The sequence below is a fragment of the Enterobacter sp. 198 genome (assembly GCF_009025585.1).
Classification (GTDB): Bacteria; Pseudomonadota; Gammaproteobacteria; order Enterobacterales; family Enterobacteriaceae; genus Enterobacter; species Enterobacter ludwigii.
Genome location: NZ_WCIM01000030.1, coordinates 576,714 through 628,793, shown reverse-complemented (window position 1 = coordinate 628,793; position 52,080 = coordinate 576,714). Strand labels below are relative to the sequence as shown.

The 52,080-nt window shown below is 52.6% G+C and carries 79 protein-coding genes and 1 tRNA gene (2 of these 80 running past the window's edge); 30 read left to right on the top strand and 50 right to left on the bottom strand.

From position 1 onward, the window contains the following. Both F8561_RS21260 and F8561_RS21255 read right to left on the bottom strand, forming a co-directional pair. A protein-coding gene (locus F8561_RS21260; protein WP_149376753.1) for an FkbM family methyltransferase crosses the window boundary here: on the bottom strand, positions 1-227 show its start. Its footprint begins 568 nt before the window's first position; 227 of the gene's 795 nt are visible here — the first part of the coding sequence; the start codon lies at positions 225-227; its stop codon lies beyond the left edge, outside the window. Between the two features lie 224 nt (positions 228-451). After that, positions 452-841, bottom strand: coding sequence for a S24 family peptidase (locus F8561_RS21255; protein WP_151887916.1), 390 nt, complete (start codon positions 839-841; stop codon positions 452-454). 113 nt (positions 842-954) lie between these two features. Between F8561_RS21255 and F8561_RS21250 the strand changes: the two genes are divergently transcribed. Genes F8561_RS21250 through F8561_RS21240 form a run of 3 tightly spaced genes read left to right on the top strand, consistent with a single transcriptional unit; the run spans position 955 to position 3,673 of the window. Next, positions 955-1,317, top strand: coding sequence for a GtrA family protein (locus F8561_RS21250; protein WP_151887915.1), 363 nt, complete (start codon positions 955-957; stop codon positions 1,315-1,317). Next, complete coding sequence (locus F8561_RS21245) at positions 1,314-2,231, top strand: glycosyltransferase family 2 protein (RefSeq protein ID WP_151887914.1); 918 nt, start codon at positions 1,314-1,316, stop codon at positions 2,229-2,231. Before F8561_RS21250 ends, F8561_RS21245 begins: the two co-directional genes overlap by 4 nt. Next, on the top strand, positions 2,231-3,673 hold the full coding sequence (locus F8561_RS21240) for a glucosyltransferase domain-containing protein (RefSeq protein WP_151887913.1): 1,443 nt from the start codon (positions 2,231-2,233) through the stop codon (positions 3,671-3,673). The genes F8561_RS21245 and F8561_RS21240 overlap by 1 nt, the downstream gene beginning before the upstream one ends. 25 nt (positions 3,674-3,698) lie before the next feature. Here F8561_RS21240 and F8561_RS24485 read toward each other — a convergent pair whose 3' ends face one another. From F8561_RS24485 to F8561_RS21015, 45 genes are all read right to left on the bottom strand, one after another. Next, on the bottom strand, positions 3,699-5,615 hold the full coding sequence (locus F8561_RS24485; RefSeq protein ID WP_226778096.1) for a hypothetical protein: 1,917 nt from the start codon (positions 5,613-5,615) through the stop codon (positions 3,699-3,701). A 57-nt stretch (positions 5,616-5,672) separates the two neighbouring features. Continuing rightward, on the bottom strand, positions 5,673-8,156 hold the full coding sequence (locus F8561_RS21230; protein ID WP_151887912.1) for a MoaD/ThiS family protein: 2,484 nt from the start codon (positions 8,154-8,156) through the stop codon (positions 5,673-5,675). After that, entirely contained in the window at positions 8,098-8,535 is a 438-nt protein-coding gene (locus F8561_RS21225) for an NlpC/P60 family protein (RefSeq protein ID WP_151887911.1), read from the bottom strand. Before F8561_RS21225 ends, F8561_RS21230 begins: the two co-directional genes overlap by 59 nt. Continuing rightward, positions 8,528-8,998, bottom strand: coding sequence for a hypothetical protein (locus tag F8561_RS21220; protein WP_151887910.1), 471 nt, complete (start codon positions 8,996-8,998; stop codon positions 8,528-8,530). Before F8561_RS21220 ends, F8561_RS21225 begins: the two co-directional genes overlap by 8 nt. Beyond that, positions 8,998-9,492, bottom strand: coding sequence for a hypothetical protein (locus tag F8561_RS21215; protein WP_151887909.1), 495 nt, complete (start codon positions 9,490-9,492; stop codon positions 8,998-9,000). The genes F8561_RS21220 and F8561_RS21215 overlap by 1 nt, the downstream gene beginning before the upstream one ends. Before the next feature lie 2 nt (positions 9,493-9,494). After that, positions 9,495-12,983 carry a tape measure protein gene (locus tag F8561_RS21210; protein WP_151887908.1) on the bottom strand — a complete coding sequence of 1,163 codons (3,489 nt, stop codon included), beginning with the start codon at positions 12,981-12,983 and terminating at the stop codon, positions 9,495-9,497. A 58-nt stretch (positions 12,984-13,041) separates the two neighbouring features. Further along, a complete protein-coding gene (locus F8561_RS21205; protein ID WP_063963676.1) occupies positions 13,042-13,725 on the bottom strand; it encodes a DUF6246 family protein in 684 nt (227 codons plus the stop codon). A 58-nt stretch (positions 13,726-13,783) separates the two neighbouring features. Continuing rightward, complete coding sequence (locus F8561_RS21200) at positions 13,784-14,527, bottom strand: phage tail tube protein (protein WP_063963675.1); 744 nt, start codon at positions 14,525-14,527, stop codon at positions 13,784-13,786. Positions 14,528-14,590: 63 nt separating this feature from the next. Continuing rightward, positions 14,591-14,974 (bottom strand): hypothetical protein, encoded by a 384-nt coding sequence (locus tag F8561_RS21195; RefSeq protein WP_063963674.1) that lies wholly within the window; start codon positions 14,972-14,974, stop codon positions 14,591-14,593. Then, on the bottom strand, positions 14,971-15,339 hold the full coding sequence (locus F8561_RS21190; RefSeq protein ID WP_151887907.1) for an HK97 gp10 family phage protein: 369 nt from the start codon (positions 15,337-15,339) through the stop codon (positions 14,971-14,973). Before F8561_RS21190 ends, F8561_RS21195 begins: the two co-directional genes overlap by 4 nt. A 2-nt stretch (positions 15,340-15,341) precedes the next feature. Next, positions 15,342-15,692 carry a hypothetical protein gene (locus F8561_RS21185; protein ID WP_151887906.1) on the bottom strand — a complete coding sequence of 117 codons (351 nt, stop codon included), beginning with the start codon at positions 15,690-15,692 and terminating at the stop codon, positions 15,342-15,344. After that, positions 15,692-15,865 carry a 50S ribosomal protein L13 gene (locus F8561_RS21180; RefSeq protein WP_151887905.1) on the bottom strand — a complete coding sequence of 58 codons (174 nt, stop codon included), beginning with the start codon at positions 15,863-15,865 and terminating at the stop codon, positions 15,692-15,694. Before F8561_RS21180 ends, F8561_RS21185 begins: the two co-directional genes overlap by 1 nt. Further along, positions 15,862-16,140, bottom strand: coding sequence for a hypothetical protein (locus F8561_RS21175; RefSeq protein WP_063159656.1), 279 nt, complete (start codon positions 16,138-16,140; stop codon positions 15,862-15,864). The genes F8561_RS21180 and F8561_RS21175 overlap by 4 nt, the downstream gene beginning before the upstream one ends. A 1-nt stretch (position 16,141) precedes the next feature. After that, positions 16,142-16,546 carry a hypothetical protein gene (locus F8561_RS21170; RefSeq protein ID WP_063159655.1) on the bottom strand — a complete coding sequence of 135 codons (405 nt, stop codon included), beginning with the start codon at positions 16,544-16,546 and terminating at the stop codon, positions 16,142-16,144. A 62-nt stretch (positions 16,547-16,608) separates the two neighbouring features. Next, positions 16,609-16,902, bottom strand: a complete 294-nt coding sequence (locus F8561_RS21165; RefSeq protein WP_151887904.1) for a hypothetical protein — start codon at positions 16,900-16,902, stop codon at positions 16,609-16,611. Between the two features lie 9 nt (positions 16,903-16,911). Further along, positions 16,912-17,988 carry a major capsid protein gene (locus F8561_RS21160; protein WP_151887903.1) on the bottom strand — a complete coding sequence of 359 codons (1,077 nt, stop codon included), beginning with the start codon at positions 17,986-17,988 and terminating at the stop codon, positions 16,912-16,914. Between the two features lie 17 nt (positions 17,989-18,005). After that, on the bottom strand, positions 18,006-18,455 hold the full coding sequence (locus tag F8561_RS21155) for a hypothetical protein (RefSeq protein ID WP_151887902.1): 450 nt from the start codon (positions 18,453-18,455) through the stop codon (positions 18,006-18,008). A 12-nt stretch (positions 18,456-18,467) separates the two neighbouring features. Next, positions 18,468-19,733 (bottom strand): hypothetical protein, encoded by a 1,266-nt coding sequence (locus F8561_RS21150; protein WP_151887901.1) that lies wholly within the window; start codon positions 19,731-19,733, stop codon positions 18,468-18,470. Between the two features lie 2 nt (positions 19,734-19,735). Next, positions 19,736-20,659: a phage minor head protein gene (locus F8561_RS21145; RefSeq protein ID WP_151887900.1), complete on the bottom strand. Its 924-nt coding sequence runs from the start codon at positions 20,657-20,659 to the stop codon at positions 19,736-19,738. Next, positions 20,622-21,968 carry an anti-CBASS protein Acb1 family protein gene (locus tag F8561_RS21140; protein ID WP_151887899.1) on the bottom strand — a complete coding sequence of 449 codons (1,347 nt, stop codon included), beginning with the start codon at positions 21,966-21,968 and terminating at the stop codon, positions 20,622-20,624. Before F8561_RS21140 ends, F8561_RS21145 begins: the two co-directional genes overlap by 38 nt. Positions 21,969-22,024: 56 nt before the next feature. Next, on the bottom strand, positions 22,025-22,198 hold the full coding sequence (locus F8561_RS24255) for a hypothetical protein (protein WP_192938270.1): 174 nt from the start codon (positions 22,196-22,198) through the stop codon (positions 22,025-22,027). Positions 22,199-22,260: 62 nt separating this feature from the next. Further along, entirely contained in the window at positions 22,261-23,508 is a 1,248-nt protein-coding gene (locus F8561_RS21135) for a PBSX family phage terminase large subunit (RefSeq protein WP_151887898.1), read from the bottom strand. Continuing rightward, on the bottom strand, positions 23,505-23,960 hold the full coding sequence (locus tag F8561_RS21130; protein ID WP_151887897.1) for a DUF2280 domain-containing protein: 456 nt from the start codon (positions 23,958-23,960) through the stop codon (positions 23,505-23,507). Before F8561_RS21130 ends, F8561_RS21135 begins: the two co-directional genes overlap by 4 nt. Before the next feature lie 32 nt (positions 23,961-23,992). Then, complete coding sequence (locus tag F8561_RS21125; protein ID WP_151887896.1) at positions 23,993-24,631, bottom strand: putative metallopeptidase; 639 nt, start codon at positions 24,629-24,631, stop codon at positions 23,993-23,995. A gap of 3 nt (positions 24,632-24,634) precedes the next feature. After that, entirely contained in the window at positions 24,635-24,844 is a 210-nt protein-coding gene (locus F8561_RS21120) for a hypothetical protein (RefSeq protein ID WP_151887895.1), read from the bottom strand. Positions 24,845-24,955: 111 nt separating this feature from the next. After that, positions 24,956-25,426: a lysis protein gene (locus F8561_RS24525; RefSeq protein ID WP_151887894.1), complete on the bottom strand. Its 471-nt coding sequence runs from the start codon at positions 25,424-25,426 to the stop codon at positions 24,956-24,958. Next, on the bottom strand, positions 25,423-25,863 hold the full coding sequence (locus F8561_RS21110) for a lysozyme (RefSeq protein ID WP_151887893.1): 441 nt from the start codon (positions 25,861-25,863) through the stop codon (positions 25,423-25,425). The genes F8561_RS24525 and F8561_RS21110 overlap by 4 nt, the downstream gene beginning before the upstream one ends. Then, on the bottom strand, positions 25,850-26,155 hold the full coding sequence (locus F8561_RS21105) for a phage holin family protein (protein ID WP_122008274.1): 306 nt from the start codon (positions 26,153-26,155) through the stop codon (positions 25,850-25,852). Before F8561_RS21105 ends, F8561_RS21110 begins: the two co-directional genes overlap by 14 nt. A gap of 189 nt (positions 26,156-26,344) precedes the next feature. Then, positions 26,345-26,419, bottom strand: a tRNA-Ile gene (locus tag F8561_RS21100). A 474-nt stretch (positions 26,420-26,893) separates the two neighbouring features. Beyond that, entirely contained in the window at positions 26,894-27,583 is a 690-nt protein-coding gene (locus F8561_RS21090) for a bacteriophage antitermination protein Q (RefSeq protein WP_151887892.1), read from the bottom strand. Next, positions 27,580-27,696, bottom strand: coding sequence for a hypothetical protein (locus F8561_RS24470; RefSeq protein WP_015705894.1), 117 nt, complete (start codon positions 27,694-27,696; stop codon positions 27,580-27,582). Before F8561_RS24470 ends, F8561_RS21090 begins: the two co-directional genes overlap by 4 nt. Further along, positions 27,693-28,325 (bottom strand): recombination protein NinG, encoded by a 633-nt coding sequence (locus tag F8561_RS21080; protein ID WP_115168492.1) that lies wholly within the window; start codon positions 28,323-28,325, stop codon positions 27,693-27,695. The genes F8561_RS24470 and F8561_RS21080 overlap by 4 nt, the downstream gene beginning before the upstream one ends. Next, positions 28,318-28,986 carry a serine/threonine protein phosphatase gene (locus tag F8561_RS21075; RefSeq protein WP_115168491.1) on the bottom strand — a complete coding sequence of 223 codons (669 nt, stop codon included), beginning with the start codon at positions 28,984-28,986 and terminating at the stop codon, positions 28,318-28,320. Before F8561_RS21075 ends, F8561_RS21080 begins: the two co-directional genes overlap by 8 nt. Continuing rightward, positions 28,983-29,153 (bottom strand): NinE family protein, encoded by a 171-nt coding sequence (locus F8561_RS21070; RefSeq protein ID WP_151887891.1) that lies wholly within the window; start codon positions 29,151-29,153, stop codon positions 28,983-28,985. The genes F8561_RS21075 and F8561_RS21070 overlap by 4 nt, the downstream gene beginning before the upstream one ends. Further along, on the bottom strand, positions 29,153-29,608 hold the full coding sequence (locus F8561_RS21065) for a YbcN family protein (RefSeq protein WP_151887890.1): 456 nt from the start codon (positions 29,606-29,608) through the stop codon (positions 29,153-29,155). The genes F8561_RS21070 and F8561_RS21065 overlap by 1 nt, the downstream gene beginning before the upstream one ends. Positions 29,609-29,801: 193 nt before the next feature. Further along, entirely contained in the window at positions 29,802-30,467 is a 666-nt protein-coding gene (locus F8561_RS21060; protein WP_151887889.1) for a hypothetical protein, read from the bottom strand. Next, the gene (locus F8561_RS21055; protein ID WP_151887888.1) at positions 30,464-31,153 is read right to left on the bottom strand and encodes a DUF551 domain-containing protein; all 690 of its coding nucleotides are present in this window, start codon (positions 31,151-31,153) and stop codon (positions 30,464-30,466) included. The genes F8561_RS21060 and F8561_RS21055 overlap by 4 nt, the downstream gene beginning before the upstream one ends. After that, entirely contained in the window at positions 31,150-31,644 is a 495-nt protein-coding gene (locus F8561_RS21050) for a hypothetical protein (RefSeq protein WP_052684119.1), read from the bottom strand. The genes F8561_RS21055 and F8561_RS21050 overlap by 4 nt, the downstream gene beginning before the upstream one ends. Further along, positions 31,641-32,027: an ead/Ea22-like family protein gene (locus tag F8561_RS21045; protein WP_151887887.1), complete on the bottom strand. Its 387-nt coding sequence runs from the start codon at positions 32,025-32,027 to the stop codon at positions 31,641-31,643. The genes F8561_RS21050 and F8561_RS21045 overlap by 4 nt, the downstream gene beginning before the upstream one ends. Further along, positions 32,024-32,617: a hypothetical protein gene (locus F8561_RS24465; RefSeq protein WP_226778094.1), complete on the bottom strand. Its 594-nt coding sequence runs from the start codon at positions 32,615-32,617 to the stop codon at positions 32,024-32,026. The genes F8561_RS21045 and F8561_RS24465 overlap by 4 nt, the downstream gene beginning before the upstream one ends. After that, positions 32,614-32,910 carry a protein ren gene (locus F8561_RS21035; protein WP_151887886.1) on the bottom strand — a complete coding sequence of 99 codons (297 nt, stop codon included), beginning with the start codon at positions 32,908-32,910 and terminating at the stop codon, positions 32,614-32,616. Before F8561_RS21035 ends, F8561_RS24465 begins: the two co-directional genes overlap by 4 nt. 1 nt (position 32,911) lies before the next feature. Continuing rightward, positions 32,912-33,601: a replication protein P gene (locus F8561_RS21030; RefSeq protein ID WP_151887885.1), complete on the bottom strand. Its 690-nt coding sequence runs from the start codon at positions 33,599-33,601 to the stop codon at positions 32,912-32,914. Further along, positions 33,598-34,506: a replication protein gene (locus tag F8561_RS21025; protein WP_151887884.1), complete on the bottom strand. Its 909-nt coding sequence runs from the start codon at positions 34,504-34,506 to the stop codon at positions 33,598-33,600. The genes F8561_RS21030 and F8561_RS21025 overlap by 4 nt, the downstream gene beginning before the upstream one ends. 85 nt (positions 34,507-34,591) lie before the next feature. Next, positions 34,592-35,134, bottom strand: coding sequence for a toxin YdaT family protein (locus F8561_RS21020; RefSeq protein WP_151887883.1), 543 nt, complete (start codon positions 35,132-35,134; stop codon positions 34,592-34,594). A 29-nt stretch (positions 35,135-35,163) separates the two neighbouring features. After that, on the bottom strand, positions 35,164-35,397 hold the full coding sequence (locus F8561_RS21015; protein ID WP_003859811.1) for a transcriptional regulator: 234 nt from the start codon (positions 35,395-35,397) through the stop codon (positions 35,164-35,166). Positions 35,398-35,502: 105 nt separating this feature from the next. Here F8561_RS21015 and F8561_RS21010 point away from each other — a divergent pair, with 105 nt between their 5' ends. The 3 genes from F8561_RS21010 to F8561_RS24460 all read left to right on the top strand — a co-directional run bounded on the left by F8561_RS21010 (position 35,503) and on the right by F8561_RS24460 (position 37,077). Further along, complete coding sequence (locus tag F8561_RS21010; RefSeq protein WP_015571542.1) at positions 35,503-36,195, top strand: XRE family transcriptional regulator; 693 nt, start codon at positions 35,503-35,505, stop codon at positions 36,193-36,195. Between the two features lie 130 nt (positions 36,196-36,325). Next, positions 36,326-36,745, top strand: a complete 420-nt coding sequence (locus F8561_RS21005) for a hypothetical protein (RefSeq protein ID WP_109956916.1) — start codon at positions 36,326-36,328, stop codon at positions 36,743-36,745. Then, a complete protein-coding gene (locus F8561_RS24460) occupies positions 36,742-37,077 on the top strand; it encodes a hypothetical protein (protein ID WP_223861972.1) in 336 nt (111 codons plus the stop codon). Before F8561_RS21005 ends, F8561_RS24460 begins: the two co-directional genes overlap by 4 nt. 21 nt (positions 37,078-37,098) lie before the next feature. Here F8561_RS24460 and F8561_RS20995 read toward each other — a convergent pair whose 3' ends face one another. Next, complete coding sequence (locus tag F8561_RS20995) at positions 37,099-37,296, bottom strand: hypothetical protein (protein WP_045621984.1); 198 nt, start codon at positions 37,294-37,296, stop codon at positions 37,099-37,101. 299 nt (positions 37,297-37,595) lie between these two features. Here F8561_RS20995 and F8561_RS20990 point away from each other — a divergent pair, with 299 nt between their 5' ends. Then, complete coding sequence (locus tag F8561_RS20990; protein WP_032652783.1) at positions 37,596-37,916, top strand: hypothetical protein; 321 nt, start codon at positions 37,596-37,598, stop codon at positions 37,914-37,916. On the opposite strand, the gene F8561_RS20985 is transcribed toward F8561_RS20990, so the two are convergent. Continuing rightward, complete coding sequence (locus F8561_RS20985; RefSeq protein ID WP_023303584.1) at positions 37,903-38,112, bottom strand: hypothetical protein; 210 nt, start codon at positions 38,110-38,112, stop codon at positions 37,903-37,905. The genes F8561_RS20990 and F8561_RS20985 overlap by 14 nt on opposite strands. A 275-nt stretch (positions 38,113-38,387) precedes the next feature. Here F8561_RS20985 and F8561_RS24250 point away from each other — a divergent pair, with 275 nt between their 5' ends. The 19 genes from F8561_RS24250 to F8561_RS20895 all read left to right on the top strand — a co-directional run bounded on the left by F8561_RS24250 (position 38,388) and on the right by F8561_RS20895 (position 47,880). Next, positions 38,388-38,546, top strand: a complete 159-nt coding sequence (locus F8561_RS24250) for a hypothetical protein (RefSeq protein WP_023330205.1) — start codon at positions 38,388-38,390, stop codon at positions 38,544-38,546. Next, positions 38,543-38,752, top strand: a complete 210-nt coding sequence (locus tag F8561_RS20980; RefSeq protein ID WP_006809788.1) for a cell division protein FtsZ — start codon at positions 38,543-38,545, stop codon at positions 38,750-38,752. The genes F8561_RS24250 and F8561_RS20980 overlap by 4 nt, the downstream gene beginning before the upstream one ends. A 70-nt stretch (positions 38,753-38,822) precedes the next feature. Continuing rightward, on the top strand, positions 38,823-39,902 hold the full coding sequence (locus F8561_RS20975) for a hypothetical protein (protein WP_151887882.1): 1,080 nt from the start codon (positions 38,823-38,825) through the stop codon (positions 39,900-39,902). Between the two features lie 7 nt (positions 39,903-39,909). Next, complete coding sequence (gene gamL / locus F8561_RS20970) at positions 39,910-40,194, top strand: host nuclease inhibitor GamL (RefSeq protein WP_151887881.1); 285 nt, start codon at positions 39,910-39,912, stop codon at positions 40,192-40,194. Between the two features lie 17 nt (positions 40,195-40,211). Next, entirely contained in the window at positions 40,212-41,057 is an 846-nt protein-coding gene (bet, locus tag F8561_RS20965) for a phage recombination protein Bet (RefSeq protein ID WP_085841667.1), read from the top strand. Beyond that, entirely contained in the window at positions 41,054-41,260 is a 207-nt protein-coding gene (locus F8561_RS20960) for a MarR family transcriptional regulator (RefSeq protein WP_151887880.1), read from the top strand. The genes bet and F8561_RS20960 overlap by 4 nt, the downstream gene beginning before the upstream one ends. Beyond that, the gene (locus F8561_RS20955) at positions 41,257-41,937 is read left to right on the top strand and encodes a lambda exonuclease family protein (RefSeq protein ID WP_151887879.1); all 681 of its coding nucleotides are present in this window, start codon (positions 41,257-41,259) and stop codon (positions 41,935-41,937) included. Before F8561_RS20960 ends, F8561_RS20955 begins: the two co-directional genes overlap by 4 nt. Continuing rightward, entirely contained in the window at positions 41,934-42,362 is a 429-nt protein-coding gene (locus F8561_RS20950; RefSeq protein WP_063135904.1) for a hypothetical protein, read from the top strand. The genes F8561_RS20955 and F8561_RS20950 overlap by 4 nt, the downstream gene beginning before the upstream one ends. Next, the gene (locus tag F8561_RS20945; RefSeq protein WP_151887878.1) at positions 42,359-42,511 is read left to right on the top strand and encodes a DUF1317 family protein; all 153 of its coding nucleotides are present in this window, start codon (positions 42,359-42,361) and stop codon (positions 42,509-42,511) included. The genes F8561_RS20950 and F8561_RS20945 overlap by 4 nt, the downstream gene beginning before the upstream one ends. Then, positions 42,508-43,059: a phage N-6-adenine-methyltransferase gene (locus F8561_RS20940; protein ID WP_151887877.1), complete on the top strand. Its 552-nt coding sequence runs from the start codon at positions 42,508-42,510 to the stop codon at positions 43,057-43,059. Before F8561_RS20945 ends, F8561_RS20940 begins: the two co-directional genes overlap by 4 nt. Next, positions 43,056-44,021, top strand: a complete 966-nt coding sequence (locus F8561_RS20935; RefSeq protein WP_151887876.1) for a DNA cytosine methyltransferase — start codon at positions 43,056-43,058, stop codon at positions 44,019-44,021. The genes F8561_RS20940 and F8561_RS20935 overlap by 4 nt, the downstream gene beginning before the upstream one ends. Continuing rightward, positions 44,018-44,236: a hypothetical protein gene (locus tag F8561_RS20930; protein ID WP_151887875.1), complete on the top strand. Its 219-nt coding sequence runs from the start codon at positions 44,018-44,020 to the stop codon at positions 44,234-44,236. The genes F8561_RS20935 and F8561_RS20930 overlap by 4 nt, the downstream gene beginning before the upstream one ends. Continuing rightward, complete coding sequence (locus F8561_RS20925; RefSeq protein WP_063932328.1) at positions 44,233-44,454, top strand: hypothetical protein; 222 nt, start codon at positions 44,233-44,235, stop codon at positions 44,452-44,454. Before F8561_RS20930 ends, F8561_RS20925 begins: the two co-directional genes overlap by 4 nt. A gap of 339 nt (positions 44,455-44,793) precedes the next feature. Then, a complete protein-coding gene (locus F8561_RS20915; RefSeq protein WP_151887873.1) occupies positions 44,794-45,015 on the top strand; it encodes a TraR/DksA family transcriptional regulator in 222 nt (73 codons plus the stop codon). Continuing rightward, positions 45,012-45,623 (top strand): hypothetical protein, encoded by a 612-nt coding sequence (locus F8561_RS20910; protein ID WP_151887872.1) that lies wholly within the window; start codon positions 45,012-45,014, stop codon positions 45,621-45,623. Before F8561_RS20915 ends, F8561_RS20910 begins: the two co-directional genes overlap by 4 nt. Positions 45,624-45,716: 93 nt before the next feature. Beyond that, a complete protein-coding gene (locus F8561_RS20905; protein WP_151887871.1) occupies positions 45,717-45,971 on the top strand; it encodes a hypothetical protein in 255 nt (84 codons plus the stop codon). 46 nt (positions 45,972-46,017) lie between these two features. Then, on the top strand, positions 46,018-46,188 hold the full coding sequence (locus F8561_RS24675) for a hypothetical protein (protein WP_192938269.1): 171 nt from the start codon (positions 46,018-46,020) through the stop codon (positions 46,186-46,188). Positions 46,189-46,293: 105 nt separating this feature from the next. Next, the gene (locus F8561_RS20900) at positions 46,294-46,539 is read left to right on the top strand and encodes an excisionase family protein (protein WP_063308747.1); all 246 of its coding nucleotides are present in this window, start codon (positions 46,294-46,296) and stop codon (positions 46,537-46,539) included. Between the two features lie 45 nt (positions 46,540-46,584). Then, entirely contained in the window at positions 46,585-47,880 is a 1,296-nt protein-coding gene (locus tag F8561_RS20895; protein ID WP_151887870.1) for a tyrosine-type recombinase/integrase, read from the top strand. Positions 47,881-47,906: 26 nt separating this feature from the next. On the opposite strand, the gene fliE is transcribed toward F8561_RS20895, so the two are convergent. Continuing rightward, complete coding sequence (gene fliE, locus F8561_RS20890; RefSeq protein WP_014170728.1) at positions 47,907-48,218, bottom strand: flagellar hook-basal body complex protein FliE; 312 nt, start codon at positions 48,216-48,218, stop codon at positions 47,907-47,909. A gap of 228 nt (positions 48,219-48,446) precedes the next feature. Between fliE and fliF the strand changes: the two genes are divergently transcribed. The 4 genes in view from fliF to fliI are tightly spaced (each overlapping or abutting the next) and all read left to right on the top strand, a layout consistent with a single transcriptional unit that may run on beyond the window. Continuing rightward, positions 48,447-50,126: a flagellar basal-body MS-ring/collar protein FliF gene (gene fliF, locus F8561_RS20885; RefSeq protein ID WP_151887869.1), complete on the top strand. Its 1,680-nt coding sequence runs from the start codon at positions 48,447-48,449 to the stop codon at positions 50,124-50,126. Continuing rightward, positions 50,119-51,117: a flagellar motor switch protein FliG gene (fliG, locus tag F8561_RS20880; RefSeq protein WP_014170730.1), complete on the top strand. Its 999-nt coding sequence runs from the start codon at positions 50,119-50,121 to the stop codon at positions 51,115-51,117. Before fliF ends, fliG begins: the two co-directional genes overlap by 8 nt. Then, the gene (fliH, locus tag F8561_RS20875) at positions 51,110-51,817 is read left to right on the top strand and encodes a flagellar assembly protein FliH (RefSeq protein WP_032678466.1); all 708 of its coding nucleotides are present in this window, start codon (positions 51,110-51,112) and stop codon (positions 51,815-51,817) included. Before fliG ends, fliH begins: the two co-directional genes overlap by 8 nt. Continuing rightward, positions 51,817-52,080 carry the 5' end (the start) of a flagellar protein export ATPase FliI gene (gene fliI / locus F8561_RS20870; protein WP_151887868.1) on the top strand. 1,107 nt of this gene lie beyond the right edge of the window, so 264 of the gene's 1,371 nt are visible here — the first part of the coding sequence; its start codon is at positions 51,817-51,819; its stop codon lies off the right edge, out of view. Before fliH ends, fliI begins: the two co-directional genes overlap by 1 nt.

Sequence of the window (52,080 nt, the reverse complement as noted above, 5' to 3'; positions counted from 1 at the left end):
CCATTTTGCTGATTCAGCATGAGCGCTGTAGGTACGGTATACGCCCCCAAATTTGCACCGAGATCGAATACTATAGGCTTATCGAACTCTCTGGTGAATTCACCTGTAATAGCAAAAAGCCAGTTTTCCCAGTTGTCTTGGGTAAAGAGGTGATTGGAAATGACATCATTGCCAAAGGTCAGAAAGCTACCTTGTGATGAGTTAACGACGTGAACTCTTGGTAACATAAGTAATCCTGTAAACTTTCTTTATATAAGAAACTACGCTTGAAATCTCTGTAAGCCATTTCAATACTTAAACCTGCATCCCCATCACATGAGCATACATTTTTCATAAACGACAAAGATCGTCCAAGAGCGCACTAAATAACAGATGGTTAGAGTCGTCGAAAACATTAGTCGTCTAAGTTCACCTTAGAGCGAGTGCTGTTTCATGCCCCACATATGCCCCATCACATCACCGGGCAGTCGTCGAACTCGCCCGAACGCGCATCGTTGATACTGTAGGTGATCACCCCAAACACCGGCCGCGATGTATCCGACACTTCGTCCTTCGATGGTAGCGGCTCCCTCCTTCCATTTTCAGGGTTTTCCAGATAAGGCTGAGGATGCGTCCTGTAGCGCATTATCCTGAACTCGCCATCAAGTGTGCACACCAGAAGAGAACCGTCTTTCGGCGTCAACGACGAGTCGACAATAAGCATAGCGCCCTTCATGATCCCGGCGCGCAGATATGTCGCGCCAGCAATCATCATGTACGTGGCTGCCGGATGCGCGATAAGGCGCTTGTCGAGCGATATGCGTTCTTCAACGTAGTCTGCTGCTGGCGATGGGAAACCCATGATGCACCTCCGATTTTAACTGTATGCATATACAGTATCGTTAATTTTGAGGGTCGATCAAGTGATCATCTGGTGCTAAACTTCAGACCTTTCCGAATTGACTGATTTATATAATGTTAAAGCTATTCGCCAGGTACACATCAATCGGTGTTATCAACACGCTCATTCACTGGGTTGTGTTCGCTATTTCTATTTACGTTTTCCACACAGGGCAAGCTCTGGCGAACTTCGCCGGATTTGTAGTGGCGGTGTCATTTAGCTTCTTTGCAAATGCCAGATTCACCTTCAAGTCTTCTACAACGACCATGCGCTACATGCTCTATGTCGGGTTTATGGGCTCGCTGAGCGCGGCAGTTGGTTGGGCTGCAGATAAGTCCGGTATGGCTCCGATCGTGACTCTAATTCTTTTCTCCGCCATCAGTCTGGTGTGCGGTTTCATCTATTCAAAGTTCATTGTCTTTAGGGATGCGAAATGAAAATTTCTCTGGTCGTTCCGGTATTTAATGAAGAGGAAGCAATTCCGATCTTCTATAAAACAGTGCGCGAATTTGAAGGTCTTCAGCAACATGAAGTGGAAATAGTCTTCATCAACGACGGCAGCAAAGACGCTACAGAATCCATCATTAACGCGATTGCTATCGCTGATCCGCTCGTGGTTCCACTGTCATTCACTCGCAACTTCGGGAAAGAGCCTGCGCTGTTTGCCGGACTGGACCACGCTACCGGTGAAGCAATCATTCCGATTGACGTAGACCTGCAGGACCCAATTGAGGTCATTCCGCACCTGATAGAGAAATGGCAGGACGGTGCAGACATGGTGCTAGCCAAGCGTTCAGATCGCTCTACCGATGGTAGGCTGAAACGAAAAACCGCTGAATGGTTCTACAAGCTGCACAACAAAATCAGCAATCCGCAGATCGAAGAGAACGTTGGCGACTTCCGTCTGATGTCTCGCCAGGTGGTGGAAAACATTAAGCTCATGCCAGAGCGTAACTTGTTTATGAAGGGCGTCCTGAGCTGGGTTGGCGGCCGTACAGATGTCGTTGAATATGCCCGCGCAGAACGCGTTGCAGGCAGCACAAAATTCAACGGATGGAAACTATGGAACCTGGCGCTTGAGGGGATAACTAGCTTTTCAACCTTCCCTCTGCGCATGTGGACTTACATAGGCTTACTGGTTGCTGGAGTGGCTTTCATTTATGGAGCGTGGATGATTATAGACACTCTCGCCTTTGGTAATGCTGTGCGAGGTTACCCATCCCTCCTCGTCTCCATTCTTTTCCTTGGCGGCATACAACTGATCGGGATTGGAGTGCTGGGTGAATATATAGGCAGGATTTATGTTGAGGTTAAAAATAGGCCTCGATATGTGCTGAAGGTGAAAAAATAATGGTTGATTTAAAAAAGGATTTAACATTAAAGCAGTTTTTACTGACATTATCATTAATGGCATTTTTGTTCGCAATGCCTATAATATTGTCTGGAAGTTATTATGTAGACGATATTATAAGAGCCAACACTGGAATGTTAGGATGGTGGAGTCTTGGAAGGCCAATTTCAGATGTAGCTGTATCTTTAGTATCATTCAGCATTAATACATCATCAGATGTATACCCAGTAACAATTTTACTCGCATGCCTGACTAACATCTTAACATCATATATTTTATGTAAAATCTTTAAATTGAAATACAATTTATCATCAGCGCTCATTTGCTCTTTGCCTGTGATAAACCCCTTATATATCCAGAACATGATGTACAGATATGATTGCTTGCCTATGTCGTTGGCTATCATGCTATCTGTTTATTCTTATTACATCAATACAAATAAAAATATTACATCTAGCATTACTTCAATAATAATGTTGATTGTTTCTTTTATGTTATATCAGCCAGCGACACCTGCCTTTGTGGTGTTGGCTATATTCTCATATGCATACAGTGAGCAATCTAAAGAAAATAACAACATCATTGCAAAATCAGCGCTACATTTTGCAACTGCTATCATATTATATAGCATTTACACAAAGTTTTCCGTAACTACAAGTAGAAGCAAATTGGTTTTCGAAAGAAAAGACTGGTTTGATTTTATGATTGGTAACTCAATGAAGTTGTTTGATATATATGTAAAGGCATACACTACAGTATTTATTTTAGTAATGTCCGCATTGTGTATTTATTGCGTAGCAAAATACACATTTGCTATTTTTAAAAATAAACACATTAATGCGCCTCATAAATTGATCGGTGTGATAATGGCGCCTTACCCTGCATATGCGTTAATAGCAGCATCAATTCTAATTATTATAATCGCCGAGTGGCCAGCAGGACCAAGGGTAGCAATACCATTTGGATTCTTTGTCTTTGGGGTCGTGCTTTTGACTTATAAATATACGACATATAAATCAATGCTTATCATCATTCCTGCTTACCTTATTCTTTATTCCATTATATCATCTGCGGCAGTATCAAATGCATACAGCTCGCAGATAAAAATGGATTACAATACCGCACTAATGTTAGCTAATGATCTAGAAAACTCTAACTCAAGCATTGGAAAGATATTTGTATCAGGCCGCACAAAGCCAACTGATTTAGCCATAAACAATGAAAGGTCATTCCCTATAATAAAATCAATTAATTTCCCTGCTAATCATTGGATTATGTCTTTAATCCTTAAAGAATATGGCTTCAGAAATGTAGAAATTAATGGAAAAATTAAAGATAAAGAGAGCATGGCACAATCTGCATGCGCAAAAAATATATTAGTTAATAAGTATAGGTATGAAATCTGTCGGGCAAATGGGGATACTTTTATTATTTTAAAATAAATAAAGCGGGCTTTAGCCCGCTCTATCATGAGTGAAGCCTAATATCAGCGCTAACTATTGATGCCCCAAGTGGAACCAGCGCACCACTTCCATTATAGAATCTAAGAATCAGATTTTTACCGGATATTTCAGGGAGAATCACCAAACCTGCAACACTAGCAGGAGTGACTGTGCATTTTCGCACGGCATCAGCTGTAACATGTGGCTTGAATGAAACTGTTAATTCACCAGTGCCAGTTGCAGATACAGTGTTTATCAATGATTCTGTATCCGTAGTTGTGACCGTTCCGTTAGCACTAACAATTCGAGCAAACCTTTCCCAGTTAACTGTAAGATCAGTGACATTATCAAGGCCAACGAATGGCGCACGGGCGGTGTCGATGTTAAACACTTTAATATTACTATTGCTCCCCATAAAGCGTATTAAGGCTGCGCCTGAAGCATTCCCAGCCGAAACAAAGTCCTTGATTCCATCGAATGTTACATTGAAAGCGCCCGGCTGTACCAGGATGGGGTTTGCACTGCCGTGACTTTTAATACGGGTATTAGTGAAATAACTGTCACGGCACGTAACAGCTAGTGCATGAAGACGCACGGACGCAGGGGTTACACCTGACTTTACCTCCCCCTCAAATGTATAATTGTCTACACGCAGACCAACTACAGTGTTAGGCTGCCCATCAACTCCACCTGAGATGCCATATACAGCATTATCGTCATACTGAATTATTTTCATATGACCGTTACGAATCTGTAGGTCCTGGATAACACCATTATCGGCATTAAGCCCAAAGCCACCATTAGGGCCGTTAACGTTGAATCCATCAATCATGCAGCGATTACTGCGACGAATAACCGCCGCAGGCATGTTTCGATTGTCGATATTTACGTACAACGCAATGAGGTTCTTTACAATAATGTCTTCGCAAAAATTGCCCGCCGGGTCTACCGACACGTATAAAGCATGACGTCCGAGGTCGCCGTCTGCTGTGCTGGCTCTGAAATTGATGCCGTCAATTAATGCCCTCTTGCAACCACCGAGCAACACGCCGTAACCCCCCGCGGCCACGTTGTCGTGATAACGCATGTTACGGGCATAAACATCTCTTACAACAAAATCAGAACAACGCAGAAGCTCCATAGAGCCACTGAACTGTTTCGCGTCAAGTCCTAGAATTTTAAAGTTTTCGCTGTCTTCTAACTGTATACCATAGGCCACATTGCCAGTGGATGGCCCATTAACAATATTGCCGATGATGCGTAAGTTTCGGATAGTGAATCCTTTCTTGAATTCTGAATGTACAGCCCTCGCAACTGCGGTCATAGTTAAACTGCCACCTACACTGTCCACAACCTGATAATCGTTAGGGAGAATCGGGACTGTTCGCGAAAGCCAGGTGTTAATTTGTACATCAGGCCCATTAGCCAGCACGGCAGATGGATCATTTGCATACCCATCTGGTCTGCGGTCGATAGCATTAAGATCTGAGGATAATAACCCGCGATGACTGGTGCCTATTTGTGTTGCTCCATTTACTGAAGCAAGGAGTGCTCTGAGTGTGGAATCACCAACACTTATCCATGCCCCCACCCCAAAGCCACCAGTTGTTCCCGGTGTTGAGCCGTTAGGAACAAACTTTCCTGACGGCAGGAATGAGCCATCCCATCGATAGTATTCGCCGTCGGTTGTGTCTTTCAGGATTTGATTAGGCGACGTTAACGTTGCACCATCCTGGAAGGTACCTACAGGGATCCATCCATACTGCGCAATAGCTTGCTGAGCCAGCCAGCGCAGGCCTTCGATGGTGTAATGCTCATTCCCGAACCGGTCAACATAAGTGTTTACCAGCGAGGTAACGAACTCGTCAATTTTCCCGGCGTTAAACTTCAGGTCGCGATAAGATTCGCTTGGAACAGGCAGATTAGTAGGTTGCGTAGCCATATTGTTTCCATAAAAAAACCCGGCGCGGTGGCCGGGTTGTGATGGTCGGGATAGGTCTTATTGGTAAATCAGATCGCTATACTCAGCGAGGGTTAATGCGGTACTTCCCTTGCCGTCTGGCTGCTTAGCGGTGATGGTCCACTGCCCTGCATCCAGTTCCTGAGACGTGGCAATGACGTATCTGGAAGGCGACTGGACGTCAACGCCGTCAAACAGGTTCAGGTCAATATCTGGAATGGCAGCAGTAAAGCCAAAAGCGGTGTCAGCGCGCGGAGATGCCGAGTATCGTGCAGTAGTGCCGCCGGATGAATCCGTGACCTGCACAAACATGGATCCGGAGAAGTTGATGCGCTCACTCGTTTCGAAGTCATTGCCGACTCGTGAAACGATATAGCCAGCCTGCTGGTTGGTATCGTATGTATCAGGCACCTGAACCATGTCTCCAATATTCACCCACTCGCCATCTGCCATTGCTGTAATAGCCATGGTCATACGGGAGAAGATGAGCCTCTTGCACTCGCGCAGCGCCCGCTCGTCCGCCTGGAATCTGTTTCTGACGTAGAGCATTTCGAACTTCTTCGCTTTGGCCGGCGATCCTTCAATGATGGAACTCCCTGATATCCGGTACCGGACAAAGTCCTGCTTATTGGTGTCCGGGTTACGGAACTGCACTTCAACGCCGTCATAACCGCCTGGAAGCGTCATATCGTAAGAAAGCGAGTAACCATCTGGCTTTGTGTTTGAGCGGTTGAATATCGTAGCTGCAGAGGTTTTCCTGCTGTCTCGGGTGAATGACAGCACACCGTTATCGTCATAGACGGAAACGCTGGCAGCGTCACAGATGGTCTCCATGCGCGATCCGAGCGACACATCCTCATCGTCAAAGGTGTAATCGAAATACCCCAGGCGCGGGTCGATTGCGTCGATTTCCGCCTGTATCTGGTACAGGCCGTAAATGTCGATACTCGACTCCGGCTGCTGTCCGACAACGAGCCAGTTAAACAGGGCGATATCTGCAAATTTCCGTGACGACCTGAGCGTGTAATCTACCTGCTGCGTCGTCATGTTATAGCTGATGACGTGGCGGGTGATCAGCGCGTTATATTTCCTGTCGCGCCCGCTCGTGGCATTTTCAGTGGCCCGGACCTTTACCATTACCAGCGAATCTTCAGCGTGAACGACGTTTGTCCTCACGTTAACCGCATGGATTTCTTCAATCTGAAGCTTACTGGCATCACTGCTGTTATCAGTCCTCTGGAAGGTGATTGCATAGCGCCCATATCCACCGGCAGGAATTAGCTTATCAGTCCTGTTAAACGTCTCAGACATGTAGTCATGAGGCGTTGTCTGGCGGTAAGTAAACACCTGTTCTGTTCCGGGGATCTGGTTGTTGCTGTCGTCGACTTTCCAGATTGTCACCTTCCAGTTTGTTTCGCTGTTACCGCCGAGACCGGACTGCGTGTGAAGCCATAACTGGCTTGATGCAATCGGCGAGAAAAACGGCCCCACTATCAGCGCGGCGTTATCATTCAGGATGAACTTTGTCGTATTGATGGTTGCATCCTGAATGGGAATGGCGGGGCCATTCAGACGGTCAAATGTGAAGGTGTAGTAATAAGTCGGGTTAACCACTGCGCCGTCGTTTGTTTCCTGAAACTGTATCAGCCTGCCCGAAAGAGTTACGTCTTCCGTTCTGGTACCGCCAGTGATTGGATACGTCACATTAATGGTGAATGTCACCGGGTGCGGGAAAGTCAGATCGGCAAAGTAATCGAAGGATGTCTGTTTCACGATTTTCATCGCTATCTGGCCCCCGGCATAGACACCGCTGATAACAGTGTTTGCAGTGGCCGTTTCGACCGGGAAATCGCCGCTCTCGTTTAACCCTGGCACTTCCTGCCCGTCAACGTCATCAAACTGGTAGCCTTCATTCACTACCGGGATAACGTCACCTGGCTGGTAAATGGTGTAGCTCGCCCCGGCCATAGAGCCGAGATTCGACTCAGAAAAGCGCACAGACGTAACGTCGTATTTCCCCAGCCCGAACACCATCAGTTCAGTAATGTATTTCAGGTTGCTGATATATTCGAACAGCGATTCCTGAGCCAGATCCGGGAACGAACGTACCTGACCGAAGTTATCAGGCTTGGCTTCGCCATTACGCGCAATGTTGGTCTGGCCTTTCAGGCTGTTGTTTGGCGACGTTTTGCTGTTCCCGCCGGCAGCGCCCGCATTTGCTTTCGGCATCAGCCCGGAAAGTACTTTCTGAGTAAATTTTATCGGGTTGAGGTGCTCAAGCGGGTTCAGGATGGTACCAATCAGACCGCCGCTTTTAGGCTGGTCAAAAATGACTACCCGATCATTTTCCTGAAGAACAAAGCCCAGTTCTTCTTCAGGCTGCAGTTCTTTGCCGTTAACGTTGATGCGGATATCTCGGTGGAAGCTTTCCTGAACAAGCCAGTCATAAAACACCGTCCCTGCTTCAACTTCCGCCCGGTCCTTCGGCATCCCCGGAACGCGCTGAATCTCGATTACCGGCATAAGTGTAAAACTCCACTCTGGTGAATAGCTTCTGAATTGTCCGTATCGCATCGAACCTGACATGCCCATTATCCCCGCGACTGTGTAGCGCGCGGCCGCCGATAATCAGTCCAACGTGCACAGGCTGGCTGCCAACCCAGGCCACGAAGATCCCTTCATCACAAAATGTTTCGCTTCGCTGCCAGAACACGACATCAGCGTCATAGCAGGTCATGAAGTCGCGCCCGGATTCGTAGTCCGCGGTCTGGTGTACCTCGATGCCGAGGACATGTCGGTAATACATCACCACCAGACCCCAGCAGTCTGCTGCGTCGAAACTGCACGCCCGGTTACTCCATGGCACGCCCTCAATTCGAGAGATAAACTCGTCTCTATGCATTCTGAAGCCCCGGGTATTCTTCGACGGTATACAGACGGCCAACGTTACGGTTAAGCGGATTTATGCGCGTGAGGCTACATGTGACGTCCTTGTCATCCATCGAGCAGTCATTGACATAGAGCGTCCAGGACTTGATAGCTGTACTCATGTCAGCAGCGTCGAACTGCTGATAGGTGGCAGAGATAGGCGTGATGCGTGAATGCGCCTTCCAGAGTTTCAGCTTCTGTTTAAAGTCCTGCGCCAGGCGGCTAAATTTAACCGTGCTGTTGAGTACCGGCGTATTGCTTTGCTGGCTCTCCGTAAGCTCCATCCGGCATGGAGTGAACACCTGGCCGCCGAGCGTTTTGGGGAATATCTGGTTGTTCACCAGACGCACATATCCAAACGTCTCGTTGTAGAAGGTGATCGTCTCGTAAAGTATCCGGTTCGGTCTCTGGCTCTGAAATTCTCTCAGTGTGGGCATTACGGAACCCTCGGCAGGCTTTCCGGATCACGTCCATCCGGATAACCGGTGACGATAATATCGAGCCATGAACCCCACGGCGGAGGAAGCTCGACAATAATGTCGTCAAACTCATCATCTGAGTTAACCAGTTCTCGCGCGACAACATCACCGCTCCAGGTAAAAATGGAGCCGGACTGCGACCATGTCGGCCAGGAAAGGAAATGTAGTTCCTGAACTTCAAGGCCTGTGTCGCCAGTACCGGTACCGAGGCGCATCGTGAACCACTGATTGCAGTTATCGAGGTAGTTCGGACTACGCAACCACTGCATGAAGGTCCGATGCTGATCCCGGGTGAATATCCACGTAAGAGAGAAAGTGGTTTTCAGGTCATCGGTGAGTTTCTGAAATATTGGCGCGCCGACCGCCGGCTGGTCCGTCCGAAAACCGGTATCGGTCGACGGCGTTTTTCCTTTTTGCGCCAGTGGCAACCAGTCAGGATATGGAATTGGCATATTTAGCTCCTTGCCTTACGTGGTGCCTGGTGATTTCGCTGTATGGCCTGACTGGCAGGGCCACCGTTATCGAGGTCATAGACGAATGCATCCACCGTCCAACCTCCATTTCCGTCTGGCGTTGCCTGCGCATCTACGTTTGACGACGTGTAGTTGTTGATATTGACTACCACTCCACCAGACCCCCCTGAAGTAATTTCCTTATTGCTGAGCATGGTGCCATTATCGCCAGACACCATGTATTGACTGCCATTATTAGCGCGGAAGATTTCTGGCTTATCGCCCTCGCCTACTTGATACATTCCTCCAGCTTGGATGGAACCACCGTTTTTACGCTTACCTGCGATACCACCAGCCATCGCCATGGCGGCAATTACTGCACCGATACCAATCGCTGCGGCGCCACCGAACGATCCAATGGAGGCGACGATTGCAGCGGGCGTCCAGGCTGCGGTTGTGGCCGCCGCAGAGGAAACGCTCGCCGCGGTAGTCGTTGCTGTGCCGGCGACAGCTGCCGAGGTCGTGGCCGTGGTGGCAGCGATTTGGGCAGTACTGCCAGTGATCGCTGATTTAACCCACTCTACACCCATCTGCACAAAGCCATTGATGAGGCTATTCAGCGCGTTGCTTGCGAGAGACTGCATTGCCTCCTGAGCTGACATGCTTCCGGTTAGGATCCCCGTGAAAGCGTTGGAAGCGTTGCCAGCTAAAGAGTCAAATCCGGCTGCCAATAACTCATTCGCAGAATTTTGGTTTTTCCATATTTCCCATTGCGCTGCTATCCGTTGATGTTCGTATTGAGTATTAGCTGCATTAGCAAGCTCTATCCCACGCTGTGTTAGCTTTCCTTTATCAGACTCGAATTGCTGAATCATGGCTAATTCGGTTGCATGCTGATTGGCAAGTTGCTGAACTGGGTCAATTCCTCCTTGCGCATCCTGTACGGGCGTGACATTTGCAATTTTCTGCGCCCTTATCTTCGCCAGATTAACCTGATGTTGCTGCTCAAGTTGTTCTGACGTAGCGTTGTACTGCTCTTGGCTGATTTTTTTCGCCGCCAGTGCAGTATTCAGATCCTCAACATCCTGCTTGTAAGTGGCGTTCTCACGTGACTCAGGAAGAAGCTTCTGAGCTGCAGCCTCTGCCTTGATAGCGTTGGCCGTATCCCATTTTTTTGCCGCATACTGTCCGGCCAGTGCGATCTGCTCTTTCGTAGCTCCTTTACCAAGGGACTGCTGCGCATTCAGGATGGCCTGCTCACGGCTCAGCTTATTCGTTGAGTCAGCGGCAAGCTCCGATTGCTGCTTCAGGTTTGCCAGTTTCTGAGCAACAGATTCAGCGGAAGACGCTGATTTTTTCCCCTGCTGCTCACTCTCTTGTTGAGCTTTTTTCCTGGCTTCTTCTGACTTCTCTAAATCATAATTTTCAGCAGCCAGCCTGCCAGCTGCAGAGATTTGATTCTGATTGTCAGTGACCTTGGCAGCCTGCATCCTGGCTTTGGCTATCGCCCGCTCTCTCTCGTCCTGAATTTTAAGTAATTCATTCTGCTCTTCCAGAGTAGCGATAACTTTATCGCCCTCCTTGGTCGCGGGAGATATCTGCAGCGCTTTGGGGTCGAAGCTTTTTCCGGCCTGATTGGCTCGGTTTATTTCATCAGCCGTCTCCCCAAAGGCTTTCGCTACCGCACCCTGAACCTGCTCAAGAGACCAGGATTTTTCGATGAGTTGATCATGAACTCCCATCGCCGTGAGCATGTTGTTCGTGAGCGTGCGAGTCGCCTCTGACGCGGTTTCTTCTGTTCTGGATAATTTATCTTTAGCGGCCTCAAGGTCTCGCGTCTTGCGAGCCAGCTCATCAGACACTTCCGCCTGTTGGCGAGCGAAGTCTGTACCTTGCCCCATAGATTCAGCAACCTTCTGGGCAGCCGGGGTAAAGTTCTGGTATCTGTCTCTCAGCGAGTCAACTTCACTTTGCAGATCCGCAACAGCCTCTTTCTGAGCTCGAATAGAATTATTGGCATCTGCAATAGCCCCACGCAGCTGCGTGTTCGACATTGCATTCATGGCGGCGTTGAGCTTATCCAGACCATCGGCGAAGGCGATAGCCTCCTCTTTTGCCTGCTGAGCTTTCTGCCAGAAATAGAAGATCGCGCCGGCAGCAAGCATAGCCGCCCCCGCTGGACCACCTATAAGAGCAAGCGCACCACGAGCCATTCCGATACCAATGGACGCTGCACGAGCAGCTGTCGCTGCACGGGCCGACGCAGCAGCCTGGGCAGTTTCAGCCTCGGCAAGAGCTATAGATGCGGTAGTAGCCCTGGTTTTTGCGGCTACAAGGGCATCCATTGCCAGCATCTCTGCAGCGCTACCTTTTGCCACGTTATATTCAGCCTGGGCCAGCGCGAGAGAAGAAAGAGCAGCCTCTTTATCAGCAAGAGCCTTACGCTGAACAGAATTAGCGGCTACCAGAGCAGCCTGTGCCGTCTGATTGTCTGCGACAACCTGCTGACGGGATGCTGCGATATCAGCGATTTTCGCTGAGGTAGCCATGGTCAACGCACCGACATATCGCGCGCCCATAACGCCAGCAACAATGGTCAGAGTAGCGCTGAGAACGTCCAGGTTTTCACTGAGTGAAATAACTGAATCACTGAATATTTTGACACCAGTTTTTACAGTGGCATTCTCGCCAAAGAACTTCGTGATGTTGTTGTTGGCAATTTCAAGAGACTGGCTGATCGTGGCAGTAGTTTTAGCGAACTCCTGTCCAATTTTATCGCCCTGAGAGAGCAAGCCATTCACGATCACATCAGTGGTTAACTTGCCCTCTGCAGCCATGTTTCTGAGCGCCCCAATGCTGACATTCATAGAGTCAGCAAGAGCAATCATGAGCCGGTTACCCTGCTCGTTCACAGAGTTAAATTCATCACCTCTTAAAGCTCCGGACGCCAGCCCCTGAGCAAGCTGAATGATTGCGTTACTTGCCTCCTCGGCTGTTGCCCCTGAGACCACGAAACCCTGGTTAATAATGGTTGTCAGCCTGGTAATGTCCTCAACACTGACACCATAACTCCGTGTTGATCGCTCGAGACGTGCATAGAGAGTGGCCGTGGCATCGAGACCTGAACGAGTCTTTTGAGAGATATCAAAAACACGCTCGGTGACATCAGCCAAGGTCTCAAAAGGAGGTACGGAATCCCTGACGGCGTTTGCCAGTTTATTACTCAGGTCCTGCCATGCCTGGGCGTATGCGCCGACCTGCTGTACAGAAAGAGCGGCAATGAGCGCTTTCGCGACGCCAGTTAAGCTGGACATAGCGCCTTCAATCGAAGACAGGGATCGCTCAGTGCGGTTTAACCCAGCCTCAAGACGACCCATGCTACCGTTAAGACCATTCAACGCGGCATCAATATCCCGGCGTCCCTGAAGGATCCCGGCGGTGTCCATGTCAACTTCATAAACAATCGTTCCAGCGCTGACAGTACCAGCCATAATCTAATCTCCGGGCAATAAAAAACCCCGCCTGAGCGAGGTTACTGTAATGAACAGCTCATGCCGCCTGCTGAGCCATCGACACTCTTCTTGCTTTTTTGGCTAAATAATCCTCTGATATTGAGTCATATTCTTCCCTGGTAAACCCTTTTTGGTCAGGGTATTTGGCGGCAATTAAATATTGAAACTCCGTCATGGTAAGCTGTTCCGCCTCATTGCGGCTCATGCTGAAATGATTTCTGGCTGCGCTGATATACTCAAATGCATTAAATTCTGTCGTGGTACCGGTATTCTCATGGCGCTGGAGTTTTCTTACCCTGGCTTTTCCGATAATGCCGTGTGTTATGAGTGATTGGGCGATCACAATCATATCAAACTCGTCCATTGCTCCACGCCGCAGCTTGAATGACTTTCCTTTGGTTTTGGCTATACATAGCTCACCGATCAGTGGTGTTACATCTGTGTCGCAACAGGATGAAAGCACCGTCATTGCAGCCATTATTGCCTTTCTTCCATAACTGGTAGTTCTTATGTGCTGAACAAGCCATTCAGGAACGGCGCCATAAGCATCGATAGCCGACATGAGAAGAACTGATATCTCATCATGATGAAGGTCATAAAAAGCGCGCACGATATCTTCTGGCTCGCCTATTCGAGTTATGTTGATAAACGATGGTCGGAAAAAATATTCCTTATCACCAGCGGCGATCAGGAATTCGCCAATTTCTTTTAATGGGATCATGGTAAATTCCGTTTAGCGGTCATTATCAAGGGCAGCACGCCGCCCTTTGGAATGTCCGTTAGGAAACGGTAACCGTATGCACGGCCACAAAATTGCCGTCTACAGTGTTGATGATGATCTGCGCGCTGCCGGTGGCTACGCGCGTCACGGTAACGGTGTTGCCGGAGGCGGTGGCCGTTGCTTTAGTCGCATCGGTAGAAGCCACAGTGAAGTCTTTGTTGGTTGCGCCAGTTGGTGCGATATTCACTGTGAAAGTGCTGGTACCGCCTGCCGTGCCGGTGCTGGTTGTCGGGGTTACCGTTACGCCGGTAACCTCAACAGCAGTCACTTCATTAACTTCGATGGTGCTCGCATCACCGACTTTGAACTCAGTTGAGAACGTGACGATATCGTTGGTTCCACCATCAGAGCTCAGCGCAGTGATGTTCATGTAGCCGATAAATTCAACCGGTCCGTAGTCCATGCGCACCCAGATACCAGGCTGGCGCTTGGCCTTCAGCTCATCGGCGAAATACTTGATGAACTTGCCGACACCGTACTGATCCAGCTTATCCTTCTTGCGCACTTCTCCCTCAAAGCTCAGGGTAAAGTCACTGTTGGTGATGATGGTCTCGACATAGCCGCCGCCGTCATCCGCATCAGAGGTAACCGAGTTCGGGTTGAAGTCGAAGCCCTTCGACGTACCAGCGGCAAGCGCCATCCACTCTGCTTCGAGTGGTTTGACGTCCGGGCAGCCATCGGCGACTTCCAGCACGACCGCACCGCCGAACAGGCGCTCGTTCGAGTTCTGGCAATTAGCCATGTGAAACTCCTCTTTGACGTATAAAAGAAAACCCGCCTGAGCGGGTTATTTGGTTGGGAATGGCTAGTCGCCAAACGTGCATTCAAATTGCAATCGGAAGACTATTCGCCCTTCTTCTGTGAGCACCGGCGCGGGAATTGCGCCCATGTTCTGGATGTATCCGACACACTCGTCAGCCATGGGGTTGGCCTGGACGTAATCTACGATGCGCTGCACGGCATTGAGTGCGTCTTTGCGCTTATCTTTTGCGCCCACGACATCGACCAGAACATGATACTCAGAGCCAAGATCGGTGCGGATGTTCGAACCACCATTTGGCCTGAACACCATGATCGCTTTCGACAGGTCGCCAGGGTCGTCGTACATCAGCTGCTGCACCGTGAATCCGGCAGTTAGCCCGGCATCGCCGAACATGTTGCGCACCCGCTCATGCATCATGGGTGTCATAACGAAAGCTCCTTACGCACAACATCATCGATTGCAGAGCGCTCCTCTTCAAATCCAAGTGTGAGGAATTCTTTTTTAGCCGTTGAACGACGGAATCTCTGCGGGTTAGCCGGATCATGAACATAAACGGCATAGTTGGTTGAATAACCCACCCTGCCGGTGATTACCGCCCCATCAGTTACGATTTCGCGAAATTGGCTGTTTATAAGTGCTGAGGTATCGATAGGCGTGTAGAGGGCCGCTCTTGCCGCCCCAAGAATCATCGCCGACTGGAGTGCGCGAATGACTTTTCTACCCTGAATATCATTCAGAATTCGGTCAATATTGCGCTCAACACGTGCAGCGCCACGCACTTTGATACCCATTGCTACACTCCCGTCAGTATGGCGTAATCATCCGCCAGGCGCTCGAACGTGTCGGCGTAACGGATAACCTGCCGCACCTCGTCGGCACCGGCGACAACCGGGTCCGCTTCGGTCGATACGCCAATCAGCAGGTAATCACCCGCGGCCGCCAGAGAGAACTCCGTCCAGATGGTGTTTTTCACGACGATTTCAGCGCCCAGGCTGGCTAACTTCTTGCTGAGCCCGCCCTCGTAATCACAGAGGATTTGCTCAGGCTCGGCATAGCCCATCGGATCGCCGTATTCGTCATTACCTTCCAATTTTCGCCAGATGGTCGCCGTGGCGGTGTAACTCCAGTTTGCTACCGATGACATCAGCCCTCCTTCCAGCGCAGCACCTTCGCGCCAGTCGCCCGGATGCGATCACAGTTGATATGCCACTCGCCGTCCGATTTTACGTAGCCGGTAGTCTCCCGCCCGGTGTCGGTCATCACCCAGACGCGGGTGAATGCGCGCGGCAGGCCGTGCTTAACTGATTTGTATGTCATGACAATACACCTACCACTGTGAAGCCGGTAAGTTGCCCATCATCGTCATACACGGCTGCTGCGTAACCAGTTCCTGGTTTGGCCATGGCATTAACGAACCCGACCATCCCCATCGTGATGACGCCATCTCGTGACTGCGAGCAGACAAAGGGAATGTCGCTTCCGAGAAATGCGTCGTTACATACCACCCGGTGGTTGACCAAGTCTGCCGCCGCCGCAGGGTCTATCGCGAATAACTGGTTCAGCAGCTCAGCAATTTGTCTTGCTTCCAACATGTTATTTACTCCCATTACACATGCAGCCGCCTTTACCGATCCAGATACCAGCGAATGCCGGGGCGGCGGTTGGGTCGGCAGGAATCAGCGAGGTGGCGCAGCCGTATTTGTCCAGCCCCCGCAACAGGTTCACTGATGCTTTCCAGCGATCGGTGAACGACTGGTATCGGAACGAGCGCGATGCACCACTCGGAGCCGTCTGGCTGGAGATGTACTTATCCCCCTGCCCGAGCCCCATAAGCGCGAGCAGATAGAGCTGAATCAGCAGCGCTGTCGATGCCGGATAATGCGCATCGAGACACTCCTGAATGCTGTTGGCCTGGTCGACTAGAGCCTGAAGAACAAAATCGGGAATGGTAATTCCCTGGCTCTCCAGATACTCCTTCGCCTGTTCGAGAGTTACCATTATCGACTCCGTGAAATACCCCGCCGGAGCGGGGCATAAAAAAACCGCTTGAGCGGCGGCTGTTATTCAGCAGGGAAAAGCTTTTCGAGCTCGCCATCCGGCAACAGCTCACTGAGCTTTTCAGCGCCCAGGTTGCCTTTGAACTCGATGCCCAGTTCAGTCAGACGAGCCTGGATAACCTCTTTGCGAGATTTCTCACCGGTACCGGCACCAGGTGTCGACGGGGTAAGTTCTCCGCCTGCCTCACCATTCATGAGACGGACGTTAGGCTTCAGCGCCGGGTGCAGTTCTTTCAACTCCACCACCTGCCCTACCTTCACGCCGAACCACGGGCGCACAACTTCGTATTTAGCCATGCTGTTTCCTTACGCCAGGTTAGCGCCGTAGACAACGCCAGACAGGCCCTGATCGTCTGCGGTGATTTGCAGACCTTCAGCAGACATAATTTGGAAGTTGTAGTTAACGTTAGGCAGTGGACGCGGCAACGGAACAACACCGACAGCCATACCAACCAGTGGAGAGATCACGTCACGACGACGAACGTACGCGATAAACTCGTTACCGGTCAGCGCGAAGCTCATGCGGATTTCTTTCACCGGCGCGAACGGCAGCACAGCCTGCAGTACTGTACCGCTAACGACTCCGTTCACCACGTACGGCTGAGCCAGGTTTGCCCAGATTTCTGGAGAGACCCACATCACATCGTATGCGGCGACTTTGTTAGTGCGCGCGGTGGTGCCGAATGCGCCTTTACCGAAGAACGCAAAGATCGCGGTCATGTCAGCGGTGGTCAGGTCGATATTCGCGCCACCAGCACCGGACCCGAGGTTAATCTTCTTGGTGTTGCGGTGGTTCTTGATGCCCTGAGCCGGGTAGGACTGAACCTGAATTTTTGAGTCGCCGTTCAGGTAGTAGTTAACGCGCTTCTGGTTGAACTTGCGCATCTTCGCCATCTGCGAGTCCAGCACCAGGTCAATGCCCACCGAGTTCATTCCAGCAGCATGACGCCAGTTCACCCCGTAACCGGCAGTGAATACCGGAATCGGATCCCCGTCGCTGGCATATTCAGTGTGGTCGAAGGAGAATGGCGCCTGGCCATCGATGCTTACTAACACGTCGCCAGCGATATCGCCTACCACGTTATACAGCTTGGCGGTTTTACCTACCGGCAGCACCGTCTGAACGCCGATCAGATCGTTCACGATTTCCATGCCAACTTCCTGATCCCGCAGCTGCAGCACCTGGTTGTCAATCTCAGCCCAGAAGTCACGGGAGAAACCGCCAACTGCGTTACAGGCCAGCATGTCAGGCGTCATGATTGCGCGGTTAGCCGCAATGATGGAGTCGTTCTGCAGGTTCCACATGTTGCGGTTTGCCCACAGTTCGCTCCAGTGCCCGCCGAGGCGGGAGTTAGTCGCCAGCGTCTCTTTAGAGAAGTACATATGTGTTTGTCCTTTTGTTACGCGCCAGCTGCGGCGACAGTGCCAACGCGCATGCGCACGCGAATGAAGTCGGTGGTGCTGGCCGCGATGGTGTATTCATCCTGGCTGTAGCCGATCACTGAATCAGTATCGGAAGTGGCAAGAGTGAACTGACCAGCCGTCCCCAGCTTGATCGGGCTGTCCTTCTTGTAAGCACCAGGCAAGCAACGTAACGCCAGCTCACGGCCTTCTTCGACGTAGTTGCCGACAACTGAATCGCCTGCAGGGATTGCTTCGGTGATTGTCAGGCCCTGGTGGTAGCCGACATCAATGATGTACAGGCGGCCGGTCAGCGCAGTAGCCTGGGCGAATTTATCGGATGAGTTGATAGTTGCCGCAGTACCAGGAAGAAGTGCGGCGGCCGTGGTGCGAGTTTCGGTCTTGTACAGAGACTGACCGTCAATATTAACACGACGATAACGTGGCATTATTCCGGCTCCTTACTTGAAGTGTTCATCTGCGGCAGGTGCGCCGGTTTCTTTGTGCTGTTGTGCATTGTTATTGCCCAACGGAGCAGCTTCGCCCAGGGACTTAAACATAGCGTCCAGAGGCTCGCCAGACAGCGCGTTAGCCACGATATCGCCATGGACCTTCGCAACTGCTTCACGCTTTGCCTTCTCTTCAGCGCGGGAGTTGGCGGTCAGGGTTTCAGCGAGTTGTTTCTGATTGGCCTGCAGCGCATCAACCTTTTCCGCGAGAGGCTTAATAGCCGCTTCCGTGTTGGTCGCAACAGCCTGGCCGATCATGCTGCCGATTTGGTCCAGTTCTTCTTTTGTTAAAGGCATGTCGCCCTCCGTTTTGTGGTTTGGTGCAGGCTGTTCCTGCGGTGTGAATAGAGATTTGAATTTGTTGGCGACAACTGCCACCCAAGATTCCTGGCGCGCTACTATGGTGCCGGTATCGTCGATCGTTATCTTTCCACCATCAGCTGAATAACCATAAACCTGCGCATCGCCGCCATTTCGCACGACCACCACCTGCGAGTCAGTGAAGTCAGCAACCCAGGCATATTCATCAGTTCCCGGCGCAAACTTCGCCTTGGCTGCGCGATCGAGACGCTGCTCGCGCTCCCGGTAGGATTCACCAACCAGCGCGCCGGAGTTCGCCTTAAGCGGCTGCGCCAGATCGGCGTTAACCATCAGGCCAACGCCCTGCTCAGGAGTTGCGGCCCCAACTTCGTGCAGCAGGATCGCGTCGTGGTCCATGCCGTGGATATCAGCTACCCACTCAGCACCTGTGGCGCGCTGCTGTTCGTTGGGTTCAAGTTGGTCGAGGAATGCGGCCACACTGGTATGAATCGGTGGAACGTCTTCACCACGCTCAATAGCAGCGACACGCTCAAGCAGTTCTTTGCCGCCTTCCGACTCGCCAGCGCGGGCCACATCAACCCACTTTTCGAGGTAGATGCGATTACCGGACTTCTTAACGTTGCGGTTCCACGCGCCGATATGGCCTGCATTGATGCCCTCCGGAGAGAAAGCAGACACAAACTGGCCGTTAACCTGTGGATGACCCAGCGGCGCCAGGGTGCCTTCGAGCCCCTTATAGTGGGCGTCAATTTGTTCTTGCGTGTAGAGCCCGCCATTCATGACGACATTCGCCGGGAGTGTGTAACTCGGCAACACCAGATGCTCACGCCCGTTGTATGTTTCTCGTCGAATAGACTGGCTGTTCACTTTCGTGGTGATGTTGACCTGCATAGGCATAGTTATTTCCCCGCCCAGGCGTAACCGCGCGCCTGCATCGTTTTGTATTCCTGTTTGAGTTTCGTGATGGTGTCCGGGTATTCCGGTTTACCGTCCGCATCCACCAGCACCGACTGCTGGCTGCATTTGCAGTTGATGGAGTTGCCATCTTTGCTGTACCAGTCACGGACCTCTTCATTTGTGTAGAGGTGAGCGTGGCGCACTGCATGGGTATGGCGGGTTGTCTGTGACAAAGCCGAGATGTGAACCAGAAGCGTTTTCAGGCCGTAAAGGTCGTTTGCCTCCTGGTCTTCATCCCACTTAGCCCGGCGCAGAGCAGTAGTAACTTCGGTGCGCGCTATCCTGTTCGCCCGCCGTTTCTCGATTCCCGTCTGGTCTGTCAGGTTGCGGGCAATATCCAGCGGGTTAAGCCCGCGCCCCACGCCATCGGTCAGCACTCGCGCCATGTCGCGCTTAACGTCAGCACTCAGCCACTTCATTTCCTCAAACACGCGGGCATGCACCAGCGCCATACGTTGCTGGTACGGGTCGCTTGCGAGGATAGACGCCAGTGATTCGCGTCCGGCGGCATACACCGGGGACTGCTGGCTGAGGTTATAGAACGACTGCCCGGTACCTTTCTCCGAAGCCAGATCGATGTACTCGTAAAACCACAGGTCGTAATCGCCACCCTCAAGCAGGACCTGATCTACCAGGTAGCTGGCATCGTTCAGGATGATGGAGAGTAACGTTGGGTTTAACTGGTATTCGTATCGGGCGTTTACTGCGAGGGAGGAAGGTATTTTGTCGAGTGCTGATTTGTACGCCTTGCCAATCTTATTCATCCGCCTGGCGAAGTCTTTCATCGCCCGGCGCTCCAGCGCATCGACTCCGGTCGGATCCTGATAGTTACGCGGTAGAATTGGTGGCTTCGTCTTCTTCGCCATCCTCTTCTCCTAACGGGAATTCATCAACGTTTTCATAGCCGGCAGCTGTGCGAATTTCTTCACGACTGAAGGCTGGATTCTCTCCGCTCCCCTGGAACGCCTGGTTAATCTCAGCCATGGTTTTTGCATTGGCGAGCTTCTCAGTTCCAGTCTGTTCGTTGAGGTCATCCCAGATAACCGTCTTCTCGCTGACAGCATCAATGATTTTCAGGTCGATTAGCTTGTCACTGAAGTCTTCAATTTCGAATGACAGGTCACCGCGGCGTGACTGGCAGCGAGCATTCATATACTTCTGATCTTCAGTGCTAGCCCTTTCGCCAGTTTGCATCCCCACCAGAATTTTCACCGGCTCATCGACAGAAGCGGCAAAGGTTTGCAGGTTGACGTTATAGGTTGGGTCAGGATCTGAAACTGCAGACACCATCGACGTTACCTGGGCACCCTGAGTAATCAGAAGAACGTCATTACCGATGTTTAACTCTCTGGCCGCATCGTTATATCGCTCTTGAAGCTCATCAACAGATACGCCGTACAAAGAAGCAAGGTTGTTGAAATCAACGTCTTTGTCGAAATTAATGCTCTGCTTATTAGCGGCGTTCTTCAGGAATGCCTCACCTGAACCACCCTCAACCTTCTCAAGGCTGACGCAGGCGTTATAACCCGGCTCAAGGAAGCCAATGGCATCGTTAGAATAGTCACCAAGGATGAAGACGCGATCGGGATGAACGAACCGCTGATTTGTACCACCGTTTGGCAGACTCTCAACGTATTTCCATTGCTTTGGCTGCCCGTAGTCTGCCGAGTTCTCGTCAGTTACCCACTGGCTTACAGTCAGAGAACCAGCCCATGCGATCGTTAACTTTTTGAGTGACTTCCCTCGAACAACTGGCTGGTCCCACTTTCTGGAGTCATTGATGTGCAGCAGGATTCCGGCATAACGTCCAACCAAGCGGCGACGATCTGCTTCGGCAAAAGCGCGCCAGAGTCGCTTAGTAAAAACCTTTTTGGTTTTCTTCTCCCAGTCAGTTTCATCCTTGCTCTCGTCGGCATCGTCACCCTCGATAATCTCTGGGTTGGTCTGCCAACACTTGCCAACCAACTTCTCAACTGCGCCGTGAGCGATACCGCCGCGGCGGTACAGGGCGTAGAGATTTTCGTAGGTTACCTGCTCAGGGAAGCCATACTCACACCATGCGGAATGGCGCTTATTGTCCAGGCCCATTGTTGGCGCTATCAGCCCCATACGGGCGCGCGCCATCCGCGCATCGTTCAACGCATGGTTGACGGCGAGAGTTAATTTGTCATTCATGGATTGTCCGTTGGTGGATTTATGGCAATAAAAAAGGCCACCGAAGTGGCCTGAACTTATTGGTAGCTTTTCAGCTTTATCGTATCGCCCTTAAATTGCTTCTGAAGAGCCTCTAACAGAGCTGACTCAGTCTTTCCATTAGCAAGAACATCGCTTAGTTTGACTTGATTGCCAACCGTTGAGCCCTTCGAGATGCGCTGGAAAATAACGTTTTTAAAATGATGCTGCATAACTATCTCCTTGTAAGTACATCATTAATAAATAACGTCAATTCTTGGTGAATCTTTAATATTTAACGCAACCTTTTTGGAATCATCATCCCGGCCACTTGGCCTTTGCGCTTAATGTGACCGTCGAGGCTGTATCGAATCCCATCCCAGCAGTGCTCAAAGCCGTCAGCCAGTTTCGGCAATACCTCGCCGGTTATGCGGTCCGTCTTGTACGACCACATGCGGGCCTCTCGCGCTACGTTCTTGCAGCGTGGATGGATAATGATTTCGTCGAAGCCTCGAAGGTGGGCAATCCCGTCCTCAACGCTTCCCTGCCACTTCTTAGCGGCTGAGATGTTGAAGCCCTGCCGCTTGAGATAGCTGATTGTCTCAGGTCGTGCCGAGTCGGCCTTGATGGGCCAGTCCCGCGCGCCTGGAATCGTGTCGTATAGCTCGGGCATATGGTCGAGCTCTGTCTGCTGCCCGTATGCCTCGTATTCGATGTACAGCCGGTTGTGCAGGATGAACGAGCGCACCAGCGTGTTAGGGTCTTTGGCGAAACCGAAGTCTGCACCGAAGAACAAACGCTCAGCTTCTTTCCAGAGGTTATCCGAGAACTCAGCAATCCGGTATTTACCGGCCAGCACCTGCTTATCGGAGTTTTCGAGATATGCCCCTTCCCACACCCAGGCATAAGTTGCCGGGTCGAGGCGGCGCTGATCGTTCTGTCTCTCACCTTCCAGCACGTCAGGGAACCACGGGTTATCCGTGTAATTCATCTCAACGGTTATGCAGTCGTCGCCGGCTTCTTTGCGGAAACGCTTATCCGTCGCGCTACCGTCGCGCTCCGGGTTCCACGTCACCCAAATCTCTGATCCCTCTTCACGAACGGTCGGGCTCAGCTTCTGCCAGGCTATTTCGCTGACTGATTCAGCCTCGTCCACCCAGCACAGCAGAATGCGCGCCTTCGACTTGATGCTGTCGAGGTTGTGCCGCAGACCGCAAAAGACATAGTTAACGCTCTTGTCGATGGTGCGGATGTACTTCTCGCCGATATCAAAGTTGGCGGCCAGCCAGGGAACAGACAGGATCGCCTGTTTCACTTCCTGCATGCTCGACTCTTCCAGCGAGTTCATAAATTCACGCGCGCAGAGCACCACGCCGCTTTCACCGTTCATCATCGACTGATACGCCTTTACGGCAGTCATCAGGGCGAATGTGCGCGTCTTGGCGCTGCCACGTCCACCATGCGAGCACCGGTAACGCTTATTCACGGCAGTGAACAGCGGCGCAAGCTTCGCGGGGATCGGCAGTTGAACGGCGTTACTCATGCTTTCGGCTCAACAGGTAGTAGCTGGATGATTGTCGGCTGCGGAGTCATGGTTCCGTCCGGGCTGGTGTGCTCGACCTTCTGTTTGTTGCTGTACGCATCCCCACACTCTTTGGCGGCCTGCTCCATCAGAGAGGCAGCCAGCGCCATGTTTTTCATCCCCTCAGCGCGGGTCATCATCCGGTCTAGCGCACGAAGACGATAGGCTTTGTTGGCGATCGGGATGTCGCTTAATTCGGTCTGGAAGCGCTTACGGGTTTCGTGAAATAGCTCAACCCATTTCTGCGCCAGCCCCCTGCCGTTTGCTTTCGTCGGGTCGTGGGATTCGACCTGCTGACGAGTGATGCTGAGGCCAAATTCTTTTTTGACCAACTCCACCACCTGGGATGGGGTATCGAAGCAGGCAAGGGACTGAACGATGAAGGCTTTGACCTCACCTTTCAGTGTCGCCATTGATTACCTGCCTGTCATAATCAGTCATATTGTTACGCCAGCTTTAACATGCATGTACCGCATGACCTGGCTATATCGATGTGAGCCACTTCTGCTGGCGCATTGGCCGCATCAACGAGCTCCTGCACTTCTTTGCTGGCACCGTAACGACGTACGACTCCAGTGAATTCTTCGACGTCGTGGCCGCGCAGTGTAAGCACTGGCTGCCCAGTCTCTTTGTTGAACTTCGGAGCGCCGATATCATCGGTGGCCTGGGCGATGTGGTAAAGCTCATGCTCTACCAGTGCGCAGAATTCGAGGTCACTGCATTGTGAGCAGTAATCGGCCGCCAGCGTGATGACGAACTTCGGGATGCGCCCGAACCATTCATGCATCTGCTGTTCCATTCTGGCTTTCTGCCAGCCACCGGCGCGGAGCATTACCTGTTCAGCCTGACCGAGAACTAAACGCCCTTTCTTCGCGAATGAGTCAGACGCCCACATAAAGCAGAGATCAGCCTCTAACAGGTGCCCATGGTCTGGGTTATGGATACTGCCGGTATCGCTCAGGATTTGGCGGTTTACCCACTCATGCACTTCGTTGGTGGGGATCAACCTGGTGTATGGCTGCCAGCTGTCGGAGTCGATGAAGTTAACTGGCGGATATGGCCTGCGCTCGTCATCGTTAGCCATGGGTTACTCCGTTGTTTCTTCTGCTGGCAGCTCAGTCAGCTCTGGCGTGAACTTCATGCGTTTAACATCAGCTGGAATAAAGTACAACCATTCGCCCGTCTCGGTCGCCAGCGGCACAAAACCGTTAACCAGCTCAGGCTGACGTCGTGACATCTTGCCTGTGAAGGTTTCGCCTGTTTGGGTGGTTAAGGTGATTTGGTAGATGTCAGACATGATTACCTCTTTGCCTTTTCGCAGCGGTTGCCCTGCTTCTCAGAAGTGCTTAGCCACTTACGGCTTACCCGTCAGCAAGATGTGATCACCATCCTTGCGGGGTTACACAAATCATTTCAGGCACTGTTCTTTGATGTAGTCCTGCAGATAACCGACCTGCTTCGTCACTGTGGAGATTCGTTCTCTGAGGGTGAAATAATCCCGTTCAGCGGAGTCAGTAAGTCGGGGGCCGGAAGCATCGACCATGCCGCCGGTGCTGGCCGTTCCGTTCGCGGGACATCTGGCGTTGACGTGCAGCCCACACTTGCCATCGCGAACACAATGCTGCAGATCATCAAGCTGCTTTTTCGCATCGGACAATTCCTTCGTATATTTAGCATCCAGCGCAGCGACATCACGCTGGCGCACCTGCATATCTTTGATGGTTTCGTTAGCCACGCGGAGATTCTCGGTGGCCTTATCGCGCTGATCTTTGTAGGTGATGGCGTTGTCGCGGTAGTGGTTCACGAAAAACACCAGCACGCCGATTACCGCCACCACAATCAGTTGCAGCCAGTAACGCTTAACCAGTGCGCTAATCACGACAGGAACAGAGCGCGCTCCGCCTCACGCCGACGGCTCAGGCCATTCAGGACCTTGCCACCAGCTTTATTCCAGCGCAGGAACTCATCGGCAGCGCCAGCGTAATCACCGGCGTTGAGTTTTCGCAGAAGAGTTGATGTCGACAGTGACCGGGCGCCGAGGTTATACGTGAAAGAAACCAGAGCATCGAATTGCCCCTGAGTCAGGCCGACTTTAACCAGTCGTGACACGTCGCCTTCATAGCTGACCAGCCCGGTCTTCAGCAGGCGCTCTGCTGTTTCCTGCTTAATCGTCATCCCGGCGCGGATTGGTTTGCCGTCGACGGGCTGAGTCCAGCCATAACCGATCGTCCAGACTCCGACGCTGTCCTGGTACGCGGTGAGTTTGCAGCCTTCGAACTGCTTGATCAGGGCAATGCCTTTCTCACTGGTTTGCATTCTTCATCCCCGTCAGGCGTTCCCAGAAGTACGTCAGTGCCACTGAGCCCATCGCTCCGCTGATACCAGACGTAACCAGAATCATGTAAAGGCTCAGCCCACTTTCAACGCTGATCAGCCCACCAATGAGACCGGTAAAACCGGACACTGCAATTTGTGCCAGCGCGTTAATCCAGCTCCAGGTGGCTTTGTTCTGCTTCACGTCAATAAGGTATCGGACCAGGCCGCCCCAGCATGACAGGGCAAGGACAATCAGCCATGACACTCCGGCAATGCTTTCTTTATCTTGCATACGTTTAGCCATATCACCTCCGAAAAACGGGGTGCTGTTTGTGTAGTGGGGAAAGGCCGTCAGACACGATAGATACGTGGCATCTGGAATTGATTGTCTGCGGCCTGAATAAAAAACCCGGCGACAGGCCGGGAAGATGAGGGTAAGGCAATGTCGGCTCTATGGCCGAAGGGTCCCAGGTAGTGGGTTTGGGTCGCCCGTCTGGATTCGAACCAGCAATCATCCAATTATGATTTGGGAGCTTTACCGCTTAGCTATAGGCAAATAAAAAGGCCGCCTAAGCGACCTGTCTGTTGAGTTGCACCTTCACCACATTTTGAGCCCACGTAAAAAGCCTCTTAGGCCTTCAGCGTGCCTCCTGTAATGCGATGTGCACTCATCGATAACATCATGAGCTGACACAAAGCGAAGCGACTTACAACCGACCTCTTTGTGCAACTTGTTTTTGACGTTGAATATTCGAACACTAAAAGCATCATCCACCTTTCTGATTTCGTAACGATAGGTGATGTTGTTAGTGCCGCCAACATAAAGCTGGAAGTTCTTCATGATGAGGCCTCTCTGTTTTCACTGGAGGCCATATTTTACATAAGTAATAAAAGATTATTAACTTTTAAAGACCACTTGGTTTACATAAAGCACAAAAAACAAAGCCCCGCACGGTGGCGAGGCTCTTAATTCTTTGTCGACCTACGAAGCAATGGCGACGATATCAGATTTACATGAAATATATGCGTTTCAATCCAGTTTTGCAAGACTTCTGTCGAAATTTGTCGCCTTTTGTTGTGAACGTGATCTCGTAACCTGCAACAAAGCACCGCTATCCAGGCGTTGGAAGATACGCCTCATCTCCACCCAGCGCTCCGTAAACGTCTCGGACCAGTTCTTTGGCGTTACACCGACCAGTTCCGCCATCTTCTGATATTCGTAAGTCTCACGGCCCGCCAACTCCCTTTTGACGTCCTGCGCCGCCAGCCAGATTAGCTTCTTCAGGCGCTCCATCGTCTTGCCCGCCACCTTCTTCGCGCCGAGCTGCTCCTGGAACTCCGCCCACGCCCACTGAGTGATCGCCACCTGGTGCTCAAACCTAACGTTTTCGCTGTAGTTCCACAGCAGCCAAGCTTTCTGGTGATCCTCCAGCGACAGGACAGCGCGGCGCCATGATGCGGTACCGAACTCTACCGGGCTGACAAGAGCGATAGATGACCCCTTCGTGCGCGACTGGCTGCCGCTCATCGCCGGGCCGTCCGGATTAACTTTACGGCCGGTGACCGGATCAGTTATTTTCTTACGTCCCCGGCTGCGCGCCGTCGCGGTGAACTGCGCGTTCTCGGCGAAAGATACCAGCTGCCCTTTCGTCGCTCCGCTCAGATCTGCGGTCGCCACAATGAGCTGCTGACGTACGTATTCCAGTTGCTGACTGTTCATGCGGCTTCCTTCTGTGGCTGGTTGGTTTTGGTCTGGCTGTGCTTTGCTACTGGCGGCAGGTTGGCGCGCTTAACGCTTTCGGCCTGGTACCGCAGGAAATCGGCGTGGTTCATGCGGCCTCCTGTCGGCGTGCCCGGCGTTTTTCCAGCGCGCGGGCTTTGCGGGTGAAAATGGATTTGATGCGTTGCAGGTATTGGATGTCGAACCGGCGGACAGTGTTATCGTTGTTTATCGCCTCGACTTTTTCTGCACCGATGCGCTCAATAAGCCCCTGTTCAAATGCCTTTTGCGCGCCGTCGCGATCCCGGTTGCAATAGACACACTGGGCTGCGGTATTGTTAAGGTTGAAAGCGAGGTGCGCCGCTGCGCCGCGGGTGCGGTAGTGTCCGCAGTCCATGGTTCCGCCAAACTTCTGCTCCGGCAGCCTGCCGCAGCTGATGCACGGCTTACCAGCATCCCTCAGACGGACGTACCGATTGAAAGCCGCCTGCGCCTCAGCTCTCCATTGCGGTTTCGTTTTTAGCGCCACTTTTCTTGCTTTCAGATCCCGGCGCTCCGTGCGCTCTTTCTCTTTACGTTCCTTAATGCGTTTAGCCGCGGCTTTCACCTTCTCCTTTTCGCGCTCCTCCATCGCGAGGATTGCGCCATGCTCCGGGCTGCACCACCGGATCCGGATGTCGTGGAATTTCGGCACGAAGTATTCACCGCATACTTTGCACTTACGGCGGGATGGTTTACGCATGGGCACCACCTTGAACCTGTACCAGCGTGAGGTTTCCGCAGAACACGGCACCAGTATCGATGTACATCTGGTTGGCATACTTCAGGGGCTGGCGCGCAGGGGTGTGGCCGAAGATAAACAGATCAGCACCAGCTATCGGCGAGACAATGCCGTCCTGAGCGTCGCTAACCCGTTCACGATTCCAGATGACCATGTCTTTCGGGACCGGCTTGTCGAACGCATATTCGTTATGCGGGTAGTCAGCGTGGCAGATAACGATTTTACGTTCAGCGGTAACCAGCTCGATGACGAATGGCAGGCTGGCCGCTTTATGAACCAGAGCCTTAGCCAGCACCTCTTTTTCATAATCAAGACTGAAGAACCACACGCCGCCGTTTTCCAGCCAGTGGTTAACGTTTCCATACTCCGATAGCCCATCAATCATCATCTGCTCATGGTTACCTCGCACAGCCCGGAACCAAGGCATAGTAATCAGCTCCAGGCACTCGACGTTTTCCGCGCCGCGGTCAACAAGGTCACCAACCGAGATCAGCAAATCACGCGCAGGGTCGAACGAAACCTTTTCGAGTTCATTCATCAGCAGCGTGTAGCACCCATGCAGATCGCCGACGACGAAGATATTGCGCCAGTCAGCGCCATTAATGCGTTGATACATGCTCATGCTGTTTTTCTCCTCGCCGCGAGGCGCAGCCATTTCTGATCCACCAGGCGGGCGGTGTAATCTTTCAGGGTCGGGATATCGGACGGCTTAACCGCGGGCTTACGCTTGCGGCGCGCCGGAACGCGGAAGATTTCGTTGGTGATGACGCGAGAAAGTGGAGTAGACATCAGGCCTCCTGCTTATCGCGCAGCTGCTGGAATTCGCAGCCGCTGGGGATAGTCAGCGCCAGGCCGAACTGGGCGCACCAGGCTTCGACCTTGCACATGAAGATATGCATCTCTCCAGTGTCGAGGAGGGAGGTGTGTCGAGGCTCCCATGAGGTTTCTTTCGCACCGGTAATGAAGTCGGTATAGGTGACTTCTTCGCATCCGAGGTACGTCTTTTTGAGGTTGCGCTTAACCCATTCCGGCGTTGCGTCGGTACGCCCGGATTTGATGAGGTATCCGCTGATTTCTCCCATCCAAAGATGAAAGAGTGCGTTTTGAGACAGGCTGCGCTTCTCGCGCCACGGTTTGACTTGCAGGCGGAAACATTGCCCGGCATCCAGCAACGGCTGAATCTGCTGGCCGATGGCCGCGAAGTTACCGCGATGGAGTTTGATACCGTCTACTGGCAGAGTCATACGGCCTCCTTAACGGAAACCGCAGAATGCAGAAAATCGCAGGTGCATTTCTGCATCTGTGACAAGGTGAGGAGTTCAGATTGTGGTCGCATTTAAGTCCCCTTAAATGCGCAGAAGTCACAATCGGGTGTTCAGGCCGACTGCGACTTAATTATAGCATCACTTTTGAAAAATGATTATCAAGAATCACTGCCTAAGCTGCCAACTGCTCCCGGTGGATAAACAGCAACTTTCTCTGTACGCCTCGGTAAAGATCGGGGTGTATGCTGTCGCATAGACCTTTGTATTCAAGTGCTATCTCAAGCTTCTTGAAAAACCAAGCTTCATGGGCTTCCATCGGATCATCGTAGAGACCGAGGAATAGATATTTACCCTTGCTGTCATTGGCCCTGGCCATGTATTTACTATGCTGCTTATCCCAGCTTACCCCTATTGGCAAATCCCCTCGTTTACAGTCTCGCCCAACGGTGAAGTTATTCAACTCTTTAGGAATGTAGACGCATGTTGATGGCCCATAAACCTGATTTCCTGGGATAAGAAGGTCCTTATCGAGATGCCATCCGGTCCTATATCGTGGCTTCCACCAGGCGTAGAAAGCAGAAAACTTATGCCAAGCAGGGTCGAGTGATACCTGAAGATATTGCTTACGTGCGCTACGATATGATTCGCCATAACAGCGCTGAAGCATGTTAATCCATGCTGCGTAAGCTCCATGACGAATGATTTTCCCGTCCATAATGCAACCGATACAGAACTCTGCATCGTTTTCAGCTACGTTGTAGATCAACTTCTGCCGCTTCTGTTTTCTCGGCATGGATTCGAGAATGGCGTCAGTTTCAGGTGAGTGCCAAGGCATCACTTCACCTCCTGTTGAGGCGCTACTGGCAGTGGCATCCAGTGGGTGACATGCTCTACCAACAGATTGTCGCAATAGAAATTCCAGTACCTGTCATACGCACCAGACCAAACTTCTCCATACTCATTGAATGCAAGGATGGCCTTAAACTTCTCAGGCATCCGCTCACTGCAAGCCACCCAACCATCCGGAATCACCGGAGCGTTGCCATCGGCACCCTGAAGCATGGCGGCGCGAACCGTCTTAGCGATGCGTTCGCGCAGTTGCTGTGTGCCGTAATACTCGACGGCGATATCGCGCAACTCATTTACCAGGTCACGAATCTGATGGTCTTTCATAGATACCGGCGCTGGCGGGGCGGAGTAATAATACTCGTCCTCAATGCCCTCAACGGGTTTTGAGAAGCCGATAAAATTACTGTAATGCCAAGGATAAGGACCGTACGGCTCAACAGTCACACGACGCCAGCGGTGAATTGCAGGCCGCGCTTCGAGCGATGCCAGCGCGATGCGCGCCAGCTCTCGCACAACTTCGGGCGGTGCGTATCTGTCGTTCAGGTCATCCCAAAGGTCACACATCTTCCTGCTATCCTCGGGATGAACATCCTCGTTTGTTCCGGCCAGTGCGGTAATAACCTCATCAGCGGCTTCAATGATTTTCTGTGCCTGCTCTTTGGTAATAGTGCTCATGGGTTAACCCTCACGGAATTTCTGATACCTTCGGCAATATCGAATAATGTTTCTGAGTAGTCTCGCTGAGCGTCATTACCAAACTCAAACGTGCCTGTATCGTTATCAGTTCGCCCATGCTCGTTGTCGTATGACTCTCGCTGTTTATCCACCCAGTTCGCGGCAGCAGTTACACCGTCATTGAAAGCTGATTCGGTAGGCATGAAAGACAGGTCCGCGAAGAACTCGCCAAACCCAAAGCACACTGAATAAGCAAGGCGGCCGTGATGCTTGTAGCCAGGGTTGGTAATATCCGTAGTGGCATACGTCGCTGTGATTTCTGCCACTATTTCCTCTGGTTTTGATGGAGTCTCTACCCATGGGATGCAAATCAGGTCAAAGTCACGCGCCATCGTCCCGTGAATTGCCATTGCGTAACCATGCTTACGAGCTATCTCTGCCAGAGCTGGGTAAAGAGCACAGTAAACAGGCGCAAAGTTTGCCGGCTTCATGATGCCTCTCCTTTACCGGCTGCGGCGATGTTGATGCCAGCGTTATCACAGGCAATGCGGAATGCCGCTTGAAGTTCTCGCGCAACGTGTGGCACATAGCCGTCGAAGGTTGGCATTTCAACAGTCTTCTTCTCTGCCGCCTCAGCTCGTTTCTCTGCTGCAATTCGGTGCTCCAGTCCTTGCCCCTGGCAGATATCAATCAGGCGCTGTTTTTCCATCAGCTCGGCGCTGAGTTTGTCTTTGGCTTCCATCTCATCCAGCAGCGCCAGCACGGTTTCTGGAGTTGAGCAGCGCAGATAGTGGAACCATTCATCCTGGGTATGGTTATCTGTGCTGGCCTTCTCCGCCGCTTCACGTAATGCGCGTTTGTCGATGTTGCTCATTGGGCGGCCTCCTGGCGGATTTCATTCGCAAAATCAGCTGCGTCATCTGCTCTTTGACGATACTTCAGGCGAGATGAATCGCTGATGCTAATTCCTGGGTCTGTTTCGTTTGCAATGGCGTACCAGGCATTCGCCAACCGCTCCACACCCTGCGCCCGCACTTCAGCCAGGAAGGCGGAGGTTGCCGGGGTTTCGATATTGGGCAAAAGGGCATAATCGCAAATCGTATCGATCGCAGGGTCACAGCGGTCATCTTCGTTTCGCTGGCGCTCCCCAACCTTCGTGGATGATTGCATGATGATGCCCCAGCAGATGCTATCGACCTCTTCACTCCACCCATCACAAGCGTCACCGCGATAGTCGTCTATTGCAGCCTCAGCGGCCTCTGCAGCTTCTTCAGCAGTTTTATGCCATTCGAAGTTGTGCTCAGAGCCATATGAGAAATATGATGCACCAGCCTTCAGCCCCGCATTCTCCGCAGCCATCTGCGCCAGCTTCATCTCCAGATTATCGATTGTGATATCAGTCTGGCGGACGTAGCGCTCTGACTCGATGAGCTTCTGCTCTAACTCTTCATAACTCGGTTTCATGCTCTCACCCCATATACGCTTAAAATTCGCTTCATCACCGCACTGTTCCGGCACTCCTGAAATATCCCGTTGGTGCAGCTGCGCGCGGTGCCGTCCTGCTCTTCCGGAGTCGCCAGGCGATAAGTCACCGTTCGCCAGACCTTGCTCACCCGGACAATCTTGCGAGCCCGCTCCAGATCGAGTGCGTTCTTCGTGATGCAGTTAATGGTCATGCCGCACTCTGTGGCCACATCCTTCGCGGTGAAGGTCCGTTTCGTTTCGAGATAACGCAGAATTGCCTGTTTGCCTTTCATCTCACACCATCCCGTTCGACTTGTTGCGGTTGTACTTGGCCTGAAGCAGTTGGATCGGCGTCGGCCCGTGCTCGGCAGCCGGGGCTGCGATCGCCCGGCGTACCGGCGGTACTGGCTTACCCTCGGTGACGCGCTTCTCCCACATGTCCAGCAGATCGCCCGCTTCGCGCGCCAGCTCACCATGTGTTAACTGGCGCTCTGTGCTGCGGTGACGCAGTTCTACGCAGATGTGGTACATGACCGGCTGCGACCAGGGGAATTGCTCACTGGAAGTGAACTCGAACGAACGGTTACGCCAGTCCCAGTATTCGGCGATCACCTGGTCAACGTTGACGCCCAGCGCCCCGCCGCTCTGTTTGCACCAGGCGACGAACTGGCCCGGCGACGGCAGGAATGGGCGCTCCTGGCGGCGGGCAATGCGCATACCGGCATCGACTTGCGCCATTGAGTGGATCCCGTTCTCCTGAAACGCCAGCAGCCACTGACGGCGGAATTCGTTCAGGTCGTCCTGGGTGCGGAAGTTCGCCATGCTGGCCGGGAACGCGGCACGCAGTTGGTTGAACAGCCCGTTGAACACTTGAGCCACCTGCTCGACCGGTGCGCGTTCCTGGTACTGCTCTGGCAGGTTATGAGCCATGCGGCTCATCTGCTCGCGGTCGTGGTTACGCATCTGCTCTGCAAGAGATTTCATCGAATCACCCCATAAGCCCAGTCAGTGTTGTTGAAGTCCAGATCCGGCTTAGCGGCGCGCTGCTCGCCACCAGCATTGCGCTGCATTGTCAGCTTGTCCCACTGCTTACGCAGGCTTTCCGGGCTCAGGATGTTGGTCTGCCAGAAGTGGTGTTTGCTTGCCCAGTCGTACAGCGCGCAGATATCCTGGTGCGACCGGTTGTCTATCTGGCGCATCAGGCGAACTGTGTTAGACCAGGAGGTCATGTCCGGGGCTTTGCAGGTTGGGTTAATCTGCTTCACCCTGGCAGATATCCACTGAGCTGTTTTGAGGTCTTCAGCCGATCCCCACTTCGCACCGGATGGCGTGTAGACCTCAGCTTCAGGATGAGCTGATAAAAATTTCTTCAGACGTGCGTCAGAGGATTCGTCAGAATTCTCGGACGAAGATCTTTTAATACTGTTCTTGTTCTTGTATTGGGTGTCTACCGTTTTCGGGAAGGTTATTCCTGATTTCGGGAAGGATTTTCCCGTTTTCGGGAATTTTCTTCCCGTTTCCGGTTTGTCTAAAATCCAGGCTGAAAGGTCAGTGTTTACACCGACTATTTTCATCATGCCCTGCTTCTGTGAAAAGATGATTTTGCGTTCTGCGAGAGACTTAAGCGCGTCCGATACATGGGTATCGCTCAGGCCCGTAAGCTCGGCAATAACCGTATTTGTCACGCGGTCCTGTTTCTTGTTCCAGCCGTAGGTAAGCCAGATCACCGCCTCAAAACATTGCCATTCCCGGCCTGACAGTCTCAGGCGAGGCTTAAGCTGTTGGATCTCGTTAGCGACCTTGGTATACCCGTTCGACAGGTCGGCCATACGACCTCCCGGTTGTTCGGTTTTATTTGGGAAATTGATTATTTCAGCGGTGTTTGACATACTTACTCCCGTTACTTGGCGTAACACAGTGTTTGGAAGGCCTTTGAAGTTACCGCTTCAAGGGCTTTTTCTTTTCTGGTGCCTCTCACATAACCCCCAGCATCGACGTGACCATCGTCATCAGTGGGCCTACCTGCTCCGGCATGAGGCGGAACAGCGACGCTATACCCTCGCTCACCTCTTTCAGCTTCTGATGCTCTGGAGCGTCCAGCAGCACGGCCTGTTTAGCTTCGGCGAGTTCTTTCTCGGCCTCAGCAAGGCGAGACATTTTGCAATCGGCACCCATCAGGCGAGTGCGATACTCAACCGGCAGTACGGCCATGATTGCCGGTGTCAGCTGGCGCACGTTCTCGCGGTACTGCTCAGAGTCGAAACGGTTATCCAGGAAGCGGAAGAGCTTCTGGCGGGCCCGGCTGATGTCGTCCGGAAAGCTGATGGCGGTCCCGCCCTGCTCCCGGTATTCGTTGATGATCAGCGCTGACACCACGTCCTGATTGTCCAGCGCCGACGACCATGCCCGGACCGCATCGCGGATCTTTTCGTGGTCTGGCGCCGCCTTAGGTTGAGCGCGGTTTATCATCGCTCCCGGGTGTATTCCGGTATTGTGTTGATACGCAAGTGAATGCATTGCTTTCCCTTTCGTGGTTAGGGCCGCCGTTAAGCGGCATTGTTGTCGGCCGGTGACGGGAACAGCGTCGGCAAGTCAGGGCGAATCTGGTATGCCTGAATCTCACCACCAGTTGCTTTTACGATGCTGTTCACATGCTCCGGAGAAACCTTCGCTTTGTTGTGTAGCCACTTGTAAACCGCCTGCTGCGACACTGCGCACGCTTCACCAAGGGCTTTTTGAGAGCCGACGATGGTGATAGCGGTTTTAATGGTTGGGTTCATAACAACCTCCGTAGTGAATATGAAAGAAGAATAAAACTATGGTTGTATTTAGTCAACAACCATTTTCGTTTGATGAAATAAAACCACGGTTGTACATTTGACCTTATGAAAACGACACTTGCTGGAAGACTTAAAGAGGCGCGCGCGGCACGAGGCCTGACACAAAAGGCGCTCGGGGATCTCGTGGGTGTTAGCCAGGCGGCTATTCAGAAAATTGAAACAGGAAAAGCCAGCCAGACCACCAAGCTTGTGGAAATTGCTAACGCGCTCGGGGTAATGCCTGATTGGCTCAGCTCTGGAGAAGGGGCGATGCTTAATGACGGAAAGCAATCAGGGGCAGCTTTATTAACTAATGCAGCTTCGGACGTATTCCGCGTAGACGTTCTCGACCTCACTGTTAGTGCGGGACCGGGATCATTCATGATTTCTGAGTTTGTAGAAGTTCTGCATGCTATTGAGTTCACAAATGAGCATGCCCGCGCCCTCTTCGGCAATCGCGCACAGCATGATGTGAAGGTGATGACTGTAGACGGTGACAGTATGTGTCCAACGATTCAGTCTGGTGATCGCCTCTTCTTCGATGTGTCAGTGAGGAACTTCAAGGTTGACGGAGTATACGCATTTGTCTTTGGGCAGCACTTCCATGTTAAGCGTCTGCAAATGCAGGGCCTGCAATTAGCCGTGCTTTCAGATAACCCGGCTTACAAAGACTGGTATGTAACAGAAGAGAATCAGGACCAGCTCTACATCATGGGAAAAGCGCTGATCCATGAATCGATAGCTTACAACAAACTGTAGCAGTGGCCTGATGAGGTGTTTGGGTGATAAGAGAATATCTGATAGTAGGCGTGGTTACTTTGCTCTCGGTTGTTGCGATCGTGCTTATGGTGGCCTGAAAAGACGGTTTGGTGATGGGAAAAGGAAAACAATGAGCGCAGAAAAAATAGCCTTTCTATTTCCTACGAGGGAAAAAGGGGTAGGCTCTCCTGAGAAATCCCCAAGAATGCCTTTGTTGGTTCTTGATTGTGAAGAGTTTCCAACGGTTACGGATATTTTTATAACTGTTTTCTTCATCGGGCTAAAGCATGAAAAGCCATATTACCTTCAGCTTGAAATGTTTTATGAGGGGGAGGCGGCAGAGCATTCTGTAAGCGCTTTGGTAGGGACTCATCTTAGAGCTAAAGATACTTTAGCTCATGAAGATGATATTGCGGCCTCCCTTGATTTGCGGCTAGAAAACTCTACTTTCATGTCACCAGGTAATTACTACGTCCAAGCAACCCTGATGCATAACCAGATCGCCATCCATGAGAACAGAGCCTACCTTAAGGTGTCGGAGGCGATATGAATGCTCAAGAAAAAATCGTTACTCCGATTGGTGTTGCTAACGATTATCGAGCCAAGGCAAGGAACAAAAAACCATCAATTGACACCTGGGGCGCTGTAGAACATGATAATATTTATGGCTCTGGAGGCGGTGGAGGTGATGACATGCTAAAAAGAGTGGAGAGATTGGAGGAGAAAGTTATCTCCATCAGTTCCGATTTGGCAGTTATCAAGGCGACTATGTGCACGAAAGAAGATTTACACAAGGAGCTGAATGGTCAGACATGGAAGATCGTTGTCGCCCTAGTAATTACTGTGCTTATAGCAGTCTTTTCAAAATACTTCATTAAATAACCCGGCCACCGCGCCGGGTTTTTATTTACCCTTCCGCACTATCTCAGCTGCATCCCTGTTCACACCCTTACCTATCACGTTTCCCGTTTCCTTCCGGTACCGTTCCAGCTTGTCGATGATGTTTTGCTGGGTCATAGGTAAATCTGCCAGTGACAACTCCATGACCGCCCGCCCCATGGCGTGAACCATCATGTTCACTCTTTCTTCATCCAAGTCCATTACCCACTCCTTTTTGATGTTTTTTCAAACATACCATCATCGGAGCTAAAAATAAATTTCGTTTAAAAACAACCAAATAAAACCACATTAATCATTAATACAACTATTGTTGTTGACGATAAAACAACTATGGTTTTTAATAAGCCCATCGAAACGAAACATCGACAGCTGAGCGAAGTTAGCCAGCGGCGGACAGTAAGTCGCCTGCTCATTAAGAATTCAGTCAAGCAGCAAATCACCCGGAGCGCTCCTGGCAAATTGAAATGGCGCCCAATGGGATTGAGGCAGGTGTGTAACGCGTGGCGGGTATAGCACACGAAGAGGACTCCGCACCGGAATGGTTTGCTGCTCAGTTCCCGAACATCGGGGAAGCTTTACCAGCAGCTCTTTGCGAGGGGCTGACGGCAAATCTACTCCACTTATTTGAGGTGATGGTGATGGATATAAAAAACGATGAAGTAGCGATGTTTAAAAGCAACAATGGCGTAATTTTAGCAGCTGACGCAGCTTATGCTGCTGCTGAAGAAGCGGTTAAAGGGGCATCAGATGACCACTGGTATCGGCAGAATTTGATAAAGGCAGCACTGGAGACTGCCCTGGCATCAGTTATCGTTTTATAGCGATCCCAAAAGGCGTAGGTGCTTCTGCTTTGTACTTTTCCTTTGCTGCTTCACGACAGGCAGGAAGCAAATCAGCAATGCGCTCAATTAAAGCTTCTGGCGTGTTGGCGGATGGGTCTTTTACTGCAAGCGCCAGCGCTAAATCATATGCCACTGATTCCTCAGTTCTCTTTCCTGCAAATACATTCATGGACATAAAGAAATCCTTTTATTGACTGTGGAATATCCAGTCTACGGCATTCCTTTGACTGTGGAAAGTGAAGGAAATCACGCGCCGGGCGTGGCTAAACATCCCGGCACTCATTCAAGTTGAGGCTGCCAGGTAGGCGGCCTTTTTCATACCTGGAGTTATTTACGAGTGACTCAAGTTATGACAACCGGCGGCCATCCACCGCCCATTGAAACACTGAATAAATGCGTTGAAGTCTTGTATTAACCGTTCCGTTCGCCGCGATAAGGCCAAGAGGATTTATGACAGTCACCCACAACGGCAAGCAGTACACAGCCAAAAAGCTCAACGATAACGAGTGGCAGCTGACGTCGGTATCGGCACCGCGTGAAAAGCTGGTACTTAACCGCTGGCAGATGCATATCGCTGGCCTCCTGGAACAGGTTGAGGTGAAGGTATGATCAACCACTACGGCACCACCCCGCTCATTCGCCAGTGCGTCACGCCCGGCATGATGGCAATGCATGAAGGCCGAACCTATCGCGTCTCAGCAGTCATTCAGGAGCGCAAATGGGTGTACCTGCACACCGATGCAGAAATCATCCGCCTCAGTGACTGCGTGATTGACGTCCTTCTGGACGGTCACGGCAACCCTATCCAGCACTAACCACCCTATTCAACCGATCGGCCTGGCTTTCTGCGGGCGGGATCTGCACATCCAAATTTCAGGAGAAACCATGAGCGAAGTAACGGATTTAGTCGTCATTGAGAAACAGAACGCAATGGCGGTATTCACCACCAAAGAGCAGCTCGACCCGATTATTGAGGCGATCGAGAAAGAAGCTCGCAGCCTGGTACCGGATGTGTCGACCCGTAAAGGCCGCGATGCTATCGCATCCATGGCGCATAAGGTTGCCCGCTCCAAAACCTATATCGACAACGCCGGCAAGGATCTGGTTGCCGAGCTTAAAGCCCTGCCGAAGCAGATCGACGAAAGCCGCCGCATTGTGCGTGAGCGTCTGGACGCGCTGAAGGATGAAGTGCGCAAACCTCTCACTGACTGGGAAAACGCCGAGTCGGCAAGAAAGGACGCATTGCAGCAGAGACTTAATGATTTGCGATCCTTGGCTGATGTGATTGATGGCTTGGGTAACTACCTGCCGTCAGTTGACATTCAGCAGCGCATTGAGTCAGCAAAAGCCGTTGCACTTGATGAAAGCTGGCAGGAAGTAGCGGCTGAAGCTGGAGTGGCTAAAGACGCCACCATCCAGCAGCTTGAAGCTGCACTGATCGTCGCAAAGCAGCGTGAGCATGAAGCTGCAGAGCTTGAGCGACTTCGTAAAGAAGCGGAAGAAAAAGCTCGCCTGGAACGTGAGGAAAATATTCGCCGGGAAGCGGCAGAACAGGCTCATCGTGATGCAGAGCAAAATGCGAAGGCTGAACTCGAAGCCGCAGCACGCCGCGAAGCTGAGGAGAAAGCGCGTGCTGAAGCTGCGGAGCGCCAGCGCATCGAAGCGGAACAGCGTGCGGCACGCGAGAAGCAGGAAGCAGAAGCTAGGGCAGAACGCGAAAAAGCTGCGGCAGTGGAAGCCGAGCGCCTTAAGGCAAAACAGGCCGAAGATGCTCGCCTGGCCGAAGAGAAGCGCATCGCCGAAGAACAGGCAAAGCGCGAAGCTGACGTAAAGCACCGCAAGACGGTCGGCACCAACATCGTTAACGCGCTAACCAGCCACACAAGCTTAACCCGCGAACAGGCTATTGAAGTACTTACCGCACTGAAAGATGACTTGATCCCCTGCGCAAAAATTCATTACTGAGGCAACCATGAACGCATTCCTCACTTACGACCGCATCGAAGATCGGCTCTGGGTTGAGAAGCAGCTCACCGACGAGAAAGAGAAGTGGATCGACGACCGGGCGCAGCAAATCATTGACATGATGCCAAAAGAGCCATCCGGCCTCTTCCACTTCACGGTACCGATTGACTCCAGCCCATACGAAGGACTTCGCAGCGATAAAGCTGGCGAGGCCTACAACGATTTCATTTCGGCAGTTGCTTACGCCCAGGCGGAATACGACTGGGAACACCGTACCGGCTGCCCGTTTTAATTTTGAGGGGATTAACGATGGCAAACGAATTAACAATCACGGCGAGTGCGCTGGCGGAAAAAGGTATCGACGTCGCTACCTGGAGCGCGCTGAAGAACAGTATCTACCCTGGCGCCAAAGACGAATCGGTAATGATGGCGCTCGATTACTGCCGTGCCCGCCAGTTGGATCCGTTGCTGAAGCCTGTTCACCTCGTGCCGATGAGCGTCAAAGACTCAAGAACGGGTAAAAGCGAATGGCGTGACGTAGTAATGCCGGGCATCGGGCTTTACCGCATTCAGGCAGACCGTTCTGGCGATTATGCCGGGGCTCGGGAGCCGGAGTTCGGTCCAGACGTAACTCAGACGCTTACTGGCGTCGAGGTGACCTTCCCTCAGTGGTGCAAATACACCGTCTACAAGCGCATGCCCAGCGGGGAGATCGTCGAGTTCAGCGCCAAAGAATATTGGATTGAAAACTACGCCACTGGCGGCCGCGACACCACGGCGCCTAACGCGATGTGGAAAAAGCGCCCATACGGACAGCTGGCGAAATGCGCAGAAGCCCAGGCGTTGCGTAAGGCCTGGCCCGAGATCGGACAGCAGCCTACCGCCGAAGAAATGGAAGGTAAATCACTGGATGTAGATATCCGTGACGTCACGCCGCGCAGCACCACTGAAGCGCTTCCACCAGCAGCAAGCGAAGAAACACTTCAGGCGATCACCGATCTCTTAACATCGCTGAATAAAGACTGGGAGCAAGACTTCCTCCCAGTGTGCAGCGACATCTTCAAACGGCCAATTCTTGAGGCGTCAGACCTTACTGAAGAAGAGGCACAGAAAGGATTCAACTTCCTTCAGAAAAAAGCTAAGGCGGCAGCATGACACCCTACCTCCTTTCACTGCTGCGAAGCGGAAAACACAGCATTCGCGACATGGCAAAGATTTTAGGCATCTCAAAGTCTCGCGTGTCATGGTTCATCGCCGAGCTTGAGCGGCGCAAATGGATAGAAGTCACCAGGTGCGCGATATGGTTTCACGATGGCACCCGTTCAAATAAGCAGAACGTATACAGGGTAAAACTATGACACCAGAAATTATCCTGGCCCGGACCGGTATTGACGTAACCACTATCCAGCAAGGCGACGAGGCGTGGCACCGGCTGCGCCTCGGCGTTATCACCGCATCTGAAGTTCACAACGTCATCGCCAAGCCCAGATCTGGGAAGAAGTGGACAGACATGAAAATGTCCTACTTCCACACCCTACTCGCCGAGGTATGCACCGGCGTAGCGCCAGAGGTTAACGCCAAGGCGCTGGCCTGGGGGAAGCAGTATGAGGAAAACGCCCGCACTCTCTTCGAGTTCACCACCGACGTGAAAGTCACGGAGTCTCCGATCCTGTTCCGTGACGAGAGCATGCGCACCGCGTGCTCCCCTGACGGCCTTTGCAGTAACGGGTTCGGCCTTGAGCTGAAATGCCCTTTCACCTCTCGCGACTTCATGAAATTCCGCCTTGGGGGTTTCGAAGCCATCAAGTCTGCGTACATGGCCCAGGTGCAGTACAGCATGTGGGTGACCGGAAAAGACGCCTGGTTCTTTGCCAACTATGACCCGCGCATGAAACGCGAAGGCATTCACCACGTCGTCGTTGAGCGGGATCCGCAGTACATGTCCGACTTCAACGAAATGGTGCCGGAGTTCATCGAGAAGATGGATGAGGCGCTGGCGGAGATCGGATTCACGTTCGGGGAACAGTGGAAATGAAACGCACACCCTTTTACCGCAGGCCCGGGCGAACCGGGCAATTCTCCGGCCTCCGTGAGCGCGTTATCTGGATGATTCAGACGCGTGGCCGCCCGGTAACGGGCAGCGAAATTGCTGAGAAGTTTGGCGTAACGCTCATCGAGTTTAACCGGGTCGCCAACGGCATTACCCGCGGCTCCGGACAGATAGCGCAGATAGTTGAGTCGAAAAAATGGCTGAACGAGGACGGCATCTGTGACCGCACATTCGACCTAGTCACAAAGCCAAAGGTCGTAACACCACAAGGTAAATCGCGGCTTTTCACCCGGCGCGCCATAGAGCAATCGCAGGAAGGTAGGCGGCAGGAATGCATTGAACGTGCCGCCCGCCGTCGCCGACTGATTGCTCAGGGCCTCTACATCGACGAAATGGAGTCCATCCTATGACTCACGCTCACGACGACATCAGGGTAGGCACACTGTGCCTTCCCTTTATTGGTAACGGCTGGCTAATGCCATGGGGTGAAGTGGTCAGCAATCCATTAAAGGCGCTGCGTCTCGCTGAGGAATATCGGGAAAGGCAGGAGGCGGCATGACTGATTACACCGGCAGCAACACGCCAGCGGATCAGCGCGACCTCTGGCGCACTCCGCCAGCCCTTTTCGCTTCTCTTGATGCTGAGTTTTGCTTTCAATTGGATGCCGCCGCCGCGCCGCATAACGCGCTGTGCCGGAAGTTCATCACCGCCGAGCAGAACACGCTGGAAATGCCCTGGGCTGATTACCTGAGCATTCCCGGCTACGTCTGGCTTAACCCGCCATACAGCGACATCACGCCGTTTGTGAAAAAGGCCGCCGCCGAGAGCAACAATCAGATCGGCACGGTCATGCTGGTTCCGGCAGACACATCGGTTGGCTGGTTCAAAGAGGCTATCCAGACCGCCAGCGAAGTTCGCTTTATCACCGCCGGGCGGCTGGCATTTATCAACCCGGTCACCGGTAAGCCAGTCAGCGGCAACAATAAAGGGTCGATGCTCATCATCTGGCGACCGTACCCGCGTACACACTGCCACTTCGCAACTGTGGACCGGGACGAGCTGATGGCTTTCGGGGCGAAACTTCTCGCCCGCCGGGAGGCCGCATGACGCCAGCAGCTTATTACAACGAAATCGACCCGTTCGCTGCGCAGTGGCTGCGGAACCTAATCGCCGGCGGACATATCGCCCCGGGCGAAGTTGATGAAAGGAGTATTGAAGATGTCACACCTGACGATCTGCGAGGATTCACGCAGTGCCACTTCTTCGCCGGAATTGGAGTCTGGTCGCATTCACTGCGCCTCGCCGGATGGCCTGATGATAAACCAGTCTGGACCGGTTCCTGCCCGTGCCAGCCTTTCAGCGCGGCAGGCAAAGGAGATGGGTTTGCTGACGAGCGGCACCTTTGGCCCCACTTCTTCCACCTCATCAGCGAGCGCAGACCTCAGCATGTCTTTGGCGAACAGGTTGCAAGCGGTAACGCAAACACATGGTTCGACCTTGTACAAGCTGACCTGGAAGGAATGGGATACGCCTTCGGGCTTGTGCCGTTTACGTCAGCGAGCATCGGCGCGCCGCACATCAGAGAACGAGCTTATTGGGTGGCCGAGTCCATTAGCGAGCAACGTCAAAAACTGTTACCAGGACTGGAAAAAGGTAATAGCGAGGAAGGAGGCTGGCCGCCAGCCAAACCTTCAGGACTTTGCAGTGCTGGCGGCATGGGTGACACCAACCTCACGCGACTGGAAGGACTCGGCGGGAATGACAGCGCAGCGGGATGGAAAGGAGAGACTGGATCAGCTACCCCGCCAGGCGTACACATGCGGGCCCTTGAGGTTAACGGTTTTTGGCGAGATGCGGACTGGCTCTTTTGTCGAGATGGCAAATGGCGTCCAGTTGAACCCGGCACATTCCCGCTGGTTAATGGGGCTGCCGCGCGCCTGGGACGAGTCGAGTCCGGGGTGGCAAGAGTGGCAAGCAGCAACCGCACAGGCCGACTCAAAGGCTACGGCAACGCCATAAACGCGCAGGCTGCGGCAGAATTCGTCCGGGCTTATATGGAGGGGTTATGACACCAGCAAATGAAAATGCCATCCGTGCCGCCTGCCGTCGCTGCACCGAGGAAATCCAGCAGGCCATGCGCAAGAAGCCAAAGCCAAACTCGAACGAAACGGCGCCTCCCATCATCAACAAGCATCACAAGAAAATTGAAGCTCTGGGAGTTAGCCTCCTGGAGTTCGTCGTATACACAGGGCGGCTTAATCGCCGCTTCGGAGTTGAATCGTGAAAAGATTTCTTTTTACCACTGAGGTCAAGCGAGCAGAAGGTTCTCAGACCTTCAGAGTGGATGCTGAAAGCATGGAAGAAGCCATGGAGATTCTTGAAAGTGGCGGAGGGGATATTTACGAACACGAAGTTGAGGTTGTCGATATAGGCGAGTTTAAGTTCGATCGCGAAACTGACCTTACTGACTTCGGCGATTTTCCTGAAGGCGGTGCAGCATGAAAGCACTAATAACCAGGTCGCTAAAGCGGCCTTTTTTATTGCTGGCGTTCACCTTCAACCGAATTAACCGACAGTTCCGGGAGCATTGACCATGAGCGATAAGTGTACGTTGGATGGAAATCTAATTAATCGCTGCGACATGTTGGCTAAGGCCCTCGAGTATGGAAACCCATCATATCGATCGAAAGGCGCGTTTATACCTGAGCGAGTGAATTTCAACACTGGCAAGCCGGCAATCGATATTGCACAACTACACTCCGGCGAGTATGTCGTACGTGGCATCGCTATGAACTTCTGCCCCTTCTGCGGGGAGAATCTTAAGACATGGGAGCAATGATTATGGCAGACATCATCGACACAGCAGCAGAGATTGAAGAGCTTCAGCGTAACGCTGCCCTTTCCGCTCACCGTCTTAACCGCAACGCCGTATCAGCTGAGCGTTGTGAAGAATGCGACGAACCAATCCCCGAGCCGCGGCGCGCTGCTGTTCCCGGCTGCCAGACGTGCGCGGAGTGCCAATCCGTCATCGAGTTGAAGAATAAGCAGAGGGGGATACAGTGAAAGAGCGCGGAATGATTTTTAACGGAGAGATGGTGCGCGCCATCCTCGACGGCAAGAAGACGCAGACGCGGCGACCTCTCAAATGGAAGCAAACTCGGTTTACTGAAATTGCTGAACGCGATGACGGTAGCCGGTGGCCGTGGAGTGAGGATGCAGAAAATGTGTGCGATTTCTGGCATCCATGCCCTTTCGGTGCCGTCGGCGATCGGATCTGGGTGCGCGAAACGTGGGCTGAAGCTGGTGCTGGCGCGCCGGATCTGAAACTTTATCGCGCGAATTACCCTGAGCACGTTCCAACTCATTACGAGAATGTGCCGCCGGCTGATGAAATACGCTGGACGCCTTCTATCCACATGCCCCGCTGGGCCAGCCGTCTCACGCTGGAAATTACCGGTGTGCGAGTTGAGCGATTGCAGGCCATTACCCTTGGGGATATCTGTAAGGAAATCGGCTGTGGTCTTTACGACTTCCGCCCTGCTACTTATGGCTTTCAGGTGTGGGAAGAACTGTGGAAGTCCCTCTACGGCGAAGAAAACTGGCAATCTAACCCATGGGTCTGGGTAATCGAATTTAAGGTGGTGCCCAATGTTCAGGATAATCCAGCCTGATCAGTAAACTTTGAGTTAATCAACTTGCACATTTTGACTGACAAAGTGTAGGGTCATAAGTGAATAATATATCCCGCATAACGAGGACTTTTTATGCCAGGTTGCTTAGTTTTTAGAAATGATGGCCCAATAATCGATTTGAAAATGAAAGTGGAGTCACCTGTGTTTTACTTTGCAAATATCAGCACAGGTGAGAAACACGGATACCCTATCCATGAATATATTTGGGTCGATCCAGATACGAAAGAGAAATACATATACCAAGTAGCATATGATCAGAAGCCATCAGATCAAGAGATTGAAAAGGCAATAACAAAGTTAAAGCCCATACCAATATCTAAATTTTAACAATCAATAAACCTCGCCACGGCGGGGTTTTTTATTGGGTCAATTTATGAAGAGTAACTCGGCAGCACGCCGTCTGCTTGGCATGAACCACTGGCGAAGCAATACGCAGCTCATGCAGTACGTTTCGTGGCATGTAGCAGCAAGAACAGGAAAACCAGCCCCTGTGTGGATTGCTGTGCGAACGCGCAGTTCTGATTTCTGCTATTTCACCGACTGACGCAACTGATAGCCAGTTATGAGCTGGCTATTGGGTGCGAAAGCACTGCTCCGTTATCCCTTTTGCCCGGCCCCGCGCCGGGTTCTTTTTTGCCTGGAGACACCCATGAGCGAAATGACCTTAATCGTTCCCAACGACTGGGTAACAGAAGAAAAGCTCGTCGAGATTACCGGACTTCGCCCGGGCACTATCGAGCGGGCCCGAAAAAAATGCTGGATGATCGGTCGGGAATATTTGCACGTTTCCCCAGACGGTGTGCCGAAGAAGAACAGCGAATGCATGTACAACCGTAAAGCTGTCGACCAGTGGGTTGAGAGCATGTCAAAGAAACAGCCGGGTGCGCGCCAATGAAGATCCGTTTATGCTTAGCGGGCTCTTGGACGTCAGGAGGGAATAATGGCTAAGTCAGCATACCCAACAGGCGTGGAGAACCACGGCGGAACACTCCGCATATGGTTCCTCTATAAAGGTAGCCGGGTGCGTGAAAGCCTCGGTGTGCCGGATACACCAAAAAACAGAAAGGTCGCTGGCGAGCTGCGCGCGTCGGTGTGCTTTTCGATAAAGACCGGCAATTTCAACTTTGCCGCGCAATTCCCTGACTCACCGAACCTGAAAAGGTTTGGGGTGGAGAGTAAGGAAATCACCGTGCTGGAGCTGGCGAATAAGTGGCTGGAACTGAAACGCATGGAGATCAGCACCAACGCTATGTCACGCTATTCATCTATAGCGCGCAACATGGTGCCAAGGATTGGCGGGGACAGGCTGGTATCTGCGGTAACGCAGGAGGACCTTCTGTTTATCAGGAAGGAATTGCTGACCGGTTATCACACCCTGAAGGCTGGGCAGAAAACTCCGGTTAAAGGACGTTCAGTCAGAACGGTCAACAACTACATGAAGATCATGGGCGGGATGTTTAAGTTTGCCGCCGACAGTGGGTATGTCAGGGTGAACCCATTCAACGGGATCGCCATGCTTAAGCGGTCGCGCTGCGAACCTGACCCGCTGACGCGGGACGAGTTTGTCAGGATTATTAACGCCTGCGCTCACCAGCAGCTGAAAAACATGTGGTCACTGGCCGTGTACACCGGCGTGCGCCACGGCGAACTTGTGTCGCTGGCCTGGGAAGATATCGACCTTAAAGCGGGTACGATGATGATCCGCCGGAACCACACGTTAACGAAGGAGTTCACCCTTCCGAAAACGGAGGCAGGAACGGACCGCATCATTAACCTCATTCAGCCGGCGATCGACGTGCTGAAGAGCCAGGCCGAATTAACACGCCTGGGTAAGCAGTATCAGGTTGAGGTGAAACTGCGCGAGTATGGCCGCACTGATGTGCATCCGTGCACGTTCTTGTTCAACCCGCAGATCGCTTCACGTAATGGCCGTGCAGGGCATCATTACGCAGTGGGTTCGATTAACCAGTCGTGGGAAGCGGCAATGCGACGCGCCGGGATTCGCTATCGCAGAGCATACCAGTCCCGACACACGTATGCATGCTGGTCGTTAGCTGCCGGTGCTAACCCGAACTTCATCGCGAAGCAAATGGGCCACACCGACGCGCAAATGGTTTACCGGGTGTACGGATCCTGGATGGCTGAAAATAACCAGGACCAGGTACTCATCCTCAACCAGAAATTGAGTGAGTTTGCCCCATCCATGCCCCACGCAGTGGGATCGGATGGCTATTAATTATAAATATCATCAGGTTAGATAACCTAAACTTGCATGCCCATCACTTCCTGATAAGCAGACACAAGCTTGTTACGCACCTGAATCCCCATCTGCAGGGAAACCGAGGCTTTTTGCAAATCGGTCATCACATCATTCAGTGCCACGCCCGGCTCGCCGAGGGTGAACTTCTCCGCCTGAGTACGAGCGGCGGTCTGGGTATCGCTGATACGGTCAAGCGCGGCATGCAGTTGTCCTGCAAAACTGATGCTCGGTTGTTCTGCCACATTCTGATTACGGGCCGTCATCGCCGTTGCCTGCAACTGACTGATCACCCCTTCAATACCCTGTATAGCCATGACTCTCCCCTGAATGGTTTTTTACGGGGTCAAGACTAACAGCTTGTCAATAAGATAATGGCGGTAAATAGCGTGAAAAAACCAGGTTATTTGACGCATAGAAAATCCTGAATCATCAAATAATGGCAGGGCCATCAATATGGAACTTTTGTCGTGTTTGCCGACCCGGGAGTCAGTTTTGTTTCTCTACACGAATAACGTAAACCACCAGGATTTAAGAGGTGCGCAATGAGTGCAACAGCATCGACAGCGCCACAAAATAAATCACTCGAGTGGATGAACCGCCTTCGCGCGAATCCTAAAATCCCGTTGATCGTGGCAGGCGCTGCCGCAATTGCGATCCTTGTAGCGATGGTCTTGTGGGCGAAAAGCCCTGATTACCGCACGCTTTACAGTAACCTTTCCGATCAGGATGGCGGTGCCATCGTCACCCAGCTTACTCAGATGAACATCCCTTATCGCTTTGCGGATAACGGCGGTGCGCTGGAGGTACCGGCTGATAAGGTGCACGAACTTCGTCTGCGCCTGGCGCAACAGGGACTGCCAAAGGGCGGTGCGGTAGGTTTTGAACTGCTGGATCAGGAAAAATTCGGTATCAGCCAGTTCAGCGAGCAGGTGAACTACCAGCGTGCGCTGGAAGGTGAGCTGGCCCGTACGATTGAAACATTGGGTCCGGTGAAGAGTGCCCGTGTGCACCTGGCCATGCCTAAACCCTCCCTGTTTGTCCGCGAGCAGAAATCCCCGTCGGCCTCCGTCACCGTTAACCTCCAGCCTGGCCGTGCAATGGATGAAGGACAAATCAGCGCGGTGACCCATCTGGTCTCCAGCGCCGTTGCCGGTCTCCCGCCGGGTAACGTGACGCTGGTTGATCAAAGTGGTCATCTGCTGACCCAGTCCAATACCGCAGGCCGCGATCTGAATGACGCGCAGCTGAAATATGCCGCGGATGTGGAAGGTCGCGTGCAGCGTCGCATCGAAGCCATCCTTGGCCCGGTCGTCGGTAACAGCAACGTGCATGCGCAGGTTACCGCGCAGATTGACTTCTCTAATAAAGAACAGACCGAAGAGCAATACAGCCCGAATGGCAACCCGGCTCAGGCGGTAATGCGCTCTCGTCAGGTCAATGAAAACGAACAGGTTGGCGGCGCATACCCAGGCGGTGTGCCGGGCGCATTGTCTAACCAGCCAGCACCGGCTAACGCGGCACCAATCTCAACGCCACCGGCTAATCAGCAGAACGGTCAGCAAACGAATCAGCAGACCACATCAACAGCCAGCACCGCCGGTCCGCGTACCAGCAGTCGTAACGAAACCACCAACTACGAAGTGGACCGTACTATCCGCCACACCAAACTGAACGTGGGCGATGTACAGCGTCTGTCGGTTGCGGTGGTGGTGAACTACAAGACACTGGCGGATGGCAAGCCGTTGCCGTTGACCGCCGAGCAGATGAAACAGATTGAAGACCTGACCCGTGAAGCGATGGGTTACTCCGAGAAGCGCGGCGACACGCTCAACGTGGTGAACTCACCTTTCAACTCGGTTGAAGAGTCAGGTGGCGAACTGCCGTTCTGGCAACAGCGGGCGTTTATCGATCAGCTGCTGTCCGCAGGTCGCTGGCTGCTGGTTCTGATTGTCGCGTGGCTGCTGTGGCGTAAGGGCATTCGTCCTCAGCTCCAGCGTCGTGCTGAAGCTGAAAAAGCGGCGCGCGAACAGGTCAGTACCCGTCAGGAAGTGGAAGATGCGGTTGAAGTTCGCCTCAGCAAAGACGAACAGATGCAGCAACGCCGTGCTAACCAGCGTATGGGCGCCGAGGTCATGAGCCAGCGCATTCGCGAAATGTCAGATAACGATCCGCGCGTCGTGGCGCTGGTCATCCGCCAGTGGATGGGTAACGAACATGAGTAACACGCTTTCAGGCACCGATAAAAGCGTCATCCTGCTGATGACCATTGGCGAAGACCGTGCGGCCGAGGTGTTCAAACACCTCTCCCAGCGCGAAGTACAGATTCTCAGTGCGGCTATGGCAAACGTACGCCAGATCTCTAACAAACAACTGACGGAAGTGCTGTCTGAATTTGAGCAGGAAGCCGAACAGTTTGCTGCGCTCAACGTCAACGCCAACGACTATCTGCGCTCCGTGCTGGTCAAGGCGCTGGGCGAAGAGCGTGCTGCCAGCCTGCTGGAAGACATTCTGGAAACGCGCGATACCGCCAGCGGTATTGAGACGCTCAACTTTATGGAGCCGCAGAGTGCCGCCGACCTTATCCGCGACGAGCACCCGCAGATTATCGCCACCATTCTTGTCCACCTCAAACGTGGCCAGGCGGCCGATATTCTGGCGTTGTTCGAAGAGCGCCTGCGTCACGATGTGATGCTGCGTATCGCGACCTTCGGTGGTGTCCAGCCAGCCGCGCTGGCGGAGCTGACCGAAGTGCTGAACAACCTGCTCGATGGCCAGAACCTCAAGCGCAGCAAAATGGGCGGCGTGAGAACGGCGGCAGAGATCATCAACCTGATGAAAACGCAGCAGGAAGAAGCGGTCATTACCGCCGTTCGCGAATTCGACGGCGAGCTGGCACAGAAAATTATCGACGAGATGTTCCTGTTCGAAAACCTGGTCGAAGTGGACGATCGCAGCATCCAGCGCCTGCTCCAGGAAGTGGACTCCGAGTCGCTGCTTATCGCCCTCAAAGGTGCCGAGCAGCCGCTGCGCGAGAAGTTCCTGCGCAACATGTCTCAGCGTGCGGCAGATATCCTGCGCGACGACCTTGCCAACCGTGGCCCGGTCCGTCTGTCTCAGGTGGAAAACGAACAGAAAGCCATCCTGCTTATCGTTCGTCGTCTGGCGGAAACCGGCGAGATGGTGATTGGCAGCGGAGACGACACCTATGTCTAATGAACTGCCGTGGAAGCGCTGGACGCCCGACGATCTGGCGCCTCCCCTGTCAGAGTTCACACCCGCCGTGCTGTCGCCCGAAGAGGGCGACCCGGATGTCGAGCAGCCTGAGCTGAGCGAAGAAGAGCAGCGCGCGCAGATGCTGGCCCAGTTGCAGATGCAGGCCCATGAGCAGGGCTACACGGCTGGCCTGAACGAAGGACGCCAGAAAGGCCACGATCAGGGGTATCAGGAAGGTCTGGCCAAAGGGTTAGAACACGGCATTGAACAGGCGCGCCAGCAACAGGCTCCGCTTCACGCCCGTATGCAGCAGCTGGTCAGCGAGTTTCAGCACACGCTGGATGCGCTGGACAGCGTCATTGCCTCAAGGCTGATGCAGATGGCGCTGGAAGCCGCCCGTCAGGTGATCGGCCACGCGCCGGCGGTGGACAACACCGCGCTGATTAAACAAATTCAGGGTCTGCTTCAGCAGGAGCCGCTGTTCAGTGGGAAACCGCAGCTGCGCGTGCATCCGGACGACCTCCAGCGCGTGGAAGAGAGTCTGGGCGCGACGCTGAGCCTGCACGGCTGGCGTCTGCGCGGCGACCCGTCGCTGCATCACGGAGGCTGCAAGGTCTCTGCCGATGAAGGCGACCTGGATGCCAGCGTTGCGACCCGCTGGCAGGAACTGTGCCGCCTGGCAGCACCGGGAGTCGTCTGATGACTGCACGCCTCACCCGCTGGCTCAACACGCTCGATAATTTTGAAGCGAAGATGACGCAGCTGCCGTCCGTTCGCCGTTACGGACGACTCACGCGTGCCACCGGCCTGGTGCTGGAAGCCACTGGCCTGCAGCTTCCGCTGGGAGCCACCTGCGTGATTGAGCGTCAGGATGGACAAGAGACGCGTGAAGTTGAGAGCGAAGTCGTCGGCTTTAACGGCCAGCGCCTGTTCCTGATGCCCCTTGAAGAAGTTGAAGGCATT

Coding starts and splice junctions, on each gene's coding strand:
- F8561_RS21080 (WP_115168492.1), bottom strand. CDS start 28,325: ATGCGTAAACCATCCCGCCGTAAGTGCAAAGTATGCGGTGAATACTTC.
- F8561_RS20915 (WP_151887873.1), top strand. CDS start 44,794: ATGGCAGACATCATCGACACAGCAGCAGAGATTGAAGAGCTTCAGCGT.
- F8561_RS21165 (WP_151887904.1), bottom strand. CDS start 16,902: ATGGCTAAATACGAAGTTGTGCGCCCGTGGTTCGGCGTGAAGGTAGGG.
- F8561_RS21135 (WP_151887898.1), bottom strand. CDS start 23,508: ATGAGTAACGCCGTTCAACTGCCGATCCCCGCGAAGCTTGCGCCGCTG.
- F8561_RS20950 (WP_063135904.1), top strand. CDS start 41,934: ATGAAACGCACACCCTTTTACCGCAGGCCCGGGCGAACCGGGCAATTC.
- F8561_RS21110 (WP_151887893.1), bottom strand. CDS start 25,863: ATGCAAACCAGTGAGAAAGGCATTGCCCTGATCAAGCAGTTCGAAGGC.
- F8561_RS21130 (WP_151887897.1), bottom strand. CDS start 23,960: ATGGCGACACTGAAAGGTGAGGTCAAAGCCTTCATCGTTCAGTCCCTT.
- F8561_RS21160 (WP_151887903.1), bottom strand. CDS start 17,988: ATGTACTTCTCTAAAGAGACGCTGGCGACTAACTCCCGCCTCGGCGGG.
- F8561_RS20930 (WP_151887875.1), top strand. CDS start 44,018: ATGACACCAGCAAATGAAAATGCCATCCGTGCCGCCTGCCGTCGCTGC.
- F8561_RS20895 (WP_151887870.1), top strand. CDS start 46,585: ATGGCTAAGTCAGCATACCCAACAGGCGTGGAGAACCACGGCGGAACA.
- F8561_RS21140 (WP_151887899.1), bottom strand. CDS start 21,968: ATGAATGACAAATTAACTCTCGCCGTCAACCATGCGTTGAACGATGCG.
- F8561_RS21025 (WP_151887884.1), bottom strand. CDS start 34,506: ATGTCAAACACCGCTGAAATAATCAATTTCCCAAATAAAACCGAACAA.
- F8561_RS21225 (WP_151887911.1), bottom strand. CDS start 8,535: ATGCATAGAGACGAGTTTATCTCTCGAATTGAGGGCGTGCCATGGAGT.
- F8561_RS21240 (WP_151887913.1), top strand. CDS start 2,231: ATGGTTGATTTAAAAAAGGATTTAACATTAAAGCAGTTTTTACTGACA.
- F8561_RS21090 (WP_151887892.1), bottom strand. CDS start 27,583: ATGAACAGTCAGCAACTGGAATACGTACGTCAGCAGCTCATTGTGGCG.
- fliG (WP_014170730.1), top strand. CDS start 50,119: ATGAGTAACACGCTTTCAGGCACCGATAAAAGCGTCATCCTGCTGATG.
- gamL (WP_151887881.1), top strand. CDS start 39,910: ATGAACGCATTCCTCACTTACGACCGCATCGAAGATCGGCTCTGGGTT.
- F8561_RS20945 (WP_151887878.1), top strand. CDS start 42,359: ATGACTCACGCTCACGACGACATCAGGGTAGGCACACTGTGCCTTCCC.
- F8561_RS21055 (WP_151887888.1), bottom strand. CDS start 31,153: ATGAGCACTATTACCAAAGAGCAGGCACAGAAAATCATTGAAGCCGCT.
- F8561_RS24470 (WP_015705894.1), bottom strand. CDS start 27,696: ATGAACCACGCCGATTTCCTGCGGTACCAGGCCGAAAGCGTTAAGCGC.
- F8561_RS21145 (WP_151887900.1), bottom strand. CDS start 20,659: ATGGCGAAGAAGACGAAGCCACCAATTCTACCGCGTAACTATCAGGAT.
- F8561_RS21210 (WP_151887908.1), bottom strand. CDS start 12,983: ATGGCTGGTACTGTCAGCGCTGGAACGATTGTTTATGAAGTTGACATG.
- F8561_RS21120 (WP_151887895.1), bottom strand. CDS start 24,844: ATGTCTGACATCTACCAAATCACCTTAACCACCCAAACAGGCGAAACC.
- F8561_RS21030 (WP_151887885.1), bottom strand. CDS start 33,601: ATGAAATCTCTTGCAGAGCAGATGCGTAACCACGACCGCGAGCAGATG.
- F8561_RS21065 (WP_151887890.1), bottom strand. CDS start 29,608: ATGACTCTGCCAGTAGACGGTATCAAACTCCATCGCGGTAACTTCGCG.
- F8561_RS20935 (WP_151887876.1), top strand. CDS start 43,056: ATGACGCCAGCAGCTTATTACAACGAAATCGACCCGTTCGCTGCGCAG.
- F8561_RS20985 (WP_023303584.1), bottom strand. CDS start 38,112: ATGTCCATGAATGTATTTGCAGGAAAGAGAACTGAGGAATCAGTGGCA.
- fliH (WP_032678466.1), top strand. CDS start 51,110: ATGTCTAATGAACTGCCGTGGAAGCGCTGGACGCCCGACGATCTGGCG.
- F8561_RS21195 (WP_063963674.1), bottom strand. CDS start 14,974: ATGACACCCATGATGCATGAGCGGGTGCGCAACATGTTCGGCGATGCC.
- F8561_RS21175 (WP_063159656.1), bottom strand. CDS start 16,140: ATGTTGGAAGCAAGACAAATTGCTGAGCTGCTGAACCAGTTATTCGCG.
- fliF (WP_151887869.1), top strand. CDS start 48,447: ATGAGTGCAACAGCATCGACAGCGCCACAAAATAAATCACTCGAGTGG.
- F8561_RS24675 (WP_192938269.1), top strand. CDS start 46,018: ATGAAGAGTAACTCGGCAGCACGCCGTCTGCTTGGCATGAACCACTGG.
- F8561_RS21215 (WP_151887909.1), bottom strand. CDS start 9,492: ATGCCAATTCCATATCCTGACTGGTTGCCACTGGCGCAAAAAGGAAAA.
- F8561_RS20975 (WP_151887882.1), top strand. CDS start 38,823: ATGAGCGAAGTAACGGATTTAGTCGTCATTGAGAAACAGAACGCAATG.
- F8561_RS21150 (WP_151887901.1), bottom strand. CDS start 19,733: ATGCCTATGCAGGTCAACATCACCACGAAAGTGAACAGCCAGTCTATT.
- F8561_RS21075 (WP_115168491.1), bottom strand. CDS start 28,986: ATGAGCATGTATCAACGCATTAATGGCGCTGACTGGCGCAATATCTTC.
- F8561_RS24485 (WP_226778096.1), bottom strand. CDS start 5,615: ATGGCTACGCAACCTACTAATCTGCCTGTTCCAAGCGAATCTTATCGC.
- F8561_RS20980 (WP_006809788.1), top strand. CDS start 38,543: ATGATCAACCACTACGGCACCACCCCGCTCATTCGCCAGTGCGTCACG.
- F8561_RS21125 (WP_151887896.1), bottom strand. CDS start 24,631: ATGGCTAACGATGACGAGCGCAGGCCATATCCGCCAGTTAACTTCATC.
- F8561_RS20900 (WP_063308747.1), top strand. CDS start 46,294: ATGAGCGAAATGACCTTAATCGTTCCCAACGACTGGGTAACAGAAGAA.
- F8561_RS20995 (WP_045621984.1), bottom strand. CDS start 37,296: ATGGACTTGGATGAAGAAAGAGTGAACATGATGGTTCACGCCATGGGG.
- F8561_RS21250 (WP_151887915.1), top strand. CDS start 955: ATGTTAAAGCTATTCGCCAGGTACACATCAATCGGTGTTATCAACACG.
- F8561_RS21010 (WP_015571542.1), top strand. CDS start 35,503: ATGAAAACGACACTTGCTGGAAGACTTAAAGAGGCGCGCGCGGCACGA.
- F8561_RS21015 (WP_003859811.1), bottom strand. CDS start 35,397: ATGAACCCAACCATTAAAACCGCTATCACCATCGTCGGCTCTCAAAAA.
- F8561_RS20940 (WP_151887877.1), top strand. CDS start 42,508: ATGACTGATTACACCGGCAGCAACACGCCAGCGGATCAGCGCGACCTC.
- bet (WP_085841667.1), top strand. CDS start 40,212: ATGGCAAACGAATTAACAATCACGGCGAGTGCGCTGGCGGAAAAAGGT.
- F8561_RS21200 (WP_063963675.1), bottom strand. CDS start 14,527: ATGGCTAATTGCCAGAACTCGAACGAGCGCCTGTTCGGCGGTGCGGTC.
- F8561_RS21155 (WP_151887902.1), bottom strand. CDS start 18,455: ATGCCACGTTATCGTCGTGTTAATATTGACGGTCAGTCTCTGTACAAG.
- F8561_RS21050 (WP_052684119.1), bottom strand. CDS start 31,644: ATGAAGCCGGCAAACTTTGCGCCTGTTTACTGTGCTCTTTACCCAGCT.
- F8561_RS24465 (WP_226778094.1), bottom strand. CDS start 32,617: ATGAAACCGAGTTATGAAGAGTTAGAGCAGAAGCTCATCGAGTCAGAG.
- F8561_RS20955 (WP_151887879.1), top strand. CDS start 41,257: ATGACACCAGAAATTATCCTGGCCCGGACCGGTATTGACGTAACCACT.
- F8561_RS20960 (WP_151887880.1), top strand. CDS start 41,054: ATGACACCCTACCTCCTTTCACTGCTGCGAAGCGGAAAACACAGCATT.
- F8561_RS21245 (WP_151887914.1), top strand. CDS start 1,314: ATGAAAATTTCTCTGGTCGTTCCGGTATTTAATGAAGAGGAAGCAATT.
- F8561_RS24255 (WP_192938270.1), bottom strand. CDS start 22,198: ATGCAGCATCATTTTAAAAACGTTATTTTCCAGCGCATCTCGAAGGGC.
- F8561_RS21185 (WP_151887906.1), bottom strand. CDS start 15,692: ATGTCATCGGTAGCAAACTGGAGTTACACCGCCACGGCGACCATCTGG.
- F8561_RS24460 (WP_223861972.1), top strand. CDS start 36,742: ATGAATGCTCAAGAAAAAATCGTTACTCCGATTGGTGTTGCTAACGAT.
- F8561_RS20905 (WP_151887871.1), top strand. CDS start 45,717: ATGCCAGGTTGCTTAGTTTTTAGAAATGATGGCCCAATAATCGATTTG.
- F8561_RS21180 (WP_151887905.1), bottom strand. CDS start 15,865: ATGACATACAAATCAGTTAAGCACGGCCTGCCGCGCGCATTCACCCGC.
- F8561_RS21170 (WP_063159655.1), bottom strand. CDS start 16,546: ATGGTAACTCTCGAACAGGCGAAGGAGTATCTGGAGAGCCAGGGAATT.
- fliE (WP_014170728.1), bottom strand. CDS start 48,218: ATGGCTATACAGGGTATTGAAGGGGTGATCAGTCAGTTGCAGGCAACG.
- F8561_RS21255 (WP_151887916.1), bottom strand. CDS start 841: ATGGGTTTCCCATCGCCAGCAGCAGACTACGTTGAAGAACGCATATCG.
- F8561_RS21020 (WP_151887883.1), bottom strand. CDS start 35,134: ATGCATTCACTTGCGTATCAACACAATACCGGAATACACCCGGGAGCG.
- F8561_RS21035 (WP_151887886.1), bottom strand. CDS start 32,910: ATGAAAGGCAAACAGGCAATTCTGCGTTATCTCGAAACGAAACGGACC.
- F8561_RS21105 (WP_122008274.1), bottom strand. CDS start 26,155: ATGCAAGATAAAGAAAGCATTGCCGGAGTGTCATGGCTGATTGTCCTT.
- F8561_RS21045 (WP_151887887.1), bottom strand. CDS start 32,027: ATGAGCAACATCGACAAACGCGCATTACGTGAAGCGGCGGAGAAGGCC.
- F8561_RS21205 (WP_063963676.1), bottom strand. CDS start 13,725: ATGATCCCATTAAAAGAAATTGGCGAATTCCTGATCGCCGCTGGTGAT.
- F8561_RS24250 (WP_023330205.1), top strand. CDS start 38,388: ATGACAGTCACCCACAACGGCAAGCAGTACACAGCCAAAAAGCTCAAC.
- F8561_RS21230 (WP_151887912.1), bottom strand. CDS start 8,156: ATGCCGGTAATCGAGATTCAGCGCGTTCCGGGGATGCCGAAGGACCGG.
- F8561_RS21005 (WP_109956916.1), top strand. CDS start 36,326: ATGAGCGCAGAAAAAATAGCCTTTCTATTTCCTACGAGGGAAAAAGGG.
- F8561_RS21220 (WP_151887910.1), bottom strand. CDS start 8,998: ATGCCCACACTGAGAGAATTTCAGAGCCAGAGACCGAACCGGATACTT.
- F8561_RS21190 (WP_151887907.1), bottom strand. CDS start 15,339: ATGGGTATCAAAGTGCGTGGCGCTGCACGTGTTGAGCGCAATATTGAC.
- F8561_RS21070 (WP_151887891.1), bottom strand. CDS start 29,153: ATGTCTACTCCACTTTCTCGCGTCATCACCAACGAAATCTTCCGCGTT.